This window comes from Geothrix paludis, from assembly GCF_022808815.1.
Lineage (GTDB): Bacteria > Acidobacteriota > Holophagae > Holophagales > Holophagaceae > Geothrix > Geothrix paludis.
The window spans coordinates 502,345-558,663 of record NZ_JAKZLC010000002.1 but is presented as its reverse complement, the minus strand read 5'-3'; the positions used below and the strand labels follow the sequence as shown (position 1 = coordinate 558,663).

At 69.3% G+C, this 56,319-nt stretch carries 49 protein-coding genes (2 of these 49 cut by a window edge); 33 read left to right on the top strand and 16 right to left on the bottom strand.

From position 1 onward, the window contains the following. Positions 1-899, bottom strand: the 5' portion of a protein-coding gene (locus MLE64_RS08115) for a sigma-54 interaction domain-containing protein (RefSeq protein ID WP_243317273.1). 607 nt of this gene lie to the left of the window's left edge; 899 of the gene's 1,506 nt are visible here — the first part of the coding sequence; the start codon lies at positions 897-899; its stop codon lies off the left edge, out of view. 509 nt (positions 900-1,408) lie between these two features. On the opposite strand from MLE64_RS08115, the gene MLE64_RS08110 reads away from it, so the two are divergent. From MLE64_RS08110 to MLE64_RS08095, 4 genes are read left to right on the top strand one after another with little or no spacing between them, the layout of a single operon-like run. Then, complete coding sequence (locus MLE64_RS08110; RefSeq protein ID WP_243317272.1) at positions 1,409-2,182, top strand: 4Fe-4S dicluster domain-containing protein; 774 nt, start codon at positions 1,409-1,411, stop codon at positions 2,180-2,182. Further along, positions 2,179-3,381, top strand: a complete 1,203-nt coding sequence (gene nrfD / locus MLE64_RS08105) for an NrfD/PsrC family molybdoenzyme membrane anchor subunit (RefSeq protein ID WP_243317271.1) — start codon at positions 2,179-2,181, stop codon at positions 3,379-3,381. Before MLE64_RS08110 ends, nrfD begins: the two co-directional genes overlap by 4 nt. Positions 3,382-3,420: 39 nt before the next feature. Continuing rightward, entirely contained in the window at positions 3,421-3,579 is a 159-nt protein-coding gene (locus tag MLE64_RS08100) for a hypothetical protein (RefSeq protein WP_243317270.1), read from the top strand. 15 nt (positions 3,580-3,594) lie between these two features. Next, complete coding sequence (locus MLE64_RS08095) at positions 3,595-3,780, top strand: hypothetical protein (protein WP_243287806.1); 186 nt, start codon at positions 3,595-3,597, stop codon at positions 3,778-3,780. A 322-nt stretch (positions 3,781-4,102) separates the two neighbouring features. On the opposite strand, the gene MLE64_RS08090 is transcribed toward MLE64_RS08095, so the two are convergent. Then, the gene (locus MLE64_RS08090; protein ID WP_243287805.1) at positions 4,103-4,684 is read right to left on the bottom strand and encodes a peroxiredoxin; all 582 of its coding nucleotides are present in this window, start codon (positions 4,682-4,684) and stop codon (positions 4,103-4,105) included. 197 nt (positions 4,685-4,881) lie between these two features. On the opposite strand from MLE64_RS08090, the gene MLE64_RS08085 reads away from it, so the two are divergent. The 10 genes from MLE64_RS08085 to MLE64_RS08040 all read left to right on the top strand — a co-directional run bounded on the left by MLE64_RS08085 (position 4,882) and on the right by MLE64_RS08040 (position 17,052). Beyond that, complete coding sequence (locus tag MLE64_RS08085) at positions 4,882-6,192, top strand: arginine deiminase (RefSeq protein ID WP_243317269.1); 1,311 nt, start codon at positions 4,882-4,884, stop codon at positions 6,190-6,192. Beyond that, the gene (locus MLE64_RS08080) at positions 6,189-7,307 is read left to right on the top strand and encodes a glycosyltransferase family 9 protein (RefSeq protein ID WP_243317268.1); all 1,119 of its coding nucleotides are present in this window, start codon (positions 6,189-6,191) and stop codon (positions 7,305-7,307) included. Before MLE64_RS08085 ends, MLE64_RS08080 begins: the two co-directional genes overlap by 4 nt. A 67-nt stretch (positions 7,308-7,374) precedes the next feature. Further along, positions 7,375-8,355, top strand: coding sequence for a lysophospholipid acyltransferase family protein (locus tag MLE64_RS08075; protein WP_243317267.1), 981 nt, complete (start codon positions 7,375-7,377; stop codon positions 8,353-8,355). A 54-nt stretch (positions 8,356-8,409) separates the two neighbouring features. Then, complete coding sequence (locus tag MLE64_RS08070) at positions 8,410-8,880, top strand: GreA/GreB family elongation factor (RefSeq protein ID WP_243294830.1); 471 nt, start codon at positions 8,410-8,412, stop codon at positions 8,878-8,880. Between the two features lie 18 nt (positions 8,881-8,898). Then, a complete protein-coding gene (clpX, locus tag MLE64_RS08065; protein ID WP_279342969.1) occupies positions 8,899-10,143 on the top strand; it encodes an ATP-dependent Clp protease ATP-binding subunit ClpX in 1,245 nt (414 codons plus the stop codon). A gap of 14 nt (positions 10,144-10,157) precedes the next feature. Further along, positions 10,158-12,572 (top strand): endopeptidase La, encoded by a 2,415-nt coding sequence (lon, locus tag MLE64_RS08060; protein WP_243317266.1) that lies wholly within the window; start codon positions 10,158-10,160, stop codon positions 12,570-12,572. A 77-nt stretch (positions 12,573-12,649) separates the two neighbouring features. After that, complete coding sequence (locus MLE64_RS08055; RefSeq protein WP_243317265.1) at positions 12,650-12,850, top strand: hypothetical protein; 201 nt, start codon at positions 12,650-12,652, stop codon at positions 12,848-12,850. 8 nt (positions 12,851-12,858) lie between these two features. Continuing rightward, positions 12,859-13,797: a YihY/virulence factor BrkB family protein gene (locus MLE64_RS08050; RefSeq protein ID WP_243317264.1), complete on the top strand. Its 939-nt coding sequence runs from the start codon at positions 12,859-12,861 to the stop codon at positions 13,795-13,797. A 67-nt stretch (positions 13,798-13,864) separates the two neighbouring features. Then, complete coding sequence (locus MLE64_RS08045) at positions 13,865-15,043, top strand: transglutaminase-like domain-containing protein (RefSeq protein ID WP_243317263.1); 1,179 nt, start codon at positions 13,865-13,867, stop codon at positions 15,041-15,043. A gap of 8 nt (positions 15,044-15,051) precedes the next feature. Next, on the top strand, positions 15,052-17,052 hold the full coding sequence (locus MLE64_RS08040; RefSeq protein WP_243317262.1) for a TPR end-of-group domain-containing protein: 2,001 nt from the start codon (positions 15,052-15,054) through the stop codon (positions 17,050-17,052). Between the two features lie 23 nt (positions 17,053-17,075). On the opposite strand, the gene MLE64_RS08035 is transcribed toward MLE64_RS08040, so the two are convergent. Genes MLE64_RS08035 through MLE64_RS08020 form a run of 4 tightly spaced genes read right to left on the bottom strand, consistent with a single transcriptional unit; the run spans position 17,076 to position 24,251 of the window. Then, positions 17,076-18,560 carry a sigma-54-dependent transcriptional regulator gene (locus MLE64_RS08035; RefSeq protein ID WP_243317261.1) on the bottom strand — a complete coding sequence of 495 codons (1,485 nt, stop codon included), beginning with the start codon at positions 18,558-18,560 and terminating at the stop codon, positions 17,076-17,078. A gap of 44 nt (positions 18,561-18,604) precedes the next feature. Continuing rightward, entirely contained in the window at positions 18,605-19,324 is a 720-nt protein-coding gene (locus tag MLE64_RS15955; RefSeq protein ID WP_243317260.1) for a helix-turn-helix domain-containing protein, read from the bottom strand. Between the two features lie 28 nt (positions 19,325-19,352). Next, on the bottom strand, positions 19,353-22,988 hold the full coding sequence (gene dnaE / locus MLE64_RS08025) for a DNA polymerase III subunit alpha (protein WP_243317259.1): 3,636 nt from the start codon (positions 22,986-22,988) through the stop codon (positions 19,353-19,355). Positions 22,989-23,036: 48 nt separating this feature from the next. Next, positions 23,037-24,251, bottom strand: coding sequence for a hypothetical protein (locus MLE64_RS08020; RefSeq protein WP_243317258.1), 1,215 nt, complete (start codon positions 24,249-24,251; stop codon positions 23,037-23,039). A 172-nt stretch (positions 24,252-24,423) separates the two neighbouring features. On the opposite strand from MLE64_RS08020, the gene MLE64_RS08015 reads away from it, so the two are divergent. Genes MLE64_RS08015 through MLE64_RS08000 form a run of 4 tightly spaced genes read left to right on the top strand, consistent with a single transcriptional unit; the run spans position 24,424 to position 27,913 of the window. Then, entirely contained in the window at positions 24,424-25,347 is a 924-nt protein-coding gene (locus tag MLE64_RS08015; protein ID WP_243317257.1) for an ABC transporter ATP-binding protein, read from the top strand. Positions 25,348-25,350: 3 nt separating this feature from the next. After that, positions 25,351-26,211: a hypothetical protein gene (locus MLE64_RS08010; RefSeq protein WP_243294841.1), complete on the top strand. Its 861-nt coding sequence runs from the start codon at positions 25,351-25,353 to the stop codon at positions 26,209-26,211. After that, on the top strand, positions 26,211-27,131 hold the full coding sequence (locus MLE64_RS08005) for an ABC transporter ATP-binding protein (RefSeq protein ID WP_243317256.1): 921 nt from the start codon (positions 26,211-26,213) through the stop codon (positions 27,129-27,131). Before MLE64_RS08010 ends, MLE64_RS08005 begins: the two co-directional genes overlap by 1 nt. Next, positions 27,128-27,913, top strand: coding sequence for an ABC transporter permease (locus MLE64_RS08000; protein WP_243317255.1), 786 nt, complete (start codon positions 27,128-27,130; stop codon positions 27,911-27,913). Before MLE64_RS08005 ends, MLE64_RS08000 begins: the two co-directional genes overlap by 4 nt. A 39-nt stretch (positions 27,914-27,952) precedes the next feature. Here MLE64_RS08000 and MLE64_RS07995 read toward each other — a convergent pair whose 3' ends face one another. Next, entirely contained in the window at positions 27,953-28,939 is a 987-nt protein-coding gene (locus MLE64_RS07995) for a quinone oxidoreductase family protein (RefSeq protein ID WP_243317254.1), read from the bottom strand. A gap of 133 nt (positions 28,940-29,072) precedes the next feature. On the opposite strand from MLE64_RS07995, the gene MLE64_RS07990 reads away from it, so the two are divergent. Together MLE64_RS07990 and MLE64_RS07985 are read left to right on the top strand one after the other, a co-directional pair. Continuing rightward, positions 29,073-29,381 (top strand): ArsR/SmtB family transcription factor, encoded by a 309-nt coding sequence (locus tag MLE64_RS07990; RefSeq protein WP_243317253.1) that lies wholly within the window; start codon positions 29,073-29,075, stop codon positions 29,379-29,381. Positions 29,382-29,419: 38 nt separating this feature from the next. Further along, on the top strand, positions 29,420-30,688 hold the full coding sequence (locus MLE64_RS07985; protein ID WP_243317252.1) for a M16 family metallopeptidase: 1,269 nt from the start codon (positions 29,420-29,422) through the stop codon (positions 30,686-30,688). A 4-nt stretch (positions 30,689-30,692) separates the two neighbouring features. Here the strand turns inward: MLE64_RS07985 and pdxR are convergent, their stop codons facing one another. Then, on the bottom strand, positions 30,693-32,135 hold the full coding sequence (gene pdxR, locus MLE64_RS07980; RefSeq protein ID WP_243317251.1) for a MocR-like pyridoxine biosynthesis transcription factor PdxR: 1,443 nt from the start codon (positions 32,133-32,135) through the stop codon (positions 30,693-30,695). Positions 32,136-32,219: 84 nt separating this feature from the next. On the opposite strand from pdxR, the gene MLE64_RS07975 reads away from it, so the two are divergent. From MLE64_RS07975 to MLE64_RS07960, 4 genes are read left to right on the top strand one after another with little or no spacing between them, the layout of a single operon-like run. Next, positions 32,220-32,669, top strand: a complete 450-nt coding sequence (locus MLE64_RS07975) for a carboxymuconolactone decarboxylase family protein (protein WP_243317250.1) — start codon at positions 32,220-32,222, stop codon at positions 32,667-32,669. Further along, on the top strand, positions 32,666-33,124 hold the full coding sequence (locus MLE64_RS07970; RefSeq protein ID WP_243317249.1) for a GNAT family N-acetyltransferase: 459 nt from the start codon (positions 32,666-32,668) through the stop codon (positions 33,122-33,124). Before MLE64_RS07975 ends, MLE64_RS07970 begins: the two co-directional genes overlap by 4 nt. Beyond that, positions 33,124-33,549: a hypothetical protein gene (locus MLE64_RS07965; RefSeq protein ID WP_243317248.1), complete on the top strand. Its 426-nt coding sequence runs from the start codon at positions 33,124-33,126 to the stop codon at positions 33,547-33,549. Before MLE64_RS07970 ends, MLE64_RS07965 begins: the two co-directional genes overlap by 1 nt. A gap of 6 nt (positions 33,550-33,555) precedes the next feature. After that, positions 33,556-34,449, top strand: a complete 894-nt coding sequence (locus MLE64_RS07960) for a DMT family transporter (protein ID WP_243317247.1) — start codon at positions 33,556-33,558, stop codon at positions 34,447-34,449. Positions 34,450-34,475: 26 nt separating this feature from the next. Here the strand turns inward: MLE64_RS07960 and MLE64_RS07955 are convergent, their stop codons facing one another. Beyond that, a complete protein-coding gene (locus tag MLE64_RS07955) occupies positions 34,476-36,449 on the bottom strand; it encodes a M1 family metallopeptidase (RefSeq protein WP_243317246.1) in 1,974 nt (657 codons plus the stop codon). 184 nt (positions 36,450-36,633) lie between these two features. On the opposite strand from MLE64_RS07955, the gene rlmN reads away from it, so the two are divergent. Next, positions 36,634-37,710: a 23S rRNA (adenine(2503)-C(2))-methyltransferase RlmN gene (gene rlmN / locus MLE64_RS07950; protein WP_243317245.1), complete on the top strand. Its 1,077-nt coding sequence runs from the start codon at positions 36,634-36,636 to the stop codon at positions 37,708-37,710. A gap of 9 nt (positions 37,711-37,719) precedes the next feature. On the opposite strand, the gene MLE64_RS07945 is transcribed toward rlmN, so the two are convergent. After that, positions 37,720-38,268, bottom strand: coding sequence for a metal-dependent hydrolase (locus tag MLE64_RS07945; RefSeq protein ID WP_243317244.1), 549 nt, complete (start codon positions 38,266-38,268; stop codon positions 37,720-37,722). Positions 38,269-38,417: 149 nt separating this feature from the next. Next, positions 38,418-39,548, bottom strand: a complete 1,131-nt coding sequence (locus tag MLE64_RS07940; protein WP_243317243.1) for a hypothetical protein — start codon at positions 39,546-39,548, stop codon at positions 38,418-38,420. 142 nt (positions 39,549-39,690) lie between these two features. Between MLE64_RS07940 and dut the strand changes: the two genes are divergently transcribed. After that, the gene (dut, locus tag MLE64_RS07935) at positions 39,691-40,146 is read left to right on the top strand and encodes a dUTP diphosphatase (RefSeq protein ID WP_243317242.1); all 456 of its coding nucleotides are present in this window, start codon (positions 39,691-39,693) and stop codon (positions 40,144-40,146) included. A 53-nt stretch (positions 40,147-40,199) separates the two neighbouring features. On the opposite strand, the gene MLE64_RS07930 is transcribed toward dut, so the two are convergent. Continuing rightward, positions 40,200-42,143, bottom strand: coding sequence for a sensor domain-containing diguanylate cyclase (locus MLE64_RS07930; protein WP_243317241.1), 1,944 nt, complete (start codon positions 42,141-42,143; stop codon positions 40,200-40,202). A 131-nt stretch (positions 42,144-42,274) separates the two neighbouring features. Between MLE64_RS07930 and MLE64_RS07925 the strand changes: the two genes are divergently transcribed. From MLE64_RS07925 to MLE64_RS07900, 6 genes are all read left to right on the top strand, one after another. Beyond that, a complete protein-coding gene (locus tag MLE64_RS07925; RefSeq protein WP_243317240.1) occupies positions 42,275-43,039 on the top strand; it encodes a dienelactone hydrolase family protein in 765 nt (254 codons plus the stop codon). A 78-nt stretch (positions 43,040-43,117) separates the two neighbouring features. Then, complete coding sequence (locus MLE64_RS07920; RefSeq protein ID WP_243317239.1) at positions 43,118-43,945, top strand: helix-turn-helix domain-containing protein; 828 nt, start codon at positions 43,118-43,120, stop codon at positions 43,943-43,945. 165 nt (positions 43,946-44,110) lie between these two features. Beyond that, positions 44,111-45,364: a porin gene (locus tag MLE64_RS07915; RefSeq protein ID WP_243317238.1), complete on the top strand. Its 1,254-nt coding sequence runs from the start codon at positions 44,111-44,113 to the stop codon at positions 45,362-45,364. Between the two features lie 94 nt (positions 45,365-45,458). Continuing rightward, the gene (locus MLE64_RS07910) at positions 45,459-45,626 is read left to right on the top strand and encodes a Sec-independent protein translocase subunit TatA/TatB (protein WP_243317237.1); all 168 of its coding nucleotides are present in this window, start codon (positions 45,459-45,461) and stop codon (positions 45,624-45,626) included. 47 nt (positions 45,627-45,673) lie between these two features. After that, complete coding sequence (locus tag MLE64_RS07905; protein WP_243317236.1) at positions 45,674-47,359, top strand: FAD-dependent oxidoreductase; 1,686 nt, start codon at positions 45,674-45,676, stop codon at positions 47,357-47,359. A 29-nt stretch (positions 47,360-47,388) separates the two neighbouring features. Next, positions 47,389-47,742: a cytochrome c3 family protein gene (locus MLE64_RS07900; protein WP_243317235.1), complete on the top strand. Its 354-nt coding sequence runs from the start codon at positions 47,389-47,391 to the stop codon at positions 47,740-47,742. Between the two features lie 15 nt (positions 47,743-47,757). On the opposite strand, the gene MLE64_RS07895 is transcribed toward MLE64_RS07900, so the two are convergent. Then, positions 47,758-48,825 carry an alpha/beta fold hydrolase gene (locus MLE64_RS07895; protein ID WP_243317234.1) on the bottom strand — a complete coding sequence of 356 codons (1,068 nt, stop codon included), beginning with the start codon at positions 48,823-48,825 and terminating at the stop codon, positions 47,758-47,760. Between the two features lies 1 nt (position 48,826). Then, positions 48,827-52,102: a S41 family peptidase gene (locus MLE64_RS07890; protein ID WP_243317233.1), complete on the bottom strand. Its 3,276-nt coding sequence runs from the start codon at positions 52,100-52,102 to the stop codon at positions 48,827-48,829. 130 nt (positions 52,103-52,232) lie between these two features. Here MLE64_RS07890 and MLE64_RS07885 point away from each other — a divergent pair, with 130 nt between their 5' ends. Next, a complete protein-coding gene (locus MLE64_RS07885) occupies positions 52,233-53,762 on the top strand; it encodes a M20/M25/M40 family metallo-hydrolase (RefSeq protein WP_243317232.1) in 1,530 nt (509 codons plus the stop codon). Between the two features lie 100 nt (positions 53,763-53,862). On the opposite strand, the gene rsmH is transcribed toward MLE64_RS07885, so the two are convergent. Together rsmH and MLE64_RS07875 are read right to left on the bottom strand one after the other, a co-directional pair. Further along, entirely contained in the window at positions 53,863-54,888 is a 1,026-nt protein-coding gene (rsmH, locus tag MLE64_RS07880; RefSeq protein ID WP_243317231.1) for a 16S rRNA (cytosine(1402)-N(4))-methyltransferase RsmH, read from the bottom strand. A 16-nt stretch (positions 54,889-54,904) separates the two neighbouring features. Next, positions 54,905-56,319, bottom strand: partial view of an aminotransferase-like domain-containing protein gene (locus tag MLE64_RS07875; RefSeq protein ID WP_243317230.1) — the 3' portion only. It continues 58 nt past the right edge of the window; only the last 1,415 of its 1,473 coding nucleotides appear in the window; its start codon lies beyond the right edge, outside the window; it ends in the stop codon at positions 54,905-54,907.

The window sequence follows — 56,319 nt, the reverse complement described above, 5'->3', positions numbered from 1 at the left end:
AGATCGCCAATCTCGTCCAGGAGGATGGTGCCCTTGTCGGCCAGTTCGAATCGGCCCAGCTGCTGGGAACTGGCCCCCGTGAAGGCGCCCTTCTCGCGCCCGAAGAGCTCGCTTTCAATCAGGTTGCCGGGCAGGGCGGTGCAGTTGACAGTGACGAGGGGGCGGTGCTTGCGCAGGCTCCTGCTGTGGATGGCGCGGGCCACCAGTCCCTTGCCCGTTCCCGTCTCGCCCAGCAGCAGCACCGTCGAATCCTGCGGTGCCACGGCTTCGACCCGGTAGAAAACGTCCTCCAGGCAGCGGCTTTGTCCGATCACCTCACCGAAGTTGTAGGTGCGGTTGGTCTCCTGGAACAGGTACGCGTGCCCCGCCTGAAGATGCTTCTTCAGCTCCTGTATCTCCGTGTGAGCCCTGTGGAGTTCTGCTTCCGCCTGTTCCCGGAGTGCCTGTTCCTTCGAGCGCGGGTGCATGGGTTGGCCTGGCCACCCGCTCCCCATCAGCGGCTCCTGGCCAGATGGGGAAGAGGAAGCTCCCGCCCGCCTTCCCCAGGTGATATCCGAGTGGACGCCCACGGCACCGATGATGCGGCCCATGTTCAGAATGGGCGCGGCCGTGATCCGGAGGATGATTTCATCGCCGGTCCCGGCGTGGGTGGCCAGAACAATTTCGGTCAGCCGTTCCCCCGAGAGGGCGCGTGTGAGCGGGCGCTCCTCCTTGCGGAGGGGGAGCTGGCTGTCTGGCCAGCGAAGGGCGAACCCCTCCACATGCCTTCCGAAGGTGTCCCGAAGCTCATCGAGGGACGTGGCACCAAACATCCGGAGGGCAGCGGGATTGCATCGGGTGACCCCGTCCTTGGACAGGATGCAGACGGCGTTTGGAGTCGTGTCGAGAATGGCATTCATTTCAGTCCGCTTCAGGAGCAGTTCGGACACGAGGGCCGCGAGCGACCGGTGCCTCCGGCCTTGAACTGGGTCGAAACGAAAACGGACTCCGGAGGTCTGGCGGGAATGGAATGCGTAAGGTCCATGATGCATTGACATTACAGCCCCCCGACAATTTGTTAAATACCAACCGGTCATTAATCAATGTAGGACTTTTCCCTTCGCAAACCCGCGAATCCCGAAATTCCACATCGAGTCTTTACGAACTGTTTAAGGGCCCATCAAGTCCCAATCCAAGCCTGCATCCGTCGCATTTGACGGTTCCGCGTCCTGGCGTGGCGGGTGGGGCACGGCCTGGGTCTGAGTTGGATGGCATCTGTAATTTAAGATTAATCATTAAAACAGATGAATAATGTGTGATCATTCCCACGCTCTGGCATGGGACTTGATTATAGGCAGTGGGAATGTGGCCAATATCCTATGGAATCAAGAAATAAATTTTTTTTCATCCTGATGGATGGGCTGAGACCATGAGTCAGAAGAAAGCCATGCTAATTGACCTGACCCTGTGTGTCGGGTGCAACGCCTGTCAGAGCGCCTGCAAGGAAGAGAACCGGCTTCCCCCCGGCGAAGAAAAGTACCTGTCATTGACCGCCTACACGGCTCTCGACAAGTACAACGACTTGTATGTCCGCCGCATGTGCCAGCACTGCGACGTCCCCACGTGCGTGTCCGTCTGCCCCGTGGGCGCTCTCAGCAAGACGGAAGCCGGCCCCGTGGCTTACGATGCCGAGAAATGCATCGGTTGCCGTTATTGCCTGCAGGCTTGCCCCTTCCACGTCCCGAAATACGAATGGAGCAGCACCAAGCCTCGCATTCAGAAGTGCAAGTTCTGCGCGTCCAGGCTGGCCAAAGGGCTTCAGCCCGCCTGCGCCGAAGCCTGCCCCACCGGGGCGACCCAGTTCGGGGATCGCGAGGAACTGCTGGTCGAGGCAGCCCGCCGGATCAACGCCGAGCCGGCCAAGTTCGTTCACAGGATCTACGGGAAGGATGATGTTGGCGGCACATCCATGTTCTACCTAAGCCCGGTTCCGTTCGAGCAACTGGGCTTCGATTCCCGGATGGGGAAGACGCCCATGCCCATGTTGACCATGAGCGCCCTTTCCAAGGTTCCCAATGTGCTTTCCGTGGGAGGGGTCCTGCTCGGCGGTGTCTGGTGGATCACCAACCGACGCGCCAAAGTCCAGGCCTTCGAGGCCTCCCAGAAGAAGGACCCGACCCGCCCGCCCGAGGATAAGCCATGAAGATCCCAGGTCTGCCACGCATCACCGGATGGCACCCCATCGCCACCACCCTGATCCTGGCCGGGGCCATGGCGGCCTTCGCCCGGTTCAACTACGGACTCGGCGCCACCACGAACCTGAGCGATGAGTTCCCGTGGGGGCTCTGGATCGGCTTCGACTTCCTCGGGATCGGGCTCGCCGCCTCGGGCTTCACCATCGTGGCTGCCGTCAACCTGTTCCACGCCAAGGAGTACGAGCCCATCGTGCGACCCGCGATCCTGACTGCCTTCATCGGGTACCTGCTGGTGGTGCTGGTTCTCATCATCGACCTCGGCCGCCCCGACCATTTCTGGCATCCCCTGGTCATGTGGAATCCGCACTCAGTGATGTGCGAGATCAGCTGGTGTCTCATGTTGTACACCACGGTCCTCTCCCTGGAGTTCGCTCCGATCGTCCTCGAAAAATTGAATATCGTTTCGCCGATCAAGTGGATTCACGCCATCTCGCTGCCGCTCATGATCTTCGGAGTGCTGCTGTCCACCCTGCACCAGTCTTCGTTCGGCTCGCTGTACCTGATCGTCCCGAACCGCTTGCACGCGCTCTGGTACACGCCGCTGCTGCCAGTCCTCTTCTTCATCTCCTGCATCGCGTCGGGGATCTCGATGGTCATCCTCGAATCCCTGATCTTCGCCCGCGGAGGGCGCGACCTCCTTCCCACGCCGCTCCGCGCCAACTTGGCCAAGATCATCGCCGTCGCGCTGGCCGTGTACGTCGTCGTCCGGGTCCAGGATCTTCTGACCAGGGGGGCGTTGCGCGAGCTGACGGCCCTCACCTATTACAGCCTCGCGTTCTACGCGGAGCTGCTGATCGGCTTCGTCATCCCGTTCGCGATGCTGCTGATGGAAAGGGTCCGGACCTCGCGGCGGGGGCTGTATGCCGCGACCCTGCTGGTGGTGGTCGGGTTCGCCTTCAACCGGATGAATACCGCGATCACCGGGCTGGAGCACTACCCCGCGCAGACCTACTTCCCGTCCCTGATCGAGGTGTTCATCACGCTCGGCATCACGGCGGTCGGGTTCAGTGCCTTCTCCCTCATCGTCAAGCACCTGCCGATCTTCGAGCCCATGGTGGCCGGCCCACGCCCTCGAAAGGAGGTCGTGACCGGGCGGCCGGAACCCATCTTCATCTCCCGTGAAGGCGGGGACCTGGAGTCCCGGTGAGTGGAGTTCCCCTCAGTGAATGTCCTACAGGAGGTCTACATGTTCGATTTGGCCAATTGGAAGAACCCAGAAACGCTCATGTTGAACATCACGAACAGCGCGCTCGGAATCGCAGCCTTCGTGCTGGTCGCCTGGATCTGCGGCGAGGCGATCCGTGAGTTCGTCCTTCAGCGCAGGGAATCACACCGCAAACACTAGACCCGGAGGCCAGCCATGACCATGCTGCTCGTCCTGTTCCTGATCCTCGCCTTCGTCGGCACGGACTTTGTCGTGCAGGCCGTCTCCCGGCGGGCGAAAGCCAGGCGGGAAGATCCCCAGGGAACGGCCACGCGGTTGAATCTGTCGGCGGGACCCGCCCCGTTCCAGGGAGCCGAGGGCCACAGACCGATTCACCCTTGAACCTCAGGTCTAAGTGCAGGTCAGCGGCCAGACTTCGGGGGCCATCCTGGCACGGGGTACACGAAGGGGGCGCTTTGCGGCGCCCCCTTCGTGCGTTCTCTGCCGTCCTACTTGGCGGAAGCGTAGGCCTTCAGCCCGTCGAAGGTCGGCTTGGCTCGGGCCTCCGGTCCTCGGGGCTCCGCCCCCGCCATCGGCTGCGCCGATGCGGCCCTATCCTCCCTCCGCTTCGCTACGGTCGGATGGTCATGGCCTTCGGCCATTCCGCCTCTGCGTACGCGCCGCGGGCGCCTTTCGGCGCCCGCTTCGTGCGTGCTCTGCCTGTCTACTTAGTGGCAGCGTAGGCCTTGAGCCCATCGAAGGTAGGCTTCATGGCCTTTTCGCCCTTGTGCCAGTTGGCGGGGCAGACTTCGCCGTGCTCTTCGGTGAAGTCGATGGCGTCGAGGAGACGAAGGACTTCCTCCACGCTGCGGCCCAGGTCGTTGTGGTTCACGGTGATGTGCTTGAGGATACCCTCCTTGTTCACGATGAACAGGCCGCGCAGGGCGATGCCGGCGGGCAGCAGCACGTTGTAGTCCTGGGCGATGGTCTTGTTCAGGTCGGACACCAGGGGGAAGGTCACGCCCTGGATGCCGCCCTCCTTGCGGGGGGTGTTGACCCAGGCGTGGTGGCTGAACTTGGAGTCCACGCTCACGCCGATGACCTGGGTGTTGCGGGCCTCGAACTCCTTGAGGGCGTCGGCGAAGGCCAGGATCTCCGTGGGGCAGACAAAGGTGAAGTCGAGGGGGTAGAAGAAGAGGACGACCTTCTTTCCCTTGTAGTCGGACAGCGAGATCTGCTTGAACTCGCCGTTGACCAGGGCATCGGCCTTGAAATCGGGTGCGGGCTGGGTGACGAACGCGGCCATGAAGCCTCCAGAAGGGGTCTTGCCCCGGGTTTCGTTGGGAATAATCAGGCTAGGACTAGCCTCCCCGGGGTTCAAGGAAAATATCCGACTAAATCAGTAAAGTATACCAAACCCGTGGGTCAACTGAAGGACGCAGATGCAGAAGTCACAAGGCTTCCATGCTACGCTGCGGGGTTCCGGCCCCCCCAAGGACCCCCATGCAGCCCATTCAGCCGATCCAGCTTTCCGTGTTCTCCGAGACCGCCCGCCTCCGGCAGGTGGTGGTCCACAACCCCGGCCCGGAAGTGGACCTGATGGTGCCCGGGATGATGGAGAAGCTCCTCTTCGACGACATCCTCTACGGCGACCTCGCCCGGCAGGAGCATGCCCAGTTCCGCCAGGTGCTGGCGCGTGTGGCGGACGAGGTGCTCGACATCCAGGACCTCTTCATCGAGGCCCTCCAGGACGAAGGGGTGAAGCTGGCCTTCGTCGAGGACCTCCGGCGCCTGGTGGGCCTGCCGGACGATACCTGCAACCTCCTGCGGGACATGATCCCGGCAGACGTGGCCCGCAGCGTCATCGGCGGCCTGCCCTGGGACGACATGCCCGCCCACACGCACTGGGAGGAGGAGTTCGACTACCGGGTGCGACCCATCCCGAACCTGCTGTTCATGCGCGACCCGGCCTCGGTCATCGGCGACGGCTACAGCGTGAACTCCATGGCCACCTGGGCCCGGGAGCGGGAGCCGCTGATCCTGAGCTACGTCTTCCGGCACCACCCGCGGCTCCGGCACCACACGGAGCACGACAAGTGGTTCGACCAGGTGACGCCCCTCATCCGCGGCGAGATCAAGGCCCCCGTGAGCCTGGAGGGCGGCGACATCCTCGTGCTCAGCCGCAAGGTGCTGGTGGTGGGCTGCTCTGAGCGCACCCAGGCGGACGCCATCCAGCTCCTGGCCGAGAGCCTCCGCGACCATCGCGCCGAGGACGACAGCAGCTTCGACCACCTGCTCATGGTGCTCATGCCCAAGAAGCGCAGCGCCATGCACCTGGACACCATCTTCACCCGCACCAGCGAGGGCGAGTGCCTGCTCTACCCGCCCTATTTCGTGGAGGGCAGCCGGGAGCTGCTGAACGTCACCAGCATCGACCTGCGGCACCCCGAGCTGCGCATGAGCACCCACCCCAGCCTGCTGAAGGCGCTGAGGGGCGTGGGCATCGACCTGAGGCCCATCTTCTGCGGCGGGAACGATTTCATCCTCCAGCAGCGGGAGCAGTGGACGGACGGGGCCAATGCCTTTTGCCTGGCGCCGGGCGTCATCACCAGCTACGGCCGGAACCTGGCCACCGCCGAGGCCCTCGACCGGGCCGGCTACAAGGTGCTGAACGCCAAGGAGGTCCTGGCGGATCCCGCCCTGGACCTGCTGGACGGAGGGAAGTACCTGGTGCAGATCGAGGCCAGTGAGCTGAGCCGCGCCCGGGGCGGGCCGCGCTGCATGACCATGCCCCTCTCCCGGGAGGGCGCGTGAACGCCGGTCGCGGAGGCGACCTGAGCGCCGGCCGCCACCCGGCCCTGACCCACTTCGACCGGGCCCTGGCCGGAGGCGCGGCCCCGGAGGTGTGGATCCGCTTCCCACGCCAGCTGGGCGACGTGGTGATGACGCTGCCCTTCCTGGGCACCCTCCAGCACCACTGGAACGCCGTGGCGGCAGAGCGGGGCGTGCAGCTCCGCTGGATCGCAGTGGGCCACCACATCGGAGCCGCCCTGCTCTCCGAGGCCGATCCCGCCTTCATCGCCGAGGCCCACATCGAGGGCGGCGGGGCGGCCAAACCCGACCCCTGGGCCCTGGTGCGGGGCTGGCGGAAGCGCCCGCCCGCGGCCTTCCTGAACCTCTCCCAGAGCGCCCGCCTGCCCTTCGCCGCCTGGCTGAGCCGGGTGCCCCTCCGGGCCGGCATCGCCGACAACCACCTGCGCCTGCTGTACCACCACAGCATCCGCTACCGGAACCTGCCCCTCCACATCGCCACCCGCATCCAGCCTCTGCTCGAAGCCCTCACGGGCGACGATCGGGCCCTCTGGCTGCCCCTGACCCCGGCCCTGCTGGGCGGGCACAAGGGGCCGGACAAGCTGCGGGCCGAGGGCTGGGGCGGGGAGCCCTACGTCACCCTGGCCTTCGGCACCCGCGGCTTCGGCAAGCGCTGGTTCCCCGAGGATCACACCTGGCCGGAGCTGATGCGCCTGCTCCAGGGGCAGGGCTTCCGTCCGGTGCTGCTGGGCGGACCCGACGAGGTGCCCCTGGGCGAGGCCCTGGCGGGCGCCGTCCCCGGGGCCCTGAACCTGGCCGGGAAGACCACCCTCCCCGAAGCCTGCGCCATCCAGGCCGCGGCCCAGGGCAACGTGGCCATCGACACGGGCCTGGCCCACACGGCCGCCGCCACGGGAAGGCCCACGGTCACCCTCTTCGGGCCCAGCCCCGAGGTCTGGGTGAACCCCATTGGGCCCCGGGCCCTGCCCCTGCGGGGGCCGGATGTGGACTGCGATCCGGCGGCTCCGGGCGGCTTTCCCACCCACGGCTCCAGCGCCCACCGGATCTCTCCGGCGAGGGTGTTGGAAGTGTTGGAAATGCTGATGAAGGAATCCTGAGCGAGGTTCCTGCTAGACTGAATTTCCGCGCCTCGTCACCCGAGGCGCCCCTTTTTTTAGGGCCGACTTGACCCCCACCCCCCCGCAGACCCCCCGACCCAAGCTCCGGCACCGCCTGGAGTACGGGCTGTTCCGCCTGCTGGACGGGATCCTCGGCCGCCTGCCCATGACCACCGTCCAGACCCTGGGCGAGGGGGCGGGCACGCTGTTCTACCTGGTGGATCCCCGGCACCGCCGCATCGTCCGGGAGAACCTGCGCTTCGCGGATCTCGACCTCTCCGAGGCGGAGACCCGGGCCCTCTCCCTGGCCTGCTTCCGCCACTTCGGGGGCCTCTTCGTGAGCCTCCTCCGCCTGCGCCACGCCACGCCCGAGGAATTGGACCGCTGGATCAAGGTCGAGGGACTGGAGCATTTCGATGCCGTCCAGGCCGCGGGCAAGGGCTTCATCCAGCTCACGGGCCACTACGGCAACTGGGAGGCTGTCGCCCTGGCCCAGAGCCGCCTCGGCCGTACCATTGACGCCATCGGGCGGGAGCTGGACAACCCGCTGCTGGAGCCCATCTCCCTGGCCTTCCGCACCCGGTTCGGCAACCGGGTGATCCTCAAGGACGGCGCCATGCGCGACACGCTGAAGGCCCTCAGGTCGGGGCGGGGCGTGGGCTTCCTGCTGGACCAGGACGCCCTCACCAGCGGCGTGTTCGTCCGCTTCCTGGGCCAGTGGGCCTCCACCTTCTCCACCGCCGGCAGCCTGGCCGCCCGCTACGACCTGCCCGTGCTTCCGGTCTTCAGCTGGCCCAACCCCGATGGCACCACCACCGTGCGCTTCGAGCCCGCCTTCCACGTGCCCGTCACCGGGGACGCGGCACGGGATGCCTGGGTGGCCACCCAGCTCATGACCGCCCGCATCGAGGCCCAGATCCGCAAGGACCCCCGCTGGTGGTTCTGGATGCACCGCCGTTTCAAGACCCGCCCGGGGGAAGGCCATCCCCTCCCGGCTCCGCTTCCGCCCGGGGAGTGGGTAGAATCGATCCAACCACCCCTTGCCTGACCGGGCCCCTTCGGCCCGCCATTTTTTTTGACCCCCTTTACCAGGACACCCCCCATGCCCAAGCACGTGCTTGCGAAGCTCGAACAGGAACTCAAGACCGTCAAGCAGGCCCTCCTGGTGGACATCCCCCAGGAGATCGCCCGGGCCGCCGGCCAGGGCGACCTGTCCGAGAACGCCGAATACGAACAGGCCCTCGCCAAGCGGGACATGTTCCAGAACAAGCTGGTGACGCTGGAGAAGCGCATCTCCGAGGTGGCCAGCCTGGACATCAGCCGCCTGCCCAAGACCCGGGCCGCCTACGGGTCCAAAGTCACGATCCTGGACCTGGATTCCGAGGAGGAGTTCACCTTCAAGCTGGTGCTTCCTGAGGAACTCGACGGCCATCCCCAGCATCTCAGCATCAGCTCCCCCATCGGCATGGCGCTGGTGGGCCAGGAGGAGGGCAACGAGGTGCGGGTTCAGATCCCGGCGGGCGTCCGGCGCTTCGAGATCCTGGAACTGAAGACCATTCACGATGTAGCCTAGGTCCGGCGAGGTCCCGCCATGAACAAGTACAAGCGCGAGCAGAAATGCTCCTTCTGCGGCAAGGAGCCCCACGAGGTGGAGCAGCTCCTCGCGGGACCGGAGGCGTTCATCTGCAACGAGTGCCTGGAGGCGGGCCAGCTCCAGCTGCGCATGAGCCGCCAGGGCAAGCCCCTGGGCAAGCCCGACGCCCGGCTCAGCCGCCCGAAGGAGATCAAGGCCTTTCTGGATGACTACGTCATCGGCCAGGAGGCTGCCAAGAAGCGCCTCTCCGTGGCGGTCTACAACCACTACAAGCGCATCGTCACCCCCCGGAAGGCCCTGGGCGGCCCCGAGGTGGAGCTCTCCAAGAGCAACATCCTGCTGCTGGGCCCCACGGGCACGGGCAAGACCCTGCTGGCCCAGACCCTGGCACGCTTCCTGGACGTGCCCCTGGCCATGGCCGACGCCACCACGCTGACGGAAGCCGGCTACGTGGGCGAGGACGTGGAGAACATCCTCACCAAGCTGCTCCAGGCCGCCAACTACGACGTGGAGCGGGCCCAGCGCGGCATCGTCTTCATCGACGAGATCGACAAGGTGGGCCGCAAGAGCGAGAACCCCAGCATCACCCGCGACGTGAGCGGCGAGGGCGTGCAGCAGGCCCTCCTGAAGCTGGTGGAGGGCACGGTCGCCAACGTTCCCCCGCAGGGCGGACGCAAGCACCCCCACCAGGAGTTCATCCAGCTGGACACGAGCAACATCCTGTTCATCTGTGGCGGCGCCTTCGTGGGCATCGAGGACATCATCAAGCAGCGCATCCGGGCCAAGGCCGTGGGCTTCGGCTCCACGCCCTCGTCCAAGGAGGACAAGGAGAACCTGCTGCGCCTGGTGGAGCCCGAGGACATCATCAAGTTCGGCCTCATCCCCGAGCTGGTGGGCCGCCTGCCCGTGGTGGCGGGCCTCTCGCCCCTGGACCGGGAGGCCCTGGTGGCCATCCTCACCCAGCCCAAGAACGCCATCACCAAGCAGTTCGTGAAGCTCTTCGACATGGACGACGTGGACCTGACCTTCGAGGACGGCGCCATCGACGCCATCGCCGAGCAGGCCCTCACCCGCAAGCTGGGCGCCCGCGGGTTGCGCAGCCTCGTCGAGCAGATCCTGCTGGAGCCCATGTACGAGCTGCCTTCGGACAAGCGCACCTCGCGTGAGTCCCTGCGCATCACCCGCCAGAAGGTGGAAGAGGTGCTGGGTCTGCCCTCCCAGCCCATCTCCGCCGCGGGCTGAAGAAGGGAAAACCTTTGGCGGTACCGAAGACCCTGACCCTGCCGGCCATCCCCATCCGGGACATGGTGCTCTTCCCGGGCGCGCGGGTGCCCTTCGTGGTGGGACGCTCGGCTTCGGTGCGCACGCTGGAGCTGGCCATCAAGGCCGGCGACCACCTGCTCATGCTCACGCAGAAGGATGCCAAGGTGGAGGCGCCGGGCCAGGACGACCTCTACCCCATCGGCACCCTGGCCCTGGTGGAATCCGTCCTCGCCCTGCCCAAGGACTACTACAAGGTCGGCGTGAAGGGCATCGCCCGGGTGAGCCTGCGCCGCTACGACGACAGCGGCGAGATCATCCAGGCCGAGGCCTACCTGCTGGCCGAGCCCACCCAGCCCCCCACCGAATCCCTCCAGCCCTTCCACCAGGCGGTGGAGGCCTTCCTGGGTCGCAATTCCGACGCCTCGCGGCTGCTCAGCATGGACCAGATCCGCGAGCTGCCCCTGGGCAAGGCCATCGACACCGTGGCTGGCCTCCTGCCCGCCGAGGTGAAGCAGAAGCAGGAGATCCTCGATCAGCTCGAGATCGGGCCCCGGCTCGAGGCCATGATGCGCCTGCTGGAGCTGGACGCCGCGCGCTCCGAGGTGGACCGCACCTTGGACGAGAAGACCCGGCAGCGCCTGGACCAGGACCACAAGCAGTACGTCCTGAACGAGAAGATGCGCGTCATCCAGCAGGAGCTGGGCAAGAAGGAGGAGAAGGACGAGTTCGCCCGGCTGAAGGACCAGATCGAGGCGGCCGGCATGAGCGCCGAGGCCAGGGCCAAGGCCCTGGAGGAGCTGGAGCGCCTGGAGGCCATGCCGCCCCAGAGTGCCGAGGCCACCGTGAGCCGCACCTACCTGGATTGGCTGCTGGCCCTGCCCTGGACGACCATGGCCGACGAGCGCCTGGACCTCATGGAGGCCGAGCGCGTGCTGGACGAGGACCACTCCGGCCTCGACAAGATCAAGGCCCGCATCCTGGAGCACCTGGCCGTCATGGCGCGGCTGCGGAAGAATCCCTCTGTGCCCGGGGAAGACGAGAACCGCGCGCCGCTGCGAGGGCCCATCTTGTGTCTTGTCGGGCCTCCCGGCGTCGGCAAGACGTCGCTGGCCCGCAGCATCGCCCGGGCCCTGAACCGGCCCTTCGTGCGGTTGTCGCTCGGCGGCGTGCGCGACGAGGCCGAGATCCGCGGCCACCGGCGCACCTACATCGGCTCCATGCCGGGTCGCATCATCTCGCTGATGAAGAAGGCGAAGGTCCGCAACCCGCTCATACTGCTGGACGAGATCGACAAGATGGCTTCGGACTTCCGAGGCGATCCCAGCTCCGCCCTGCTGGAGGTGCTGGATCCCGAGCAGAACGCCAACTTCCAGGACCACTACCTGGACGTGGGCTTCGACCTCAGCCAGGTGCTCTTCCTGGCCACGGCCAACATCCGCCACCAGATCCCCGAGCCCCTGGAGGACCGCCTGGAGGTGCTGGAGCTCTCGGGCTACACCACCAAGGAGAAGCTGGCCATCGCCGAGCAGCACCTGCTGCCGCGGGCCCTGGAAGGCCACGGCATGAAGGATCTGGGCGTGCATTTCGAGCCCGCCGCCCTGGAGAAGCTCGTGCAGGACTACACCCGCGAGGCGGGCGTGCGCCAGCTCGAGCGTGAGATCGCCAACATCCTCCGCAAGCTGGCCCGGCATACGCTGCAACCCGAAAAGGGCGAGGCCTTCGATCCCGTCATCACCGCCGAGCGCGTACCCAAGCTGCTGGGCCCCGAGAAGTTCCTGGAGACCCGCGCCGAGGACACGGCCCCGCCGGGGCTGGTGAACGGCCTGGCCTGGACGCCCACGGGCGGCGACCTGCTGACCATCGAGGCCGCTGTGCTGCCCGGCAAGGGCGTTCTCAAGCTCACCGGCAAGCTGGGCGAGGTCATGCAGGAGAGCGCCAACCTGGCCCTCAGCTACGTCCGCGCCCGGGCCGAACGCCTGGGCCTGAGGCGCGACTTCCTGGACAGCGTGGATCTCCACGTCCACGTGCCCGAGGGCGCCATTCCCAAGGACGGCCCCAGCGCCGGCATCACCCTGGCCACGGCCTTGATATCGGTGCTGACGGGCATCCCTGCGCGGGCGGACCTGGCCATGACCGGCGAGCTGACCCTGCGGGGCCGCGTGCTGCCCATCGGCGGCCTCAAGGAGAAGCTCCTGGCCGCCCACCGCCAGGGCCGCAAGGCCGTCCTCATCCCCAGCGAGAACGCCCGGCACCTGGAGGAGATCCCCGCCGAGGTGCGCGAGCAGCTCAGCATCCACCTGGTCAGCCACATGGACGAGGTCATCCAGCTGGCCCTCACCCGCATGCCCCAGCCCCTGGGGGCCGAATCCGCCGGTCCCGGCCGCGAGACCCCGGCGACGGCGCAATAGAGCTGTCAGCTCTCAGCTATCAGCGACGGCCTCGTCCTGGCTGACAGCTGATAGCTGATAGCTGATAGCCTGATTCCATGCGCTTTCTCTCCAGCCACGTCATCCACTTCGTCGTCATGGGGCTCGGCATCTCCCTGGTGCTGGGGCTCCTTCATCCGACGACGCGGCCGGAGCGGACGCGGGCCTCGATCCTCAAGCACGCGGTGGGTCTCATCGGCATCGGCCTGGCGCTGGCCTGGCTGATGTACCTGCTGCCCCGGCATCCCGTCCGCTTCTAGGAGCCGCCGTGGTCGAGAAGGTCCTGGGTCATTGGGCGAACCTGGTCGCCACCCTGGAGCGGATCTGGCTTGAGATCGCCCGGGCGGTTCCGCCCCTGGGCCGGGCCGGGGCCTTCACCATGGAGGTGCTGGGCAAGTACCACAAGGACGACTGCCTGAGCTACGCCGCCGGGCTCAGCTTCTGGTTGATCGTCAGCCTGGTGCCCCTGTCCACCCTGCTCTTCAAGCTGCTGGGCGCCATCCTGGGCAGCCGCGCCTACGGGCCGGGCACGCTGAAGACGCTGCAGGAGATCGTGCCCTACCTGCCCCGCGAGTTCGTCGTGGACGCCGTGGCCAACAGCCAGAAGATCGGCGGCATGGGCCTGTCCTGGGTCGTGCTGCTCTTCGGCAGCTACTGGGGCATCAGCCAGCTGGACACGAGCCTGGCGCACGTCTTCGGCCTGCGCATCAAGAAGCACCGGCAGACCCGCAAGAACCACCTGCTGCGCCAGGTGACGTTCCTGGTGGTGGGCCTGCTCACCCTGGTGATCTTCCTCGCCCTCCTGGTGGGCGGCGCCCTGAGGAAGTTCATGCCCGCCCGCCAGACGGACTTCCTGCCCTACCTGGCGCCCCTGCTGGGCCTGGTGGTGGTGACGGTGGTGCTCCAGCACCTCCCGCGCCTGCACGTGAAGTTCCGCCACGCCCTCCTGGGCGCGGGGATCTCCACGGCCCTGTGGTGGCTGGCGAAGTGGGGCTTCGGCGTCTACCTGCGGCACACCATGACCTGGGGCATCATGTACGGCTCGCTGCTGGGCATCGTGGCCGGCCTGACCTTCCTCTACTACAGCTGCGCCATCCTGCTGCTGGGGGCCGAGATCACCGCCGCCTTCTACCGCCACGAGACCGGCGCCACCCCCGTGCCGCCCTGGCTGCGGGGGAAGGCGGCGGACCCGACCGCCTCCCACTAGGGCGCTCTAATCCGGCGCCCCGGCGCTCCGTAAATGGTCCATCGGATCCCATGACAGGGAGGACCCCATGCGCCGATTCCGGCTGGCCCTGCTGGGCCTGGCTTTCGCCGTGTTCATTTCGACCGCCCTATGGGCCCAGGTGCCCCCGCCGCCTCAGGAGCTTCAGGCGGAGAACGTCCACATCCAGGACCTGTGGAAAGAGAAGAAGTTCGAGGAGGCCCTGAAGGTCCTGGCCGCCCGGGCCCAGTCCCCCGGCTTCACGCAGCTCGGCGCCGAGACCCGGGCGGGCGTGCACTACAACATGGCCTGCGCGGCCTCGCTCCTGGGCCGCCGCGGCGAGGCCCTGGCCTTCCTGGGCACGGCAGTCGGCGAGGGCCTCAAGGACTGGACGACCTTCAGCGCGGACACGGACCTGGATCCCCTACGGAAGGAGTCGGGCTTCCTCTGGCTCGAGGGCATCGTGCGCTCGCGGGGCGACTTCGTGGGGATCCTCCGGCACTTCCAGGACTACGGGCCCGGCGCCGGCAGCCCGGCCCCGGCCTTCGCCTACCAGGCCAAGGACGCGCCGGACCTGGTGGCCCTGCGGAAGGTCTGCCGCCTGGACGAGGTGGCCGGCAGCGGCCCCGAGTTCGAGCGGATCGTGAACCTCATGCACTGGGTCCACGCCCAGGTCCGCCACGACGGCAACTCCAAGAACCCCGAGCCCATGAACGCTCTGCACCTGCTGGAGGTCTGCCGCATGGAGAAGCGCGGGATCAACTGCCGCATGATGGCCACCATCCTCAACGAGGCCTACCTTGCCATGGGCTTCAAGTCCCGCCAGGTCACCTGCCAGCCCCTGGATGAGAAGGACCCGGACTGCCACGTGATCACCACCGTGTGGTCCAACGACCTGAGTCAGTGGCTCTACATGGATCCCACCATGGAGGCGTATTTCACGGACGGCCAGGGCCGCCCCCTCGCCATCGCCGAGGTGCGCGAGCGCCTCGTCACCGGTGGGCCCCTGGAGCTCTCGAAGGGCGCCAACTGGAACGGGCGCCCCGAGAGCCCGGCCACCTACAAGGCCTACATGGCCAAGAACCTGGTGCGGATCACCTGCCCGGTGGAGAGCGCCTACGGCTACGAGTCCCGGGCCGAGCGCCGCTACGTGACCCTGGACGGCCTCGGCTTCCCGCCACGACCCGCCCGGGATGCCGCCGGAGGCCTCATCACCCATGATCCCGCCGCCTTCTGGGCCCGGCCATGAAGCGTTTGATGCTGCTGCTCCCGCCCGCGCTCCTGGTGGCCCAGGAGACGCCGGCCTTGCCGCGGACCGAGGCCATGGCCGTCCTGGCGCGGCCGGGGACGGCGGAGGCCCGGGTGCGGGCCCTGGTGGACCACCTCCACCAGCGCATGCCCTGGGTGGCCACGGACTACCGGAACCGCACGGTGGACGAGATCCTGGCGCGGGGCATGGGCAACTGCGCCGACCATGCCAGGGTGCTCCAGAACCTGCTGAAAGCCGGCGGCTTCGAGTCCCGCTGGGTACAGGAGATCAACCTCCAGGCCCCCTCGGAGCGCCGCCAGGCCTCGGCCCGGGCCAAGGTGGCCGAGAGCGGGAAGGGCTTCAGCGTCTTCGGCTACCGGCACAACGACCATCGCTGGCTGGAGGTGCGGGACCCCGTCACCGGCACTTGGTTCCCGGCGGATTCCGCGCTGGGCGTGGTGGGCAGCGAGGCCTGGGTCGCGGCGCGCCTGGGCTTCGGACCCCGGCCCGCCGCCGTGGCCGACATGATCGTCCCCGTCTTCGTGGAGGCCGTCCAGCCGGGCCGGTCGCCGGAACCCCGCAGCGAGGCCTACCTCCTCCAGGCCTTCGGCGCCATGGTGGGCGGGCGCATCCGGACCCTGCCGGCCTGGCCCGTCTGGGAGAAGGCCGTGCGCGCCCTGGAGCCCCATGCCTCCTCGGCCTTCCGCGGGACGGAGGACCTCCACGCCCAGGCGGACCTCCTCACGGCCCTGGCGGAGGCCTACGCGGCCCTGCGGGCCCAGGCCGAGGCGCCGCTGGCCCCCTCCGCGGCGGAGTTCGCCCAGCAGGGGCACCGGGCCCTCCTCGCCAAGGATCCGGCCTGCGCCGCCGACCTCTACGACCGGGCCCTCGCGGCCGGGTTGAAGGGCGCCCAGCACCCCTACCAGGGGGCCTGCGCCCATGCCCTGGCGGGGCACGGGGACGCCGCCTTCGGCCTGCTCCAGAAGGCCCTGGATCAGGGCTTCCACGAGGCGGCCGCCCTCCGGGAGGACGCCGACCTGGCCTCGCTCCACGCCGATCCCCGCTGGTCAGGAGTGCTGGCCGCGGCGGAAGCCAACGCGCGGCGCTTCCGGGCCGTCCATTCGGATCCCGATGGGGCGCGGTTCATCGCCACCGATGTGGACCTCTTCTGGAAGGCCTACGCAAAGCTCCCGGCCTCTCCGGATCCCGCGGGCCTCCTGAGGCGGGAGTACCTCGACCGGGGCAGCGCCGGGCTGCAGGACTTCATCCCGAACCGCATCCGGAGCGCCGCCAACCTCCTCGACGCCATCCAGCGGCACCCGCGCTACTTCGCCGCCATCCGCGGGAACACCCTGAAGGCCGCCGGGGTGGAGGCTGTCGCGCGGCGCTCCTTCTGGGCCTTCAAGGCGCTCTATGCCGACGCGATGTTCCCCGACGTCTATTTCGTGGTGGGGGCGCTGGACTCGGGCGGGACCTCATCGCCCAACGGCCTGCTGCTGGGCGTCGACCTGTTCGGAGGGGGGCCCGGCGTGCCCATGGACGAGATGGGCCCCTGGCACCGGGAGGTCCTCCACACCCCCGCGGACCTGCCCAGCATCGTGGCCCACGAACTGATCCACTTCCAGCAGACCCACGAGACGCGCACGCTGCTTGGGAAGGCCTTCCACGAGGGCTCCGCGGACTTCCTCGCCTCGCTCATCGCCGAGGGCACCTTCAACCAGGCCGCCTACGCCTACGGCTACGCGCACGAGGCGGAGCTCTGGCGGAAGTTCCGGGCAGAGATGGGTGGGACGGACGCCTCCCGCTGGCTCTACGGCAGCAGCCAGCGCGAGGGGCATCCGGCGGACCTCGGCTACTTCATGGGCTTCCGCATCGCCCAGGCCTACTACGCCCAGGCCAAGGACAAGGTCCGCGCCATCCGGGAGATCCTCACCTCCAGCGACTTCGAAGGGATCCTTCGGGACAGCCGGTACGGGGAGATGCTGGAGGCCGCGGACCCCCGGCCCTAGCGGCTGCCTGACCGGCCCTGGCCCTACTCGCCGCCGCGCTGGCTGGGCGGGATGGCGAAGCCGTCGGCCTTGTACTCGTTGATCTTGTTCCGCACGGTGCGCAGGGCGATGTCCAGCTGGGTGGCGCAGTGGGTCCGGTTGCCCCGGAGGGCGCTGAGGGTGGAGAGCAGCCAGAAGCGCTCCAGCTCCGGCAGGCTCAGGCCCAGGGGCAGGGTCACGGGGGTGCCGAGGGGCAGGCCCACCAGGGGTTTGCGGGGATCGGCCAGCACGGCGCCGGGGACCGGGCTTCCGTCCGGCCGCGGAGAGACGCCGGGGGCCTGGCGCGCCCCGGCGGCGAGGGGCGCCGCTGCGGGCGAGTCCTGGGGCAGGCCCTCGAAAGCCTCGGTGGGCATGAGCCAGTGGAGGTCCTGCTGGGTGAGGCGGTGGCCCTGGTTCAGCACCACGCAGCGCTGGATGACGTTCTCCAGCTCGCGCAGGTTGCCCGTCCAGGGGTGGCGGGCCAGCGCCGCGAAGAAGCTGGGCGTCAGCTCGGGCACCTCGCGGCCGTTCTCCCGCGCGTAGCGCTCGGCGAAGTGCTCGGCCAGCAGGCTCAGGTCCCCCGGCCGTTCCCGCAGCGGGGGCAGGTTCAGGGGGATCACGTTCAGGCGGTAGTAGAGGTCCTCGGAGAAGCGGCCCGCCTTCACCTCGGCGAGGAGGTCCTGGCTGGTGAGCGAGATCAGGCGCACGTCCATGGGCGCGGGACGCCCGCTGCCCGCGCGCTCCTGGAGGATCCGCAGCAGCCGGCCCTGGAGGCCGGGAGGCAGGGCGTCCACCGCATCGAGCACCAGGGTGCCGCCCTCCGCCCGCTCCAGGGCGCCGGGTTTCGGGGCCGCTCCGGGGTGGGCGCCTTTCTCGGCGCCGAACAGCTCGGCTTCCAGCGCCTCCTCGGGAAGGGCCGCGCAGCTGAGGGTCACCAGGGGACCGCCGTGGCGGGAGCTCGTGCCGTGGATGAGCTGGGCCAGGAGCTCCTTCCCTGTGCCGTTCTCCGCCTGGATGAGGATGGTGGCGCGGCTGTCCGCCGCGCGACGGGCCATGGCCAGGGTCTCTCCGAGGGCGGGGTCCTGCGTGAGTGTGAGGGGCGCCTCGGAGGGTTCGGCGGCCTTGAGGTGTCCTTCGGACGCCACGGCTTTCTGCACCGCGGCGCTGAGCTCGTCGGCGCTGAAGGGTCGGTAGAGGACTTCGAAGGCGGCCAGGCGCGCGGTCTCGGGCTCTTCGGCGGCCCCGATCAGCAGGACGGGCAGGACCGGATCGACCGCCTTGAGGCGGGCCGACAGCTCGAGGCCGTCCATGCCGGCCGGGTGGAGATCGGCCACCACGGCGTCGTAGCCGCCCTGGTGGGCCAGCCGGAGGGCTTCGGCGCCCTCCCGGGCCAGGTCCACCGCGAGGCCCGAGCGTTTCAGGCTCAAGGCCACACCATCCCGCATTCCAGGATCGTCATTCACCACCAGTACCCGAAGGGGAGTCGCCATGGTCCATTACATCCAAGCCGCAGCCGACCGGCCGCACCTCCCCGTTATCGGGCGCCGGACTCTGGACTGGAGTTTTGTGCCGATCTGCGCCGCTTCATCCGCTGGGGCAGGTCCCCGGAGGCCGCCTCGCCCCGGACCGGATCCCCGTGGCGGCGGATGAGGAGGTAGAGCTGGCGGCGGCTCACGCCCAGGCGGAGGGCGGTCTCCACGCGGTTACCGTAGGCCCGGCGCAGGGCCCGGTGCAGGAGGAAGCGTTCCAGGTCGTGCAGGTTCGTGGCCAGGTCCTCGGCCTCGAAGCGGGGCGGGCCGGCCGGCTCGGGCTCCGGCAGCTGGCCCAGGAGCTTCCAGCGCAGCATCCGGTTGCGGAGCTCCCGGAGGTTGCCGGGGCAGGGCAGGGCTCCCAGGGCCGGGGGCCAAGGCGCGGGGACGCCCTCCTCCTCCGCCAGGGCCGCCAGCAACCCCGGAAGGCAGTCGGGATCCTCGTCCAGGGCGGGAAGGCGCAACTCCAGGCAATTCAACCCGGCGGGCATCGGACCCCGGGCCGCCACCACGCCGCCGGGGTGGGTGGCGGTCCAGGCGGCGCCTTCCTCCACCGAACCGGCTTCGAACCTGGACCGGTTACGACGAAGGGCAAATTCTGCCGCAATCGTCGAGACCCCCGATCCCGCCGGGCCGTGGATCCACAAGCCCTCGGGCCGGGCCAGGAGGGCCTCCAGGTGGGCGCCCCAGTGGCCGAAGCCGGGCAGCAGGAAGAGGGGGATCACGGGGACTCCGTGTCCGGGGTTCCGGGCATCAGTAGGTCCAGGTGAGGGTGCAGCCCGTATCCTTGGCGAGCCGTTCCGCCAGGTCGGGGTCGTGCTTGAGGCGCAGGTCCCGGCCGGCCCGGACGCGGGCCACCAGGCCCTCCTTCGAGCGGTATTCGAAGGTCACGGGCAGGTCGCCCCGGTAATCCTTGAGGATCGATTCCAGGCGGGGCGGGCACTCGCCCACGGGCAGGCGTACCAGGGCCCCCGTGAAGCCCTGGCCCTGGAAGGACTCCAGCGGCTCCAGCACCGTGGCGAAGACCTTCACCACGGTCTGCTCCTCTTCCTCCTCGGCTTCCCCGTTTCCGTTGCCATTGCCGTTGGCTTGGAGGGTCTCCACCCGCAGCTCGCCCGTGATGCGCAACATGGCCTCGGGCACCGCCAGGTGCCGGTAGCGCTCGAAGGGGCGGAGCGTGGCCTTCTTGGTGAGGGGATCCCACTTGCTGGCCATGAGCAGCACTTCCATCTTCCCGGCCAGGTCCTCCACCTGGAGGATGGCCCAGGGTTCGCCCTTCTGGTTGGTCTTGAAGGCCACGGTGCTGACCATGGCGCCCAGCGTCACCTCGCCGCGGTCCCGCAGCCGCCCGGCGGCCACGTCCTCCAGGATCTTGGCCAAGGTGCCGTGCGTGTGCACCTGGATGGCGTCGGCGAACTCCTCGAGGGGATGGCCGCTGACGAAGAGGCCCAGCACCTCGCGCTCCGCGGCCAAGCGGGTGCGGCGATCCCAGGGCTCGATGCCCTCGGGCACGCGCCAGTCCTCGCTGAGGGTGGCCATCTCCGCGTCGTCGAAGAGGCTGGTCATGCCCGTGTCGCCGGTGCCGCGGGAGGCCGCGGAGATGGCGTCCGGCAGGCCCTGGACCAGCGCCGCCCGGTTGGGCTCCAGGCTGTCGAAGGCCCCGGCCTTGATGAGGGACTCCCACACCTTGCGGTTGGCCTTCTGGAGGTCCGTGCTCTTCAGCGCGTGGAAGAGGTCCTTGAAGCCGCCCTCGGCCTCGCGCGCTTCGAGGATGGCCTGCAAGGCAGCCTCTCCCAATCCTTTCACCGCGGCGAATCCGAACCGGATTTGCCGGTCACTGGTCGCCGTGAAATCGAGCGCCGACTGGTTGATGTCGGGCCCCAGCACCTCGATGCCGCGCTCCCGGCAGTTCTGCACGTACTTGGCCACGTCGTCCGTGCGGCCGGACTTGGTGGAGAGAAGGCCCGCCATGAACTCCACGGGGTAGTTGGCCTTCAGGTAGGCGGTCTCGTAGGCCACCATGGCATAGGCCGCGCTATGGCTCTTGTTGAACCCGTAGCCGGCGAAGTACTCGATGAGGTCGAACATCTCCGCGACCCTGGCCTTGTCGTAGCCGCGGGAGGCTCCCCGCTCGATGAACTTGGTCTTCTCCTTCGCCATCTTCTCCTTGTCCTTCTTGCCCATGGCGCGGCGCAGCATGTCCGCCTCGCCCAGGGAGTACCCGGCCACGAGGCTGGCGATCTGCATGACCTGTTCCTGGTAGAGGATCACGCCGTAGGTCGGGGAGAGGATGGGCTCCAGATCCGGGAACATGTAGGTCACGGGCTCCCGGCCGTGACGGCGCTCCACGTACGTGGTGCCCATGCCCGCGCCCAGCGGGCCCGGGCGGAAGAGGGCGTTGAGCGCGATGAGGTCGTCGAAGCGGTCGGGGCCGAGCTGGCGGAGCAGCTGCTTCATGCCGCCGGACTCGAACTGGAAGACGCCGTCCGTGTCCCCGGCGGCGAAGAGCTCGAAGGTCTTCTTGTCGTCGAAGGTGCGGATGCTGGTCATGTCCTTGGGCGCGCCGTGGCGCCGGGCGATGACCTCCTGGGTCTTGGCGATCTGGGTGAGTGTTTCCAGGCCCAGGAAGTCCATCTTCAGCAGGCCCGCGCGCTCGGCCTCGGTCATGGTGTACTGCACCATCACCTTCTTGTCCTTGTCCATGCTGAGCGGCGCGAACTGCGTCAGCTCGTCGGGCGCGATGATGACGCCCGCCGCGTGGACCCCGGTGTTGCGGGCCAGGCCCTCCAGCTTGGCGGAGATATCGAGGATGTTCTTCACCTCGGGATCGCTCTCGTACAGCTCGCGGAGCTTGTCGCTCTTCTCCAGCGCCTCGCCCACGGTGATGGGCTTGCCGGGCTCCTGGGGCACCAGCTTGGTGAGGTTGTTGGCGAAGGCGAAGTCTTTCTCGAAGACTCGCGCCACGTCCTTGATGACGGCCTTGGTCTTGAGCTGGTTGATGGTGACGATGTTGCTGACCTTGTCCTGGCCGTACTTCTCGGTGACGTAGTCGATGACCCGCTGGCGGCCGTCGCGGCAGAAGTCGATGTCCACGTCGGGCATGGAGACGCGCTCGGGGTTGAGGAAGCGTTCGAAGAGCAGATCGTATTGCATGGGATCGATGTCCGTGATCTTCATGGACCACGCCACGATGCTTCCCGCCGCGGAACCGCGGCCCGGGCCCACGGGCACGCCCATCTCCCGGGCCTTGCGGATGAAGTCCCAGACCAGTAGGAAGTAGCCCGGGAAGCCCATCTTGAGGATCATGTCCAGCTCGAAGGCCAGGCGCTCGCGGTACTTCTCCTCGGGGTGCTTCAGCGTGCCGGCCTGCCAGCGCGGGCGGCACTCGGCCATGCGTGCCTCGAAGGTCTCCTTGGCCACATGGACGAAGTAGGACTCCAGGTCGTAGCCGTCGGGCACGGGGAACTGGGGTGTGACGGGCTTCCGCGTGATGGGGAACAGGTCCACCTTGGCGGCGATCTCCAGGGTGCGCTCCAGATACTCCGGGTGATCGGGGAAGACGGCGCGCATCTCCTCGGGCGTCTTCACGAAGAACTGGTCGGTGGAGAAGCGCATGCGCTTCTCCTTGGCCTTGGTGGTCTTCGTGCCGATGCATAGCAGCGTGTCGTGCAGGTCGGAGTCCTCGTGGTTGAGGTAGTGGGCGTCGTTGGTGGCCACCAGCGGGATGCCCAGCCGCTCCGCGAGCTGCTGCTGGAAGGGAATGATCTCCTTCTCCTTGTCGAAGCCCTGGTCCTGGATCTCCAGGTAGAAGTCATCGCCGAAGACGTCACGGAAGTCGCGGGCCACGCGCTCGGCCTGGTCCAGGCGGTTCTGGAGGATGCGGGCCTGCACCTCGCCGCCCAGGCACGCGGAGAGCGCGATGAGGCCCTCGCTGTGCTCCCGGAGGATGTCCTTGTCGATGCGGGGCTTGTAGTAGAAGCCCTCGGTGAAGCCCGCTGACACCAGCTTGGAGAGGTTGGCGAAGCCCTTCGGGTTCTTGGCCAGCAGCACCAGGTGGTAGCCTGCGTCGCGGCTGCCACTGGGATCCACGCAGTCCTCCAGGCCCTCCTCGCCCGTGAGGTTCTTGGCCTCCAGCTTCCGGTCGAAGCGGGTCTTGGGGGCCACGTAGACTTCGCAGCCGAGAATGGGCTTCACGGCCCAGTTGCCCTCGGCGTCCTTCGTCTTCTCGCAGGCGTCGAAGAGCTTCATCATGCCGAACATGTTCCCGTGGTCCGTGACGGCCACGGCGGGCATGCCCGAGGCCCGGCACTTCTTCACCAGATCAGGGATGCGGGTCAGGCCGTCGAGCAGCGAGTGCTCGGTATGCAGGTGGAGATGGGCGAAGCTCATGCCCCCATTCTCCGACGGAACCCGCGTTCCCGGGCAAGTGCCGCAGGCTCAGTGCCGGGAGAGCAGCTCGCGGAGGGCCTCCCGTAGGCCCGCGGCATCCAGGCCCAGGTCCAGCCGGACATGGGGGCCCGCGGTGATGGGGCCGCCCAGTTGGATCCATCGGGGGCGCCGGCGCAGCAGGTCGTCCTCCCGCCACACGGCCAGGATGCTGGGTTCCCGCGCCCAGATGAGGACGCTGGGATAGGGGCCCTCCCGAGGGGGCACGGTGCCCCACAGATGCACATCGGCGCCCCAGCTGTGAAGCCATTCCTGGATCCGGGCGCTGGCCTCGGGGTCGTCCATGCCCAGGGCCACCGTCCATCCGGCCAGGAAGCCCCGGGTGCCCGGCTGGGTGCCGCCCTCGCGCTCGTACCAGCCCAGCCGCTCGGGGTGGCGGAGGAGGCGGGTCCGCAGGCGGTAGGAGGCGCCGTCCAGGGCCACCAGGGGCGCTTCGGGATTCTCGCGCACGCGGTCCGCCCACCCGCTTCCGAAGAGCCCTTCCATCAGCGCGGAGGGCCGGTCGGTCCGGAAGGCGTTGCCCGGCACGAGGCTGCGCCAGATCTCGACCTCGGTCTCGGCCCGCTGGACGCGGGATTCCATGTCCCGCACCACGAGCCACTGCCAGGAGGTGCCGATGGCCATGGCCAGGATCACGAGGCTGAAGCCGGACAGCCGGATCTTGATCCCGAAGAGGCTCTGGGCGGCGATCTCCACCACCACCGGGACGGTGAGGGCGAAAAAGGCGAAGAACAGCCGCCGCCCCATGGGGTCGCCGTCCTGCCGGGCCCGCAGGGACCAATAGACGATGAACCCGCAGCCCAGGAGGAAGGTGAGGTCGTAGAGACCGTGGGCCCACACCTCCGCCTGGCTCGGGTGGGTCAGGAGGAGGTTGCGGATGTAGTTGGGGATCATGCCCAGGGCGATCCACTCGGGGAATCGCCGCGGGAAGTGCCGCGGGAACAGGTTCACCAGGGCCGCGCAGAGGGTGATGAATCCGACGGCCACCAGCAGGCTCTGGATGCGGTCCACCAGGTCCGGATTCCAGGCCGGCATGGTGCCGAGGGCCAGCACCCCGTGCCGGATGCCCACCAGCAGGCAGGTGAGGGCCATCCAGCCCATCATCCGATCCCGCCGGGCCAGGGCATCCAGGCCGAAGCCCACGAAGAGGGTCGCCAGCGCTCCCGCCTGCAGGGCGTCAAGGAATGGCCAGTCCAGGAGTTGCATGCTAAAGCCCTCGGGCGGTGGGAGGATGATTCCGTCCAGCCTAAGTCGCTTTCATTGAACAATCCATTCCGCGCCCCATTCCGTGCCCGCCCGCACCGGCCTAATCCATTCCCCTCCGCCTCCCGTAGCCGCCACATCCTGGAGCAGCCGTGACCATCCCCTGGAGGCCCCGTTGATCGCCTTCGAGAACCTGGAAGTGCGCTACGCCGCCGCGGCGGCGCCCGCCCTGAAGGGGCTGACCCTCACCCTGGACCAGGGCATCGTGGGCCTGCTGGGCCCCAACGGCGCCGGCAAGTCCACCCTGCTGAAGGCTCTCCTTGGCCTCCTGCGCCCCTCCGCCGGCGGCGGGTCGGTGCTGGGCGTGGCCCTCGGCGCTCCCGAGGCCGCCAAGCTCCGGGCGCGCATCGGCTACATGCCCGAGTACGACGCCCTCATCGAGGACGCCTCGGCCTATGAGCAGGTGGCTTTCTGGGGCGAGCTGAGCGGCCTGGCGCCAGAGTCGGCCCGGGACCGCGCCCACGAGGTGCTCTACTTCGTGGGCCTGGACGAGGCCCGCTACCGACCCGTCAGCGGCTACTCCACGGGCATGCGCCAGCGGGTGAAGCTGGCCCAGGCCCTGGTGCACAGCCCGGAGCTGGTCTTCCTGGACGAGCCCACCAACGGCCTCGATCCCGACGGCCGCCGCCGCATGCTGGACCTGGTGCTGCGCGTCCACGCGGAGCTGGGCACCGGCGTCATCCTGGCCTCCCACCTGCTGGGCGACGTGGAGCGCGTGGCGGACCAGCTGGTGATCCTCGACCAGGGCCAGATCAAGGCCGCGGGCTCCATGGCGGGCCTGCGCAAGGCCCTGGCCCGGCGCGTGGAGCTGCGCTTCCTCGATCCGCTCGACGCCGACCAGGAGGCCGCCTTGGCGGAGCTGGGAGCGGTGCTGGAGGCCCGCAACGGCCTCTACGACCTGGAGCTGGCGGAGGCCGATCCCACGGCCGCCTTCCGCTGGGCCGAGGCGAAGGGCGCCACGCTGATCCAGCTCACGCCCCGCCACGACCGGCTGGATGAGGTGCTTCTGCGCGCCCTGCATCCTCAGATGGGAGCCTAGGCCATGCCGATCTACGCCCCCACCCTTCCGCCCGCGCCGGACCTGAGCCACGGCCAGCCGCCGGCCCTGGTGCTCGCGCGCTTCGACCTGACCCGGCTCTGGCGCCAGAAGATCGGCCGTTTCTTCGGCTTCACCTTCCTCTTCCTGCTGCTGTGGAAGGTGGCCCGCATCTACGTGGACCACCTGCTCCAGACCAACCAGACCTTCCGGCCCATGCAGGATTTCGCGAAGACCATCCTCACCCAGGGTGCGGACTTCCAGGCGGACCTGCTGAACCCCGCCAGCTACCTGCTCTGGTTCCTGGTGGCCCTGGTGGGCGGCGGTCTCGTGGCGCGGGATACGCTCTACCGCGTGCGGCCCCTGATGTATGCCCATCCTGTCGCGCCCCGGGACTACCTGCTCGCCAAGCTGGGCTTCGCCTCGGCGCTGCCCTTCGCCATCCTCCTGCCCTTCGCCCTGCTGCCCTGGCTCATGTCCCTGATCCTCGCCGGCGCCAGCGGCCCCGTGTGGGTGACGGCGCCCCTGCGGCTGCTGCCGGCCATGGCCATCAGCTCGGTCCTCATGGGCACCCTGGCCGCAGGCGCCTCCAGCATGGCCGCCACGCCCCGGGCGGGCATCGGCTGGGTGCTGGGCCTGGTGCTGGGCTCGGCCACCCTGGCCTCCATGATCCAGGGACTGACAGGCTTCTCGGCCGTGCAGGCCATCAATCCGATCCTGTTGGCGGAGACTTGGCCCCAGCTCTTCGTGGGCGTGGCCCACCCCCTGATGGGCTGGGGTCCCGCACTGCTCGGCACGGCCTTCCACGTGGGCCTGTGGACCTTCGTGGCCGCCAAGCGGACCATGCCGTCGGAGGCCGTCATCTGATGATTTCCCTCGACCGCGCCTCCCTCCGCTACGGCCCCATCCTGGGCCTCAGTCCCACCACCTTCGAGCTGCCGGACGGCGGCGGCATCACGGGCCTGCTGGGCCCCAACGGTGCCGGCAAGTCCTCCCTGCTGCAGCTGCTCTCGGGCCTGCTGCCGCCCTCCGGCGGCGCGGTGCAAGTCTTCGGTGCAGCCCCCTTCCGCAACCCCGCCGTGCTGGCGCGGCTGGGCCTGGTGCCCGAGGGCGACCGCCTGCCCACGGGCCTCCGGGCAGACCGCTGGCTGCGCATGATGGGCGAGCTGTCGGGGTTGTCGGGCCCGGAGCTGAAGGCCGCCGTGGCCCGCGCGCTCGCCACGGTGGGCATGGCCGACCGTGCCCACCTCACCTTCGCCCGCATGTCCAAGGGCATGCGCCAGCGCATCCGCCTGGCCCAGGCCCTGCTGCACGAGCCGGAGCTGCTCATCCTCGACGAGCCGTTCAACGGCCTGGATCCCGAGGCCCGCCTCACGCTCATGGCCCTGCTGCGGGACCTCGCGGCGACGGGCACGCGCATCCTGGTGTCGAGCCACATCCTGGGCGAGATCGCCCAGCTCACGGACCGCATCCTGCTGCTGTTCCGGGGCCGCCTGCTGGCGGAAGGCACCGTCACGGAGATCCGCCAGCTCCTCGACCGGCATCCCGTGGAGCTGCGCCTCACGGGCGAGGCCCAGGTGCTGGCCCGCTGGGCCGTGGAGCAGCCGGAGCTGGCGGCTCTGCGCATGGAGGAGGGCGCCGTGGTGATCTCGGTGCGCTCGCCCCGCGACATCCTGCCCCGCCTCCAGAAGGCCGCGGCCGAGGGCGGCATCCCGCTGCGGGCGCTGGATCCCCTGGATCTCAACCTGGATGCGGTCTTCCAGTACTTGACCAAGGATCATGCATGAACGGGATCCCGACCCCCTTGGCGACGATCCGTGCCACGGCGCGGGGATACCTGCCTCGCGTGCTCCAAGGCCGGGGCTGGGTGCTGGCGGCCCTGGTCATGGCGCCGGTGGGCCTCAGCCTCCTCATCTTCACCATCAGCCGCCTCCGCGGGCTGGACGCCGATCCCAGCGAGGCCCTCCGCATCTTCCACGAGGGGCTGGTGAAGATGATGCTGCCCATCATGGCCCTGGTGGCGGCCCCGGCGGGCATCCGCGAGGATCTGGAGCAGCGCACCCTGCCCCTGCTGCTGGTGCGTCCCGCCCCCGCCTGGGCGCTGCCCCTGGGCAAGGGCCTGCCCTGGTTCGCCTGGGGCGCCGCCTGGCTCGTCCTCGGGGCCCTCGGCCTCCAACTGGTCGGAGGCGACCCCGCCCTGCTGCCGGGCCGCATCCTGGCCCTGGTGGGCGCCTGGTGGGGCGAGCTGGCCCTCATGACCCTGGTGGGCCTGCTCTTCAAGCGCGGCACCCTCTGGGGCGCCCTCTACTTCTTTCTCTGGGAGCCGCTGGTGCGGATCTTCCCACCCTTCCTCCAGCGCCTCACCTTCACCCACCACATCGAGAGCCTGGCGGGCAGCCGCGCCGCCCAGGTGGGGGCGCCGCAGCTGCTGGCCCAGGAACAGGTGACGACCCATCCCGCCCTGGCCCTCCTGGCCCTCCTGGCCTTCGGCGCCCTCTGCTGGGCCCTCGCCGGCTGGAAGCTCCACCGCACGCCCGTGGGGCTGGCGGGCAGCGAAGCGGAGGGCTGACCCCCGCCTCGCCTTCCACGGTCCGTTTCAGGAGAGCCCTCAGGGAATGAGCACCAGGGCGCCCCGCGTCGCCCGGGATTCGAGCAGGGCATGGGCTTGGGCGGCCTCGCGTAGGGGAAGCGTGCCGTGGATGTGGGCCTGGATGATCCCCTTCGCCTGCGCGGCGAACACCTCGGCGGCGGCGGCGCGGAGGGCCGCGGGATCGGCGATGTGGTGGAAGATGCTGGGCCGCTGGAGGGCGAGGGAGCCGCGCTTCGCCAGTTCGGCGGGATCCACCAGGGGCAGGGGGCCGCTGCTCCGGCCGAAGGAGGCCAGGAGCCCGAAGGGGGCCAGGCTGTCCAGAGAAGCCTCGAAGGTGTCGCGTCCGACCGAATCGAACACGGTGCCCACGCCACGACCGCCCGTGATCCGGCGAACCTCGGCGGGCACCTGGTCATAGGCGGCGCCCCGGGGCACCACCAGGACCGCTTCGGCGCCTTCCGCCCGGACCGCCGCGGCCTTCTCCTCACTGCCCACGACACCGATGACCCGGGCGCCTTCGCGGGCCAGCCACCGGGTCAGGATGAGCCCCACGCCCCCCGCCGCGGCGTGGACCAGGACCCAGGGGTCAGCCTCTGCGCGCCACACGCGCCGGACCAGCATGTGCGCCGTCAGGCCCTTGAAGAGGAGGGCCGCCGCCACCTCGTCGAGCAGGCCCGCGGGTAGCGGGACCAGGCGGTCGGCGGGGTGGTTCCGCGCCTCCGAGTAGGCGCCCGTGGGGCCGTCCACGTAGGCGACCCGCTGGCCCACCGCTAGGTCCGTCACGCCGGGCCCCAGGGCTTCCACGATGCCGGCGGCCTCGAAGCCCGGCACCGCGGGCAGGGGCACCGGGTAGGCGCCGCTGCGGTGGTAGACGTCGATGTAGTTCACGCCGATGGCTGTGTGGCGCAGGCGCACTTCGCCTGGGCCCGGATCGGGGAGGTCCGCCTCCACCCACTGGAGGACCTCGGGGCCGCCGGGCGTCGTGAACTGGATGCGATGGGTCATGGGGCCTCCTGTTGTTCGATTGTCGTCAAACAATGGATTGATATACCCGCCGGATGCTCCCGGTCAATCGAAATAGTTTGAAAACAATCAAAATATTTGATGATTGAACTCCGAGCCCGGGCATCCTGGAGCCATGCGGAACCTCCAACATCCCGGGCGCGAACAGCTCGACCTTCCCGCGGTGCTCTACGCGCTGAGCGACCCCACGCGCCTCGAGATCGTGCGCAGGCTGGCCGCAGACGGGGAGCGGGCCTGCGGGACCTTCGGCCTGTCCGCCACCAAGGCCACGCTGAGCCACCACTTCAAGGTCCTGCGGGAGGCTGGGCTCATCCAGACACGGGTGGAAGGTGTCCATCGCTACAACAGTCTGAGAAAGCAGGATCTGGAGGCCCGCTTCCCGGGTCTGCTGAAGGCGGTCCTCAAGGCCTCCGGCCCCTGTTGAGACGAGGCTCCGGACCGCCGGGGCGATAGACTGGAGGGATGGCCGAACCCTTCCGCACCGTCACGCCCGCGGGCACCGAGATCCTCGTCGAACCCATCCCGCACGTGCGGAGCTGCTCGGTGGGGTTCTGGGTGCGGCGCGGCTCCCGGCACGAGGGGCCCGCGGAGGAGGGCCTGGCCCACTTCCTCGAGCACACGGTGTTCAAGGGCACGGCCTCCTACGCCACGCCCGATGAGATGGCGGCGGCCACGGACCGCCTGGGCGGGCACGTGGACGCCTTCACGGGCAAGGAGGTGGCCTGCTTCTACGGGAAGGTGCTCTCCGAGCAGCTGCCGGACCTGGTGGGCCTGCTGGGCGAACTGGTGACCTCGCCCCGCTTCGACCCGGAGGAGCTGGCGCGGGAGCGGAGCGTGATCCTGGAGGAGATCGCCCAAAGCGAGGATCAGCCGGACGACTGGGTGAGCGAGCTGTTCTACGGGGGCTTCTGGGAGGGGACGCCGCTGGCGCATCCGATCCTCGGCACGCGGAACCAGGTGTCGGGCTATGGTCCCTCGGAAGCCCGGGCCTTCTTCGACCACACCTACCGGGCGCCCAACCTCGTGGTGGCCGCGGCCGGGGCCCTCGAGCCCGGGGCCTTCCAGGCGCTGCTGGCGCCCATCCTGGACCGCCTGCCGAAGGGCACGGACCATGCTCCGAACCTGCCGGCCCGCACGCGGCCCTTCCTGCTGAACGTGCCCCGGAAGGACCTCCAGCAGGCCAACCTGGTGATGGGCTTTCCCGCGCCGGATCACCGCTCGCCGGACCGCTCCGCCGCCAACCTCCTGAGCCAGGTGCTCGGCGGCGGCATGGCCTCACGCCTGTTCCTGGAGCTGCGCGAGCGCCGGGGCCTCTGCTACCAGGTGGGCAGCTACCTCAGCCCCTACGCCGACACGGGCGCCCTGCAGATCAGCGCCAGCTGCGCCCCGGCCCAGCTGCGCGAGCTGGTGCAGCGCACCATGGCCGAGTGTGCGCGCATCCGCGAAACCGGCGTGGAGGCCGACGAACTGGAGCGCGCCAAGCTCCAGGCCCGCACCAGCCTCGTGTTCAGCCAGGAGAGCAGCAGCAGCCGCATGTTCAGCCTGGCCCACCAGGCCATCCACCAGGGCGAGCTGCGCAGCCTCGACCAGCAGATCGCGGAGATCGACGCCGTCACGCGGGAGGACCTGCAGCGCATGGCGCAGGCCCTGCTCGATCCCGCCCGCGTCGGCGTCAGCACCCTCGGCACGCGGCGCGGCTGCGACATCCGGCCCCAGGATCTGGTGGCCTGAGCTTCTACAAAGCCCGCGCCAGCCGGCGCACGGCCTCCTCCAGCTCCCGCTCATCCAGGGTGGAGAAGCCCAGGCGGAGGTTGGGCCTCGGCCGCCCGTGGAAGTCGAAGAGCCGGCCCGTGCTGAGGGCCACGCCCGCCTTCCGCGCGGATACGGCCCAGGCCTCCACGTCGATCGAGGGATCCACGCGGGCCCACAGGGTCATGCCGCCGACTGGCGGCTCGAAGGCCAGGGCGCGACCCAGGTGCCGGCGCAGGGCCGTCACCAGGACCTCCAGGCGGGCCTGGTAGATCCGTCGCATCTTGCGGGCATGGCGCTGGAGGAGGCCGTCTTCCAGAAGCTCGGCGGCCGCCCGCTGGACGACCAGGTCCCCCTGGCCGTCCGTGGCGCTCCGGTGGGAGGCCAGAGCCTCCACCAGGGCCCCCGGACCCGCCACGAAGCCCAGGCGCAGGCCGGGCGCGAGGATCTTCGACAGGGTGCCCAGGTAGACCACCACGCCGTGCGGATCCGCCCCGGCCAGGGGCAGCACCGGGCGGCCCTCGAAGTGGAACTCGTTGTCGTAGTCGTCCTCCAGGAGGGCGATGCGGTGGCGGGCTGCCAGTTCGAGCAGCCTCAGCCGGCGCGCGGCGCCCATGGTCACGGTGGTGGGGAACTGGTGGTGCGGCGTGAGGTAGACGGCGCGGAGCGGCCCGTCGGCCAGGCGGGCGGCCAGGTCCTCCACCCGCATGCCCGCCTCGTCCACGGGCACGGGCACCAGCTCCGCGCCGGCGGCCCGCAGCGTGCGCCAGGCCGTGGGATAGCCGGGGTCCTCCACCGCCACCCGGTCGCCGGGCCGGATCAGGGTGCGGGCCACGAGGTCCAGGGCCCCCTGGCTGCCGCTGGCGATCATGAGCTGGCCCTCTGTGACCGCCAGGCCGCGCATCTCCGAGAGGAGCCGGGCCAGGGCGGTCCGGAGCCGCGCCTCGCCGTGGGCGTCGCCGTAGCCCAGCAGCTCGCGGCTGCCGAGAGCCCGCCGGTAGGCCCGGGCCAGGAGGTCCGTGGGCACCAGGCGGAGGTCCGGCAGGCCGCCGCCGAAGGCCAGGAGGCCGAGCTCGCGGAGGCTCCTTCCGGGACCGGGCGGGGCCAGGTCGTAGCCCGGCCGGCCCGTGGCTTCGGCCCGCCGGGTCGCAGAGGCCCGGGGAAGCGCCTGGGGCAGGTCCCGGGCCACGCGGGTCGTGCGCGCCTCCGCCACCGTCCAGCCCTCGGCCTCCAGCTCCCGGTAGGCCGCCAGCACGGTGTTCCGGTGGACGGCCAGGGTTCCGGCCAGGGTCCGGGAGCCGGGCAGGGCGTCCCCCGGCCGCAGGCGGCCGCGCCGGATGTCGCCCCGGATGGCCTGGGCGATCTGCTGGAAGACCGGCTCGCGGGAGGTTCCGGGCTGCAGGGCGATGGGGAAGGTCCAGGGACGCATGGTCTAGTTGTAATGACAGAAATGGATCTTTTCAATGGGCCATATGATCCGATCCTGGAATGGATCCGATGCCCAGGAGGCTCCATGCGCACATCCAAACCCCACGCCGAATTCGCCCCCGCCGCCTACCAGGGGCTCCTGCAGATCTACCGCCACACCCGCTCCTGCGGGCTTGAGCACGGCCTCCTCTACCTGGTGGAGCTCCGCGCCTCCCAGCTGAACGGCTGCGTCTTCTGCATGGACATGCATGCCACGGAGGCCCTCCAGGCCGGCGAATCGCCGCGCCGCCTGCATATGCTGGCCGGCTGGCGGGAGGCCACCGTGTTCACCCCCCGGGAACGGGCGGCCCTGGCCTGGACCGAGGCGCTCACGGAGCTCCACCGCCACCAGGTGAGCGACGCCCTCTACGCCGCGACCCTGGAGCATTTCACGGAGCAGGAACTGGCGGACCTCACCTACGCCATCACCCTCATCAACGCCTGGAACCGCCTGGGGGTGGCCTTCCTGCCCGATGTCCCCGCGGAGGCGAAGTGAACGCCCTCACCTACCACCTGGACTGCGTGCCGCTGGTGGACGCCATCCGCGCCCTCTACGCCGCCGCGCCCCTGCGCCGGCCCATCCACGATCCGGAGCGCATCCGGCGCATGTTCGAGGGCTCCAACGTCGTGATCTCCGCCTACGACGGGGACCGCCTCGTGGGCCTGCTCCGGGGCTGGACGGACTTCGTCTACGACGGCTACGTGTGCGACCTGGCCATCCATCCCGCCTATCAGAAAGCCGGTGTGGGGCGCCAGTTGCTGGATCTGGCCGTGGGCCTGGACGAGGGCATCCAGTGGGTGCTCCAGGCCGCGCCCCTGGCCCGGGACTACTACGCCCACGTGGGCTGGGAGAAGATCGAGAACGGCTGGAAGACGAACCGCGCGGGCTGGACGCCCGGCTCCTACGAGGCCTACCAGGCCGAGCACGCGGACCTGGCGGAGAGGGCGTGATGACCGGTTCTGCTTCGCGCACCTTCGATCGTTGGGCCCTCCGCTACGCGCGGTGGGCGCTGGGCGCGGCCTTCCTCTCGGGCATCGCCTCCCGGTTCGGGTGGTGGGGCCCGGGCCGGGGCTACGGCACCTTCGCCAACTTCATGAAGTACACGGCGCAGGTGAACAGCTTCATGCCGGCCCGCAGCATCCCCTTCCTGGCCTGGGCTGCCACGGCCGCGGAGTTCACGCTGGGCCTGGCGCTGCTCCTGCCGCTGCGGGGCCGGGCCGCCCGAATCACAGCCCTGGCCAGCGCGGCCCTCCTGGCTGTTTTCGGCCTGGCCATGGCGATCTCCTTCGGCCCCAAGGAACCCCTCGACTACTCTGTCTTCTCCGCCTCGGCGGCCGCGCTGCTGGTGGGGCTGCACCCCGCCTCCGATACCTGAGTTCCCGTGAGCAACCTGACCCTCTACCTCGCTTCCATCTTGATCTGGGGCTCCACCTGGATCGCCATCACCTACCAGTACGGCCGCGTGGCGCCCGAAGTCTCGGTGGCCTACCGCTTCGCCCTGGCCGCGGCCCTGCTTGTCGTCTGGTGCCTCCTGCGGGGGCTGAAGCTCCGCTTCACGCGGCGGGAGCACGGCTGGCTGGCCCTCCAGGGCGCCCTGATGTTCGGGATCAACTACGTCTGCGTCTATCTGGCGGAGCAGCGGATTCCCTCGGGCCTCATGGCGGTGATCTTCTCCCTGATGGCGGTCCTGAACCTGATCGGCGCGAGGCTCTTCTTCGGCACCCCGCTGACCCGCAGGGCCCTGGCGGGCATGGCCCTCGGCGTGGCGGGCGTGGGGATCGTGTGCCTGCCCGGCGCCGCAGGGCCGCTTCAGGGCGGCCTGAGCCGCGCCGGACTGCTGTTCGCGCTGGGCGGCACCGTGGCGGCCAGCCTCAGCAACCTGGTGTCCCAGCGCAACCAGCGCCAGGGCATCCCGGTCGTGCAGGGCAACGCGGTGGGCATGGCCTACGGCGCGGCCTTCGTGACCCTCTTCTGCTGGGGCGCGGGCCGGCCCTTCGCCTTCGATCCCTCCCCGCTCTACCTGGGCTCGCTGGCCTTCCTCTCCTTGTTCGGATCGATCCTCGCCTTCGGCGCCTACCTCACCCTGGTTGGCCGCATCGGGGCCGGCCGGGCGGGCTACGCCATGATCGTCATCCCCGTGGTGGCCCTGGCCCTCTCCACCGCCTTCGAAGGGCTCCAGTGGCGCTGGGGGATGGCCCTGGGCGCCGCCCTCTGCCTGGCGGGCAATGCCCTGGTGCTGCCCAAACGGCCACAGCCCAAAGGGCCACCGGCCTGAATCCAGGCCGGTGGCCCCTGGCGGGGCTAATTGGGCGGCATCTCGGTTCCCCAGTAGCAAGTGCGGAACAGGGGGCCGTAATCCTTGCGGCCGGCCATGCTGGCGATCTGCTCGATGGAGGCGGTGGTGGCGGCCTTCCACCGGAAGTTGGCGATGATGGACTTCATGAAGACAGCGAAGGCCTTGTCACCCATTTCCTTGTGGAGAGAGGCGAGGATCAGGGCCCCCTTTTCGTACAGGAGCGAGGTCCGCGCGAGGAACGTGGCCCGCGGATCGTTGATCCAGCGAAGCCGGTTGGCGAAGGGGATGGTGCCAGAGCTCGCATAGGCCGACGCATGGTTGCGCCAGCGGCTGAGCATGCCCTCATAGGCGCTCGTGCCTTGATTCTTCATGCCGCGCATGGCCAGGGCGGAAGCGTAATTGGCGAAGGACTCGGTGACCCACTGCTCTTCCGGGGAAGACATCTTCACCAGGTGGCCCCAGTACTGATGTGCGATCTCGTGGGCGAACCGCTGGTTGATCCCCTTCGTGAAGAGCTGGCTGAGTTCGTCCATCTTCCCGTCGAAGGCTTCGTTGGTGATGATCATCATCCCGGGAGGGGCCTGGCCGAAGCCGTAGGAATTCACCTGGATGATGTTGAATTCACTGAAGGGGAAGGCTTCGAACAGGCCTTCGTAGAACCCGATGGTCTGCCTGGCGATGTCGATGAGCCGCTTCTGCATGCTGCCGCCCCGGTTCGCGTAGGCGGCCACGCGGATGGTCAGGCCGTCCTTGGTCTCCTCGGTGAAGCTGTAGGCGCCCGCGAACATGGAGAAGAACTGCACAGGCTTGTCGATGCTGACTTCCAGGAGATTTTCCGCGTCGCTCTGGACACGCCGGATGGTCCGGCCGGGGGCGACGGGTACATCGTCCTTGGGCGTCCGGATAACGGCATGCACTGTGTAGGCCTGCCCATCCATGTCCGGTTGGGGGAACCATGGCGCCACCCCCAACTCCCAGTAGTTGTCCCCTCCCGGGCGCAGCAGGATCGGCCCGCCGTATTCGAAGGTCAGGGTGAAGGGTTGGCCCGGGGGCATGGGATGATCCAGTTCCACCAGGAGCTTGTCGTTGCGGTGGTGGAATGAAAGGCTCCTTCCCTCCGCATCCAGGACCCTGGAGACCTTGTAGATCCCCAGGTTGTAGGCCCGGTCCTCCACGTTGTAGAGGTTGAGCTCGAGGATTCGGAGTCCCTCGTCCCCGGCCACCAGAGTTTCCTTGACCTTCAGCTGGGCGTAACCCTTGTTCCCGTGGAAGTCGATGTCCACGGCCGTCAGGCTGAGGAGCGGGGAGAGGGGAGCCTTCCAGCCCCACCCGATGGGCTGGTCGGAGAGGGGCACCAGGCGCAGCCCGTCGTAGATTGCAGGCCGGATGGGATCGGCGATGGACCAGAGGGATTCCCTGAGGCTCCCGCCCTGATCAAGTCCGTAGATGAACGGCCTGTCCTCGCCCTGGATCTCCGCACGGATCAGGGTTTTCATGGGCGTATTGGCGAGGTGCCGGGCGAAGACCTGGCCGCGGTCACCGAGCCCATCGCGCCGGAAGAATTTCCAGTCTGTCTGGAAAGAGGCCTCCGGGGACTCGGCGGCGATGCCGACTGGAATCGAAAGCTCCATTCCCGCGGTCCACAGGGTGAGGCTCCGAATGTCCTCGGTCAGGATCCGCTGGTCCCTGGCCTCGGACAGGATGGCCCTGGTGTTGGGCACCAGGAGGTTCTGCTTGTAGTTCGATTCGAGCGACGCGCGCTCCAGGGGGTCTTCGGACCGATACTGGAAGGAGCCTTTTCCCATGAAGAAGAAGCCGAGGGTGCGCCCCCCTGAGGTCATGGGAGCCACGGTTCCTGAGGCCATGACGAAGGTCATGCGGCCCACCGGCAGAGTCCAGTTCTTGACCGACACGGCGGGCCCCAGCACGGGCTGGGCGGTGTAGGTTTCGACCTGGCGGCCGAGGTTTGAGGAAGCCATCTGAGTGTCGGCGGAACAGAGGGGCGCGAGGGTTCCCAGGAGGAGAACCGGCAGGAGTCGCCGCAAAGCGGACAAGGCATACATGGGATCGCTCCAGAGGGCATGCATTAGGGAGGAAGCCATCATCTTATGCCATCAACTCCCTCTGAATAACGAATTCCGACCTGGCCGGTACAATGGCTGAGTGTCCGATGCCTCCTTGATGCCCTGGGACCGCCCTGCCCCCGAGCGGGAGGGGCTGCCTTCGGCTTGGTCGCTGTTCCCGGAGGACCTGGCGGCGCTCGGCTGCCCCGGCAGCGCCCTGGAGACGTTCAAGCGCCTGCACCGGCCCTGGACCTGGAAGGATGGCGCGCCGGACCTGGGCTCGGGCATCCGCCGCTGGCTGGAGGGTGTGGCGGACCTGCGCCTGCCCTCGATCGTGGAACGCCAAGCCTCCGGCGACGGCTCCACGAAGCTGGCCCTGGAGCTGATCGACAGCAAGCGCATCGAGTCCGTCCACATGCCGCGCAAGGTGCGGAATCCCCGCGTGACCTACTGCATTTCCAGCCAGGTGGGCTGCGCCATGGGCTGCACCTTCTGCGCCACGGGCAGCATGGGCATCCTGCGCAACCTCCAGCCCGGCGAGATCCTGGGCCAGGTGCTGGCCCTCATGGCGGAGTTGGGGCCGGAGCGCGGGCATGAGCTGACGTTGGTGTTCATGGGCATGGGCGAGCCCCTGCACAACCTCGACCACCTGCACCGCGCCATCCGCCTCATGTGCCACCCGGCGGGCCTGGGCCTGGGGAAGAACCGCATCACCGTGAGCACCTCGGGCCTGGTGAGTGGCATCGAGAAACTATCGAAGCTGGAGCCCCGGCCCCTGCTGGCCCTCAGCCTCAACGCCACCACGGACGAGGCGCGCAGCCGCACCATGCCCGTGAACCGCGTGTGGAACCTGGCGCGACTGCGGCAGGCCCTGGACGACTGGGGCCCCAAGCGCGGCGAGAAGTTCTGCTTCGAGTACGTGCTCATCGCCGGCGAGAACGACACCGAGGTCGATGCCCAGCGTCTGGCGGACTGGCTGGGCGACCTGCGCAGCGGCCACAACCTGAACCTCATCCCCATGAACGAGCACGCGGCCAGCGCCTTCCGCGAGCCCGGCGAAGACCGTGTTCAGCAGTTCGCCGAGTGGCTGAAGGCCCGCGGCTGCTTCGTCACCGTCCGCCGCAGCCGGGGCCGGGATGTGCAGGGCGCCTGCGGGCAGCTGGTGAAAGGCCGCTGAATCGCCGGATCAGGGCGTTTCCTCGGACCGCCTGCGCAGCCGGAGCCACTGGAGGGCCCGGGGCACGCTGAGCACCAGCAGGGCCGGGATGCCGATCCACACCACTTCGGTGCCCAGGGAGAACAGCAGCCAGTCGAGCAGCTTGCCGGAGAGGGGGATTGGCGACACGAAGAGGGGCTGCCAGACGCAAACGAACCGCGCGTCGGAGAAGGGCAGCAGGAAGGCCACGCCGGTTCCCCCGAAGGTGCAGGCGTCCAGCAGGCTGTGGGAGAGGGCGGCCGAGAGCATGCAGGCCCAGAGGCGGGGGCTCCGGAGCTGGGGCCGGAACCCGAGGAGCATGGCCGTCGTGGCCAGGAGCAGCAGGGCGAGGAGGGAGTGGCTCATGCCGCGGTGGGCAAGGCTGGTCCCATCCAGGCCGAGGAAGGCGGTGAACCAGTCCAGGTCCGGGGCCAGGGCGCAGGCCGTCGCGAAGGCCAGGACCCGGCGGGGGGGCCGTCCCTGGTGGAAGGCTGCGCTGATGGTGAGGCCGGCCAGGGCGTGGCCGAAGACGGAGGACATGGGGGGATCCGGAAGGTGGAGAGCGGGCTGGAGTCCGTTCGGAAGGCGCCTGGCCGGATCCGCATCGGGTGCCTGTCCGCGGCAGGAAGCGCGGATCTCCAGGGTATCCGCCTTGGACCGGCTCATCCACGGCCCCATCCACGGATCGGTCAGTCCTCGACGGCGAACACCACTTTGTCGTTCTTGAAGCGGGGCAGGGCGAGGAGTTCCACGGTGGCCGCCTGCCCGTCGGCGCTGAGGGTCAGGCGGTAGTGCTCGCCCGCGGTGTAGGAGCCGGGGACGACGATCACCTTGCCGATGCGCGCCAGGCCCAGCTCCTGGGCCCGGATGACGAGGGTGGTGCCGGTGCGGAGGTCCAGGTGGCGGGTGAAGGCCGCATCCCGCCAGGTCGGGCCCGAGTGGTCCAGGCCGAACAGGGGAATCTCGATGATCCCTTCCTTCTCCAGCGCTGCCCGGACCCCGACCAGGTAGTGCAGCGAATTCAGCCGGGCCAGCTGGTCGGCGTTCTCCCACTGGAGCCGGGCCTGGCCTTCGAGGAAGCCGAGCTGCTCCGCCTGGAGGGTGGAGATCTCGCGCTCGATCTCGCGTTTCTGGCGCTCCAGCACGCCGAGCTGCTTCTGGAGCCGGCGGCTGGTGGCCACCGCCGCGTCGCGCTGGCCGGGCAGGGGATCAGGCTCCCGGCGGTCCAGCTCCCGGGGCGAGACCGCGGCCCCGCCCTGGGACACCCAGGTGCCGTACTCGCCATGGACGTAGAAGTGATAGACCTCGAAGCCCGGGGCCATGCGCTCCGGCAGGGGCACGTGGCTGAGCGCCTTCCGGGCGGCCTCCTCCGAGAGGCCACGGCCCTGGAGGAAGCGCAGGGCCAGGCCGTAGTGGCTGTCGTTCGCCTGCGCGATCTCCGGCGGAGGCAGCGCCGCCTTGAGGTCCATGACCCGATCGCTCAGCGTCCGGAGCTCCGTCTCCTTGTCCAGGACCTCCTGGAGGAGGCCTCGCCGGGAGCTGTCCTTCTCAATTCGGAGCCGCGCCTCCAGGGCTCGCTTCTGCGCCGGCGTCAGCAGCATGGGGCTGGCATCCAGGCGGAGATCCCGGACCCCAACCAGGGCCAGCCTCTTGAACTGCGCGCTCCAGGCCTGCCGGAGCTGCTGGGAGGCCTCGTCCGCCTGGGCCGCCTGCTCGGTCAGGGCGCGGATCTGCGGATCCTCGCGCTGGCAGGTGACAAAGGTGGCCGAGGCGGCCAGCAACAGGGAGGGCATCCACCAGCGGCGGCCCGTGCGGCCCATGACCCTCCCGAAAACACGGCGCGGGACATCCGGGCCAAAGATCAAGTTTATCAAGCTGCGGGCCCGGACCAAGGAAGGGGATCGTTACCTGGGGCGGAACCCGGGATTGCGTCCCGGCCTTTCCCCCTGGGACCCTGGTTCCATGCGCATCCCGGTCCACCAGCTCCCCCATGGCCACGGCCTCGACCTGCCCGCCGCCGCCACGGCGCACGCCGCGGGCATGGACCTGCGGGCGGCGATCCCCGAGGGCGAGGCCTGGACGATCGCGCCGGGCCAGCGGCGGCTGGTGCCCACGGGCCTGGTGCTGGCCATCCCCCAGGGCTTCGAGGGCCAGGTGCGGCCCCGCTCGGGGCTGGCCCTGCGCCATGGCCTCACGGTGCTGAACGCGCCCGGCACCATCGACGCCGACTACCGGGGCGAGGTGCAGGTGCTGCTCATCAACCACGGCGACGCCCCCTTCGAGCTGCGCCGCGGCGAGCGCGTGGCCCAGCTCCTGGTGGCCCCGGTGGAGAGCTGGACCTGGCTCCCCGAGCCCAGCGTCGAGGCCCTGGGCGACACCGGGCGCGGCGACGGGGGCTACGGCAGCACGGGGCGCTAGGAGTTCCTAACAAAACCCCGACGGGGCTGCGCGTGGGGGTCTTGTCAGGCACTCTAAGCCGCCGGATTCGACACCACCCGGTTCCGCCCGCCCTCCTTGGCGCGGTAGAGGGCGGCGTCGGCCCTGGCCAGGATGGCGTCCGGGGCGGCATCGCCTTGATCGAAGGTGGTCAGCCCGATGCTCACGGTCAGGGCGATGGAATCCGTACCGGACTGCACCGGCGTGTGCGCCACCTGGCTCCGGAAGTGCTCGGCCAAGGCCATGGCGCCCGCCTGGTCCGTGCCCGGAAGCAGGATGCCGAACTCCTCCCCGCCCAGGCGGCCGAAGAGATCCAGCCGTCGCAGCCGCACCCGGGCCAGTTCCGCAAGGTGCTTGAGCGCGAGGTCTCCCGTGGCGTGGCCATGGGCGTCGTTCACCTGCTTGAAGTGGTCGAGGTCCAGCAGCAGGAAGGCCGCGGGCTTGTGGAAGCGCTTGTGGCGGGCCAGCTCCAGGTCCATCTCCTGGAGGAAACGGCGGCGGTTGGCCACGCCCGTGAGGGGATCCGTGGTGGCCAGGCGCTGCAGCTCCGCCTCCATGGCTTTGCGCTGAGTGATGTCCTCCTTGACGGCGAGGTAGTGCGTCGTCCGGCCGCTGGCATCCACCACGGGGGAGATGCGGGCCAGCTCCCAGTACTCCTCGCCGTTCTTCTTCCGGTTGACCAGCTCCCCTTCCCACGGGAGGCCCTGGTTGAGGGCGGCCCACATGTCCTCGAAGGTCTTCCGGGGGGTGTGGCCGGACTTGAGGATGCGGGGGTTCTGGCCGATCGCTTCCGCTGGCGTGTAGCCCGTGGACCGGGTGAAGCCGGCATTGACGAACTGGATGTCCGCGTGGGCGTCGGTGATGACGATGGAGGCGACGCTCTGCTCGACCGCGGCGGAGAGGAGCCGCTGGGACTCCGCCAGCTTTTCGCGCTCAGTGACATCCTGGCCGAGGGCCAGCAGGCCGATGATGGCTCCGTCGGCGTCCCTCAAGGGCTTGTCGTGCCACTCCACCAGGATCTTCCGCCCATCCCGCGCCAGGATCCCGCTGGTGTTCGCCGTGCTCCTCCCTCCGGCCACCGCCTCCTGGAAGCGCGCCCGCGCCTCGTTCCGCTCTGCCTCCAGCGGGAAGATGGCGAACCAGTCCGCGTTCTGGAGCTCCGACTGGGCGTAGCCGGAGAGTTCCTCTGCGAAGCGGTTGAAGCGGAGGATCCGACCCTCCGCGTCGAGGACGATGACGATGGCCTGGGCCGTGTCGATCAGCCCTTCCGCGAAGTCGCGTTCCCGGCGCATCGCTTCTTCCAGCTCCTTCCGCTGGGCGAGGGCCTGCTCCGTCGCGGCATGGGCCCGCTCGAGGGTCTCGGCGACGCGCCCCTGCTGCAGGCCCAGCCGGATCGAGACGCCGAGCATCTCGTGCAGGTGCCTGGTCCCCGCGAGGATGTAGCCCATGAGGAGGAGGCACATGAACCCGAAGGCCCACTGGAGGCCGGAGTGGGCCCGGAGCAGGATCGCCAACGTCATGGGCACGCCCGCCAGCGCCACGAAGACGCGGAGGGCGGCGGGGACGGCCACCAGGATGGGCACGGCGCCGGCCACCATGCCGGCCAGCACGAGTCCGGTGAACATCCGTGTCCCCTCGCTGCCGTACCAGATGAAGGGGATGGCGCCGAGGCCCCAGGCCGCGGAGACCAGGGCCGTGGCCAGCACGTACCGGCGACGCCAGGCCATGGCGTGGCCGGCGTCCGGATCCGCCGCGGCGAAGCGGCGGGCCAGCGCGTAGCGGATCGTCGCCGTCGTCGCGACGAGTCCCCACCAGGCCAGGGCCATCCTCGCCGGGGCGGCCTGGGTCGCGTTGACCCAGGCCAGCAGGGCGGCGTTGGCCAGGTGCGCGCCCCAGGTGAAGGGCGCGTTCTTGAACATCTGGGCTGTCATCCGACGCTGGGCTTCAGCCTCGACGTCGGGGTGGAGGAGGATCGACATGACGGGATTCCTGATGGGCCTGCTCGGGGATCGGGACCGCAGCGGCTCATCCTCCCTTATCGGCCCCGGGTCCCCCGCCCTGGAATTCTGGTTTGAACAGCTATAGGATCACCCTCCACCCCGGAGGTTCCATGCGATCTGCCGCCCTCGCCCTCTCCCTCGCCACCCTCCCGCTGCTCGCCGGCCAGCCGCTGACCTACGTCGACGGCGCCACGAAGCTCTCGGGCTACCTGGCGAAGCCCACTGCCTCCAAGGGAAAGGTGCCCGGCGTGGTGGTGATCCACCAGTGGATGGGCCTCACGGACCATGAGCGCAAGGTTTCCGACGACCTCGCGAAGCTTGGCTACGTGGCCCTGGCCGCGGACATCTACGGCGACGGAGTGCGCCCGGCGAACACCCCCGAGGCCGGGAAGCTGGCGGGCCAGTACAAGGGCGACCGGGCCCTCTACCGGCGCCGCATCGCCGCGGCCCTCGATGCGCTCAAGGCCCAGAAGGGCGTGGATGCGTCGCGCCTGGCCGTCATCGGCTTCTGCTTCGGCGGCACGGGGGCCCTGGAAGCGGCGCGCGCCGGCCTGCCCGTGAAGGGCGTGGTGTCCTTCCACGGCGGCCTGGACGTGCTCGCGGACTTCAAGCCCGGCCCCATCGCGGCCAAGGTGCTGGTGTGCCACGGCGCCGACGATCCCTTCGTGCCCGCCAAGGACGTGGCGGCCTTCCAGGACGAGATGCGGGCCTCCAAGGCCGACTACGTGTTCGTGGCCTACGCCGGCGCGGTGCATGCCTTCACGCAGAAGGAGGCCGGCAACGACAACTCGAAGGGCGCCGCCTACAACGAGGCTGCCCACCGCCGGAGCTGGCAGCACATGAAGGACTTCTTCAAGGAAATCTTCGGCAAGTAGCTCCTGGGACCTTGATCAAGATAACCCTGTGGTCAACAATGGTCCGCCTCGGGACCTTTCGAGCCACAGGGTTGTCCCATGAAGTCGCTGTTCACGGTCTGGCCCCTCGACGAACGGAGCAACCTCAACTGGCTCATGGGCCAGCCGGTGCCGCACAGCCATCCCTTCCACCAGGTGTTCTTCCTGACGAAGGGCACGGGCAGCCACTGGGTGGATGGCATCGAGACGCGCCTGGAGGCGCCCTGGGTCATGCTCATCGCTAAGGGGAAGAAGCACCTCTTCCTGCCGGACGTGCCCACGGAGGGCTGGATGTTCGACTTCGGCGAGGACTTCCTGGACGACGACGCCTCCTGGGTCTTCTCGGACTTCCTCGCGGCGCCGAACCTGCCCCTGCACGATGACGCGCTGGTGCGCCAGGCGTCGGCCCTGGCCCGGCTCCTCTGGGACCTGGGCCAGGTGGCGCGGGAGGAGGCGCGGCCGGCCATCCGGCACCTGCTGGCGGCCTTCCTGCACCTCTTCCAGGCCCGCATCCGGGAGCAGGCGGCCCGGGCCCAGGTCCAGAGCGGCGCCGACTTCAAGCTCTTCCAGGCCTTCCTCCACCAGCTGGACAAGAGCTTCCAGGAGGAGAAGGAGGTGGAGTTCTACGCACGAAAGCTCCGCTGCACCTCGCGCCGCCTGGGCGCCGCCTGCAAGGCCGTGCTGGGCAAGACGCCGCAGACCCTGATCATCGAGCGCGTGATGCTGGAGGCCAAGCGGCTGCTCCTGCACACCGACATGAGCGTGCAGCAGATCGCGTCCCTGCTGGGCTGCGAAGAGCACTCGAACTTCACCAAGGCCTTCCGCAAGGCCACGGGCGAGACGCCTTCGGCCTTCCGCCGCACCCGGCAGCTGGAGAGCGCGACCTGAAGGCGGGTCCAGGACGGGATTCACCAGAAATTGTCCGTTCCGTACCAGGCCGGACGGACGCGGGAGGTCTAAGCTTGCCTTGCCTCGGGAATTGAAAACCTAGAGGTCAACATAAGCTTTCAAACGTTGAAATGTTGCGACTAGGCAACACAGAGGAGGTCTGTCTTGAAGCTCCGAACCCTCACCGCCACCCTGGCCTGCGCCTGGCCCGCGCTCCTCGCCGCCCAGGCGAGCGAGACGCAGATCTACGGCACCTTCCTGCCCTTCCTGGACCACATCAAGACCAGTGGCGCCACGGCGCCGGGCCTGTCCCCCACCACGGGCGGGGCCACGCAGGTGGCCGCCTCCGCCTATACCGGCGACGCGGGCAACCTGGCCGCCCGGAACCGCATGACCTCGGGCACGTCGAACCTGGGGTTCCGCGGGAGCTTCAAGGTCAGCGACGACCTGAAGATCATCTGGCAGATCGAGAGCGCTGTGAGCCCCGACGGCGACGCGCCCAACTCCCTCACCAGCCGCAACAGCTGCCTGGGCCTGGAAGGTCCCTGGGGCCGCGTGTTCTACGGCAACTGGGACACGCCCTACAAGTACCCGATCCTCTTCGTGGGCGCCCTGCGCGGCCTGAACCCCTTCGACAACGCGCTCACCGCGAACCCCGGCTTCAACGTGCCCGGTACCACCACCCAGAACGGCCGCGTCAACGGCAAGGCCGACGCCGCTTTCAACCGGCGGCAGGGCAACAGCATCCAGTACTGGAGCCCCGAGGTGAACGGCTTCTCGGGCCGCGTGGCCTACTCGGTGAACGAGGGCAAGACCACCGCCTCCGCCACCGTGCCCTCCATCAGCCCCGAGTTGTATTCCGCCCTGCTGTCCTACAAGCGCGGCGCCTTCACCCTCAGCTACGGCTACGAACAGCACAAGGACTACTTCGGCCTGGCCCAGCTGGGCGGCTCCGCGGGCGCGACGCCCACGAACGCCTCGTCCAGGGACGTGGCCCACGAGCTGGTGGGCAGCTACGCCTTCCCCACGGGCACCAAGGTCTCCGCCATCGTGGAGCGCCTGACCTACGACACGGACGACACCGTTGACGGGAAGGCCAACCACTACGAACGCGACGCCTGGTACGTCCTGGTCCAGCAGCGCTGGGCGAAGCACCAGCTCTTCGGCGCCTACGGCAAGGCGGCCGCCGGCAGCGTCACCGTGGTGGGCGGCGGCCCCGCCACCACCAACGGGCTGGGCGGCGCGCAGTGGAGCGCGGGCTACAGCTACAGCCTCGCCAAGTCCGCGGACCTCTACGCCTCGGTCTATGGCATGACCAATGAGCGGTCCGCGAGCTACGCGCTGTTCCCGCCCGTGGGCACCGTGGCCCCGGGTGCCTCCACCACGGGCTTCGGCCTGGGCATCCTCTACACCTTCTGACCCTGGGGGGAACGGGCGGGATGGGCCCCTGGAAACGGCCCGGCCCCTCCCGCCCGGCATTCCCGCGGGGCCGCTTCCATCCGAGGAGCAAGCCATGGGCAACCTGGGCCTGACCGAGATCCTGACGATCGGCGGCGCGCTGCTGATCTTCTTCGGGCCGTCGCGCCTGCCCAGCCTGGGCAAGTCGCTGGGCCAGAGCATCCACGAATTCAAGAAGGCCGGGCGGGCCCTGACCGCCGAGGCCACGGACCGCGCCGAGTGAACTGAGGGCGCGGCGATCCCCGCATCCGAGTGACAAGGAGACGACACATGAGCGATGAACCGAGAGAGGAAGGGCAGGGGCCGGACGCCTACACCCGCCAGGTGCTGGAGCAGGGCCTGTCGCGCCGGAGCTTCCTGGGCCGGGCGGCGGGCGGCGCTGCCGCCGTGGGGCTCTTCGGCATGGGGGCTTCCCCGGCCTTGGCCGCGGCCGTCAAGGAGCCCAAGGCGGATGCCTTCGCCACCAGCACGGACGGCGGCGCCACGCTGACCTTCCTGCCCAAGCCGAAGCCCATCCGCGACCGCGAGATCTCTGAGACCCTGACCTTCGACGTGGTGGTGGTGGGCGCCGGCGCCTCGGGCGTGCCCGCGGCCCTGTCCGCCGCGGAGCACGGCGCCAAGGTGGCCGTGGTGCAGAAGGCGCCCTTCGCCCTGTCCCAGGGCAACACGGGTTCCGGCATCGACCTGGCCGCCAGCGAGAAGGCCGGCGTGGAGGCCCTGGTGGCGCGCCTCATCGCCGACAGCAACCACCGCTGCAATCCCAAGCTGATCCGCCAGTGGGCCTACCACTCCGGCGAGGCCGTGCGCTGGGTCATCGACCGCGCGAAGCAGGGCGGCGCGACGGTGGTGGACCAGGGCAGCCCGGCCCAGCGCGCCATCCTCAAGGTGAACGGCTACGGCATGGGCTACGTCACCTCCTTCTTCGGCCCGAAGCCCTACACCACCGGCGACGGCATGCGGGCCCTGGCCAAGACGGCCGAGAAGGCAGGCGTGAAGTTCTTCTTCCAGATGCCCGCCATGCAGCTGGTGCAGGGCCGCTCGGGCGAGGTGCAGGGCGTCATCGCCCGGGGCCACGACGGCAAGTACCGCAAGTTCCTGGCGAAGAAGGGCGTCATCCTCGCCACCGGCGACTACCAGAACAACAGGGCCATGTCGGACTACTTCATCCCCGACGTGAAGCACCTGGAGCGCAAGCAGCTGGACAGGACCGGGGACGGCTTCGCGCTGGCTTACTGGGCGGGCGGTGTCTTCGAGCCCATCGGGCACACCAAGATGCTCCACGACTTCGACGCGGGGCCGGCCTCCATGTGCGACATGCCCTTCCTGGCCGTGGACCGCAAGGGCCGCCGCTTCGTCAACGAGACGGTGGAGATGTCCCTGCTGAACAACTACCTGAAGGACGCGGAGAACGCCGGGCACTATTCGCAGGTCTTCGACGCCGACTACATGACCCAGGCGGCCACCTGGCCGGGCAGGCTGGTGCCGCCCGAGGGGCTGAAGAACTACATGCCCGACGAGCCCGGCCCCAAGAAGGGGGTGTTCGAGTCCCAGGTCAACACCCACAAGGCCGGCACCCTGGAGGAGTTGGCCCGCAAGCTCGAGGTGGACCCCGCCACCCTGGTGGCCACGGTGAGGCGGTACAACGAGGTGGTGGCCTCCGGCAAGGACAGCGACTTCGGCAAGCCCGCGAGCTTCCTCGCGCCCATCCTGAAGGCCCCCTTCTACGGCATCCATCGCCGCGTGCGCGTGTCCGCCATCTGCTCCGGCATGCTGGTGGACGAGCACCACCAGGCCCTGGACGCCGACGGCAAGCCCATCAAGGGCCTCTTCCTCGTCGGCAACCTCGGCGGCGGTTTCTACGGCGGCGTGGACTACCCGCTCACGGTGTTCGGCCTCTCCCTGGGGCGCTGCTACACCTTCGGCTACCTGACGGGCCGCCACGTCGCGCGCCTTTGACCCCTGGACGACGCCCGAACGGAGACGACATGACCATCCTCACTCCCTCCCGGATCCTGGGATTCGGCCTCGCCGGCCTGCTGGCGGCCTCCCTGGGCGCCGCTCCCGCGGCGCGGACCTCGAAGCACGCGGCGCGCGGCGTCACCTGCGCCCAGTGCCACGGCAAGAGCGGCAAGCCCGCCGCCGTGCCCTTCCGCCAGTGCCAGGGCTGCCACGACCCGGCGGACCTGGCCGCCCGCACGGCTCAGGCGAAGCCCACGAACCCCCACGAGAACCGGCACTACGGTACCCAGACGGACTGCACCCGCTGTCACCACGAACACCAGGCCAGCGAGAACCTCTGTCTGCCCTGCCACACGCGGTTCACCTTCAAGGTGCCCTGAGCGGGATGGCGCGCCCTAGGGGCGTTCCGACCGCTTCAGCAGGTCCACCAGCAGATCCTTCCACAGCGCCGCCACCGTGTGGCTGCCGTGGCCCCGTGTCTCGGGGCTCAGCGGCAGCACCACGGCGCGGCCTTTGGGCACGCGCCGGATCTCGCGCTCCAGGATGCCCAACTCCGGTGGGTTGATGAGGTCGTCGGCGGAGTTCACGGCCAGGAGCGGCGCCTTGATCTTTTCCAGGCCTAGTCCCGGGTCGTAGTCCTTCGAGGCCTCCAGGGCGTAGAGCACGTCGTTGGCGTCGGCGGTTTTCGTGTAGCGCGCCACGAAGGCGTCCAGGGCCGCGTCGGTCTGGGCCAGGGTTGGCGTCTCCGCCTGCCGCAGCACAGGGTTGCTGCTCATGAACCACAGCATCTGGGCCGCGAGGCGCAGGGAGCCCGGCTGGATCTGGTAGTCGCCGCCCAGCCACTGCGGATCCTGGCGGATGGCGTCGATGGCCATGCGCCGCCAGGCGCGGTTGCGGCCCGCGATCTGCGTGGGCAGGCTGGCCAGGGGCATGAGGGCGTCCATGCTGTCCGGGTGGAGCTGGCCCCACAGCCAGGTGTGCATGCCGCCCATGGAGGTGCCCATGACGAGCCGCAGGTGCGTCACGCCCAGGGCCTCGGCCAGCAGGCGTCGCTGGGCCTCCACCATGTCCAGGTAGCCGTAGCGGGGGAAGCGGGCGTGGAGCCCGTCGCTGGGCTTGCTGGATTTCCCGTGGCCGATGCCGTCGGGCAGCACGATGAAATACCTCGCGGCATCCAGGGGCTGACCGGGGCCGAAGAGCTGGCCCGCGAAGGCGGGGCCCATGAACTGGGCCCCGCTTCCGGTGGTGCCGTGCAGGATGAGCACGGCGTTGCGGACCACGCCCGAGGCGTCCTTCCGCGGGGTGCCGTAGGTGCGGTAGTGGATGCGCAGCTCGGACAGCGTCTCGCCGGACTGGAACCGGAAGTCGTGGAGCCGGGCGTCGCCCTCCGTGGGCGCCTGGGCCGGGAGCAGGCTGGCGGCCAGGGTCGCCAGGAGCAGGAGGGCGGAACGGATCGGGCGCATGTCACCTTCCGGAGCGGTCAGGGTAGGCCGGCTTGCGGGTGGCGGAAGGCTGTTTCCTGATCGCCGCTTCCACTTCCTGGATGGCCCGGTCGAGCTGGGGATCCTTGCCCTGGGCCAGCAGCGCGGGATCGTCGATCACTTCGATGTCGGGATCCACGCCGTGGCCTTCGACGATCCACTGGCCCTCCTTGGAGTAGATGCCGAAGGTGGGCACGGTCACCGTGCCGCCGTCGATGAGGGCGGGGGACCCGCTGATGCCGATGAGGCCGCCCCAGGTGCGCCGGCCGATGAGGGGCCCGAGACCGGTCTGGCGGAAGTAGTGGGGGAAGAGGTCGCCGCCGGAGCCGCTCCAGCCGTTGATGAGCATGGCCATGGGACCGTTGTGGGCGATCTGGGGCCACTGCCAGTCCTTGCCGTCGCGGACGCCCCAGTAGTTCAGGGTCTTGCGGCCCAGCATCTCGATGAACCGGTCGGGGATCTGGCCCCCGCTGTTGAAGCGCTCGTCGATGATCAGGCCCTCCTTGTCCCACTGGCCGCGGAACTGGCGCACCAGGTCCGTCTGTCCGCCGAGGCCCGTGTCGGGCACGTAGACATAGCCGATGCGGCCGCCAGAGGCCTTCTCCACGTATTTCCGGTTGGCCTCGATCCAGGCCCAATAGCGCTGGGGGTAGTCGTTGGCCACGGTCGTCACCGCCACGTCGCGCGCGCCGTCCAGGGTGGGCTTGTCATTGACAGTGAGGAGCACGGTCTTGCCGGCCAGGCCCTGGAAGGCCGCCCAGGGGTCCACGCGGGGATCGAGGGGAATGCGGTTCACGGCCAGGAGGTAGTCGCCCTCCTTCACCTGGAGGCCGGGCTGGGCCAGGGGGCCGCGGACGCCGGCGTCCCAGTCCGCGCCGCGCAGGATGGTCTTGAGGCGGTAGGCGCCGTGCTCCAGGGCGAAGTCCGCGCCCAGGAGGCCGACGCCGAGCCGGGCCGGCATCTCCTGATCACCGCCGCCCCGGTAGGCGTGGGAGGCGTTCAGCTCGGAGATGAGCTCGCCGATGACGAAGTTCACGTCCTCGCGGGTGACGCAGTCCTGCAGCAGCTTGCCGTAGCGCGCCTTCTGGGCCTTCCAGTCCACGCCGTGCATGCCGGGGTCGTAGAACATGTCGCGCTCGAGGCGCCAGGCGTCGTTGAAGATCTGCTGCCACTCGGCGCGGGGGTCCACGGTCATCAGCAGCTCGCCGGTGGGCAGCTTCTTCTCGAACTTCTGGTCGGGCTTCAGGTCCAGGAGGGCGTACTCCTGCTTCCGGTTCACCAGCACCTTCTTGCCGTCTTCGCTGAGGAGGGCGCCGTCCACATCCGCCAGCACGGCCTTCTCCTCACGTTCCTCCAGGTCGTAGGTGTAGAGCGTGCCCGTGAAGGTCTCGGCCATGGGGTTGAGCTGGGCGGCGCGGCGGTAGACCAGCTTGCCCTTGGTGGCGGCCAGGTCCGTGTAGTAGCCGGCCACAGGAGGTAGCAGCACCATGCGGGACTCCAGGCCGTCGAAGTCGATCTCCACGGCCTTGGGGGCCTCGGGCTTGTCGGCGTCCTTCTTGGCGCCCCCGTTGCCGGCCTCCTTCTTCTCGTCTTTCGCCTTCTCATCCTTGGCCGCGTCCGCGTCGTTGCGGGGGGCCAGGGGCGAGGGCACGTCCTTGCGCAGGGGCAGGGCCGCCAGGCGGGTGGTGGCGGCATAGACCCAGGTGCCGTCCAGGTCGCTGTAGGTGGGCGCGAACTGCTGGCCGGTGCTGAGGAAGAGATACTTGCCCTCGGGGTCGAAGGCGGGGTCGGCGGCGTTGTAGAAGGGCGCCGTCACCTGGTGCCGCTGCCCGGTCTTCGTGTCGTAGATCGCGATCACGCTGTTGCGGTTGGGGGTGTCGAGTGGGAAGGAGACCCAGCGGCCGTCCGGGGACCAGCTGGCGCGGAAGGCCTCCAGGGGGCCATCGGAGAGGAAGAGGCCCTTGTCCATCGTCTGCACCTTGCCGGTGGCCAGGTCGCAGAGGTTGATGCGCATGGCCTGGTCCGCGAAGACCACCTGCTTGCCATCCGGCGACCAGGAGATGCGGTAGCGGAAACCGGGGCCCAGGTGCGTGACCTGGCGCTCCTGGCCGGAGCCGTCCGCGGGCCGCAGGTACAGCTCGTACTCGCCGCTTCGGTCACTGAAATAAGCCACCTGCTTGCCGTCCGGGGACAGGGCGGGGTAGCGTTCCGCCGCGCCGGGCGTGCGGGTGAGGTCCATCACGTAGCCCTTCTCGGCGGGCACGGAGAAGACCTCGCCCCGGGCCTCGAAGAGCACGCGCTTGCCCTGGGGCGAGAGGGTGGGGTTCTTCAGAAGGCGGCTGGCGTTCTCTTCCCGCGGCCTCAGGGTGGCCTGGTCGGTCACCACCTCCACTTTCACCTCGACCACCTTCTCGGAGGGCAGCTCGATGCGGTGGAGCCGGCCGCCGGCTTCGAGCACGATGTCCGAGGGGCCGATGGCGGGGAAGTGGGCGTCGTAGTCCTTGAAGAAGGTGATCTGTTTGAAGGCCTTCGTGGCGAGGTCGTAGGACCAGATGTTGGCGCGCTTCGCGCTGTCGCGGTCCGAGAGGAAGTAGAGCTTCCCGCCGTGCCACATGGGCTGGGAATCGTTGGAGCCGCCCTCGCTGGGTAGGCGCGTGGCCGTCTTCTTCTCCAGGTTGTAGAACCAGATCTCCGAGGCCATGCCGCCGCGGTAGCGCTTCCAGGTGCGGAAGTCCGTGCTGATGGGCTGGTAGGCCAGCACCTTCCCGTCCGGGGAGAGGGCGCCGAACTCGGCGTAGGGTAGGGGCAGCGCCTTCGGCAGGCCGCCCCCCTTGGCCACCGTGAAGAGCTTGTTGAAGCGATCCTTGCCCGATTCCATGCCCGAGGCGAAGAGGATGGACTGGCCGTCCGGCGTCCAGTCCACCATGCGGTCGGGCATGGGGTGGTGGGTGATCCGGGTGGGCACGCCGCCGGTGACGGGCAGGGTGTAGACATCCAGGTTGCCGTCGTAGTTGCCGCTGAAGGCCACCTCCCGGCCGTCCGGCGAGAAGCGGGCAAAGGATTCCTCGCCCTTGGGGGTGGACAGCCGCTGGGCCGTGCCGCCGGCCTTGGGGACGATCCACAGGTCGTTGGCGTAGGTGAAGACGATCTGCGTCGCCGACACGTCGGGGTAGCGCATCAGGCGGGCGTCGATCTGCGCCGAAGCGCTGACGGAAGCCGCCACGACGAGGGCGGTGGCGAAGAAGGGCAACAGGCGCATACGTCTCTCCGGGTTCCTGAGGGGTCCAGGCAGCTTACGCAGGAGGGGGCCGGAAGGTTGAGGGTGGATGGACAGTTGCCTTGGACAACACCGGCCCGTTCGGCACGCTAAGGTGGTCCCGGAGTCCGCCATGCGAACCGTCCTCTGCCTCGTCCTCGCCTGCTCGGGCCTGCTGGCCCAGCGCCCCCCGGTGGAGGAGGGCGCCCTGCGCGCCCACCTGGCCTTCCTGGCGGATGACGTGCTGGAGGGCAGGGGCACCGGTCAGCGCGGCGGAGAATTGGCCGTGCGGTACCTGGAGACCCAGCTCCAGGCGATGGGCCTCCAGCCCGCGAACGGATCCAGCTTCCGCCAGAGCGTGCGCCTTTCGGGTGTGCGGCTGGAGGAGGCTGCCAGCCGCCTCGCCTTCGAAGGCCCGAAGGGCCTGACCACGCCGATCCTCGGGACGGACTTAGTGATGGGCGCTGCCGGCGCCGAATCCACCTTGTCCGTGGACGCGCCCCTGGTCTTCGTGGGGCATGGCATCGGCGCCTCCGGCCGGGACGACTACAAGGGGCTGGATGTGCGCGGCAAGGTCCTGGTCATGCTCGTGGGCGACCGCCGGGGAGGCGCGCCGATGCCCCTCTGCTGCCAGCCGGAGAACGAGCAGGGGCGCTGGACCTACAAGTTCGAGGAGGCCCGCCGCCGGGGCGCCGCGGGCGCGCTGCTGGTGCACACGGACGCCTCCGCCGGCTACGGCTGGACCGTGGTCCGGAACAGCTGGAGCGGCGAGCGGTTCCAGCGGGAGGGCTCCGGCCAGGCCGGCGCGATGCAGGGCTGGATCACCGAGGCCTTCGCGGTCCGCCTCTTCGCGGCGGCGGGCCAGGATTTCCATGCCCTCGCGGCGGGCGCCGACGCACCGGGCTTCCGTCCCGCCCCGCTGCCCCTCCGTGCCAAGGGAGCGCTGCGCTCCGCCGTGCGTTCCCTGGAGCAGTGGAACGTGGCGGGAATCCTGCCGGGCACGGATCCCGCCCTCCGCGACGCGTGCGTGATCTACTCGGCCCACTGGGACCACTTCGGCAAGCGGCCGGACGGAGCCATCTACCCCGGCGCCGTGGACAACGCCACGGGCTGCGCGGCGGTCCTGGCCCTGGCCAAGGCGCTGGCGGCCCAGCCGCTCCCGCGCAGCGTGCTGTTCCTCTTCCCCTGCGCGGAGGAGCAGGGCCTGCTGGGCTCCTCCGCGTACGTGGCCGAGCCCCTGCGGCCGCTGGCGAAGACGCGCCTCGTCATCAACCTCGAGAGCCTGAACGTGGTGGGGCCCACCCGCGACATCGGCCTGCTGGGGTCGGACGACCCGGCCACCCGCGCCCTCTGCGCCCGGGCGGCCGCCGCCACGGGCCTCGTGATCACGCCGCCGAAGGCGGACCCCGCGGGCCTCTGCTTCCGCTCGGACCACTTCCCCTTCATGAAGGCGGGCGTGCCCGCCCTGTCACCGGGCTTCTCGCTGGACGGCGGCTGGGACTACCTGGGCGACAAGGCCGCGGCCCAGGCGAAGGCCTCGGACTTCCTGAACCACTACCACCGCCCTTCGGACCGCTACGACCCCGCCTGGAACCTGGCGGGCCTGATGCAGCAGGTGCGCTTCGCGCTGGAGCTGGGGCGCCTAGCGGGGGCCGAGCGCTGAGGGATCAGACGCGGTGGCCGGACTCTGCCCGGACATCGCGTGGGGGTCAAAGGGGGGACGCAGAGCGAGCTTCAGCGAGCGGGCAGTCCCCTCTTTCATGTCAGAGACCTCGCACGGCCCACCGCAGCTTGGCGCTGGTGGAGCGGGGATTGGCGCGGCGCTCCTCCGGTGAGGCGCGGAGGGGTTCAGGCGCGACCTCTGTGTAGAGGCCTTCCCGGAGGCCCAGCTGGAAGGCCTTCTTCACGCGGCGATCCTCGCCGGAGTGGAAGGTGAGGATCGCCACGCGACCGCCGGGGCGGAGGGCGCCGGGCAACTGGGCGAGGAAGCGGTCCAGCACACCGAACTCATCGTTCACGGCGATGCGCAGGGCCTGGAAGGTGCGCTGGAGGACCTTCTTGAGTTCGTCCTCGTCCTGGCCGGGCAGGGCTGCGTGCACGTGGTCCGCCAGCTCTCGTGTGGTGCGGATCCGCAGGCCTGCGATGGCGGGCGCGAGGATCTCTGCGTGGGGCTCATCGGCGTTCTCCGCCAGCAGCTCCGCCAGGGCGGGCGCGTCGAGGGTGGCCAGCAGGTCCGCGGCGGGCCGCCCCTTCTGGGGGTTGAGGCGCAGGTCCAGCGGGCCGTCGGCCTTCCAGGTGAAGCCCCGCGCCGGGTTGTCGATCTGCATGGAGGACACGCCCAGGTCCGCCAGCACCAGGTCGAAGGGTCCCAGCTCCGCGGCCACCTTGGCGAGGCCGGCGAAGTTGGTGCGGCGCACGATCAGCGCATCCTCGCCGAAGCCCAGGGCCCGCAGCCGGGCCTCCGTGCGGGGCAGCTCGAGAGGATCCACGTCCAGGCCCACGAGGCGCCCGCCGGGCTGAAGCCGCGTCAGGAGCTCCCGGGCGTGGCCGCCGTAGCCCAGGGTGGCGTCCAGGGCAACCTCACCCGGCTTGGGATCGAGGAACCGGAGGATCTCGTCCACCATGATTGACCGGTGGGTGCCCGCGGGCGTGTGTCCCCGGGCCGCCACCTTGGCCTGCTCCTCGGCGTAGCGCTCCGGGGCCAGCTCCTTGTACTTCTCCTCGAAGCGCCGGGGGTGGGTGCCCTTGTAGCGGGGGCGGCGCGGGGGTCGGGAGGGCTGGTCGGTCATGCCGCCATGGTACCCGTCAGCGGCTCCCGAGCTCCTGAAGGGCCAGGGCCATGCGGCGGCAGGCCTCGTTCTGCTCGTCCAGGTCGTGGGCGGCGAAGCCCAGGCTCAGGTAGGGCACGGGCTGGTGGTGGAGGTCGTACAGGCTCCCCGGGTAGACCACCACGCCGTGGGCCAGGCAGCGCTCGGTCCAGGCCTCGAGGGGCACGCCCTCGGCCACGCGGACCCACAGCGAGAGGCCTTCCCGCGGGTTCTTCACGGAGATGGCGGGATGGAGGTGGAGCAGCAGGCGGTCCACCATGGTCTCCCGCCGCTCATCCGTGAGCTTCCGCACGCGCCGCAGGTGCCGGACGATCTCACCATCCCGCAGCGTCTCCTCGATGGTGGCCTCCTGCACGAGGTTGCCCGGCCAGTCCACGAGCTGGCGCTGCTGGGCCAGGGTCTTGATGAGGCTCGCCTCGCCCGCCAGGAAGCCCACCTGCATGCCCGGCGCGAGGATCTGCTCGAAGCTGCTGAAGTAGAGCACGCGGCCCTTGGGGTCCTCGCTGGCGAGCGGGAGGCGCGGGTTGCGCTCCCGGTGGAAGCCCAGGGCCGGGTCGCCTTCCAGGATGCGGAAGCCGTGGGCCTCCGAGAGCTGGAGCAGCCGCTGGCGCCGGGCTGGATCCAGGCTCACCTGGGTGGGCTGCTGGGGCGCCGTGGTGAGGTAGAGGAGGCGGATGGGTTCCCGGCGCAGGAGGTGTTCGAGGGCCTCCACATCCAGGCCGTGGGCGTCCACCGGGACGGCGAAGAGCCGGGCGCCGGCGGCCCGGAAGGCCTCGGCCACGCGGAACTGCCCGGGGTTCTCCACGGCCACCGCGTCCCCGGGTGCGAAGAGCACCCGCGACACCAGGTTGAGGGTGCTCATCAGGCCGCGGGTGAGCAGGAGGTTGCCCGCCTCCACCGAGAGGCCGCGCAGGTCGCGCAGCATCTTGCAGAGCGAGTTCCGCAGGTCCAGCAGGCCGCGCGGATCCCAGCCCGGCTGGAGCAGGCGCTCCGGGTGCAGGCGCAGCACGCGGCCATATGCGCGGTGGATGGCCTCCGTGGGCGTGAGCCGCAGGTCCGTGGTGTCCGGAGTCAGTTGGAAGGATTCGGGCGCGGGCATGCCCGGCTGGAAGAAGGGACCCTCCCGGGGCGTGGTCCGCTTCCAGGAGGCCGAGTCCTGGGCGGCGATGCCCGCGGGGGCGTCGAGGACCACGGGCTGGTTCCGGGCGATGAAAGTGCCGCGATCGGGGGAGGCCTCGATCCAGCCCTCGGCCTCGAGCTCGCGGTAGGCGGCCAGCGTGGTGTTCCGGTTCACGCCGAGGAGATCGGCCATGGCCCGGGTCCCCGGGAGGGCATCCCCGGGCTTGAAGCGCCCGTGGCGGATGCCCTCCTCGATGGCCTTCACCAGCTGGA

Excerpts from the sequence above, each read along its gene's own strand:
- MLE64_RS08020 (WP_243317258.1), bottom strand. The coding sequence starts at position 24,251 with ATGCAACTCCTGGACTGGCCATTCCTTGACGCCCTGCAGGCGGGAGCG.
- MLE64_RS07955 (WP_243317246.1), bottom strand. The coding sequence starts at position 36,449 with ATGGCTTCCTCAAACCTCGGCCGCCAGGTCGAAACCTACACCGCCCAG.
- MLE64_RS07920 (WP_243317239.1), top strand. The coding sequence starts at position 43,118 with ATGAAGTCGCTGTTCACGGTCTGGCCCCTCGACGAACGGAGCAACCTC.
- MLE64_RS08035 (WP_243317261.1), bottom strand. The coding sequence starts at position 18,560 with ATGGCGACTCCCCTTCGGGTACTGGTGGTGAATGACGATCCTGGAATG.
- pdxR (WP_243317251.1), bottom strand. The coding sequence starts at position 32,135 with ATGCGTCCCTGGACCTTCCCCATCGCCCTGCAGCCCGGAACCTCCCGC.
- MLE64_RS07930 (WP_243317241.1), bottom strand. The coding sequence starts at position 42,143 with ATGTCGATCCTCCTCCACCCCGACGTCGAGGCTGAAGCCCAGCGTCGG.
- MLE64_RS08045 (WP_243317263.1), top strand. The coding sequence starts at position 13,865 with ATGCGCCGATTCCGGCTGGCCCTGCTGGGCCTGGCTTTCGCCGTGTTC.
- MLE64_RS08055 (WP_243317265.1), top strand. The coding sequence starts at position 12,650 with ATGCGCTTTCTCTCCAGCCACGTCATCCACTTCGTCGTCATGGGGCTC.
- MLE64_RS07900 (WP_243317235.1), top strand. The coding sequence starts at position 47,389 with ATGACCATCCTCACTCCCTCCCGGATCCTGGGATTCGGCCTCGCCGGC.
- MLE64_RS08095 (WP_243287806.1), top strand. The coding sequence starts at position 3,595 with ATGACCATGCTGCTCGTCCTGTTCCTGATCCTCGCCTTCGTCGGCACG.
- MLE64_RS08000 (WP_243317255.1), top strand. The coding sequence starts at position 27,128 with ATGAACGGGATCCCGACCCCCTTGGCGACGATCCGTGCCACGGCGCGG.
- MLE64_RS08110 (WP_243317272.1), top strand. The coding sequence starts at position 1,409 with ATGAGTCAGAAGAAAGCCATGCTAATTGACCTGACCCTGTGTGTCGGG.
- MLE64_RS07990 (WP_243317253.1), top strand. The coding sequence starts at position 29,073 with ATGCGGAACCTCCAACATCCCGGGCGCGAACAGCTCGACCTTCCCGCG.
- MLE64_RS07895 (WP_243317234.1), bottom strand. The coding sequence starts at position 48,825 with ATGCGCCCGATCCGTTCCGCCCTCCTGCTCCTGGCGACCCTGGCCGCC.
- MLE64_RS08010 (WP_243294841.1), top strand. The coding sequence starts at position 25,351 with ATGCCGATCTACGCCCCCACCCTTCCGCCCGCGCCGGACCTGAGCCAC.
- MLE64_RS08005 (WP_243317256.1), top strand. The coding sequence starts at position 26,211 with ATGATTTCCCTCGACCGCGCCTCCCTCCGCTACGGCCCCATCCTGGGC.
- rsmH (WP_243317231.1), bottom strand. The coding sequence starts at position 54,888 with ATGACCGACCAGCCCTCCCGACCCCCGCGCCGCCCCCGCTACAAGGGC.
- MLE64_RS07905 (WP_243317236.1), top strand. The coding sequence starts at position 45,674 with ATGAGCGATGAACCGAGAGAGGAAGGGCAGGGGCCGGACGCCTACACC.
- MLE64_RS07945 (WP_243317244.1), bottom strand. The coding sequence starts at position 38,268 with ATGTCCTCCGTCTTCGGCCACGCCCTGGCCGGCCTCACCATCAGCGCA.
- MLE64_RS08040 (WP_243317262.1), top strand. The coding sequence starts at position 15,052 with ATGCTGCTGCTCCCGCCCGCGCTCCTGGTGGCCCAGGAGACGCCGGCC.
- dnaE (WP_243317259.1), bottom strand. The coding sequence starts at position 22,988 with ATGAGCTTCGCCCATCTCCACCTGCATACCGAGCACTCGCTGCTCGAC.
- MLE64_RS07965 (WP_243317248.1), top strand. The coding sequence starts at position 33,124 with ATGACCGGTTCTGCTTCGCGCACCTTCGATCGTTGGGCCCTCCGCTAC.
- MLE64_RS07925 (WP_243317240.1), top strand. The coding sequence starts at position 42,275 with ATGCGATCTGCCGCCCTCGCCCTCTCCCTCGCCACCCTCCCGCTGCTC.
- MLE64_RS07885 (WP_243317232.1), top strand. The coding sequence starts at position 52,233 with ATGCGAACCGTCCTCTGCCTCGTCCTCGCCTGCTCGGGCCTGCTGGCC.
- nrfD (WP_243317271.1), top strand. The coding sequence starts at position 2,179 with ATGAAGATCCCAGGTCTGCCACGCATCACCGGATGGCACCCCATCGCC.
- MLE64_RS08100 (WP_243317270.1), top strand. The coding sequence starts at position 3,421 with ATGTTCGATTTGGCCAATTGGAAGAACCCAGAAACGCTCATGTTGAAC.
- MLE64_RS07890 (WP_243317233.1), bottom strand. The coding sequence starts at position 52,102 with ATGCGCCTGTTGCCCTTCTTCGCCACCGCCCTCGTCGTGGCGGCTTCC.
- dut (WP_243317242.1), top strand. The coding sequence starts at position 39,691 with ATGCGCATCCCGGTCCACCAGCTCCCCCATGGCCACGGCCTCGACCTG.
- MLE64_RS07995 (WP_243317254.1), bottom strand. The coding sequence starts at position 28,939 with ATGACCCATCGCATCCAGTTCACGACGCCCGGCGGCCCCGAGGTCCTC.
- MLE64_RS07910 (WP_243317237.1), top strand. The coding sequence starts at position 45,459 with ATGGGCAACCTGGGCCTGACCGAGATCCTGACGATCGGCGGCGCGCTG.
- MLE64_RS08085 (WP_243317269.1), top strand. The coding sequence starts at position 4,882 with ATGCAGCCCATTCAGCCGATCCAGCTTTCCGTGTTCTCCGAGACCGCC.
- MLE64_RS07975 (WP_243317250.1), top strand. The coding sequence starts at position 32,220 with ATGCGCACATCCAAACCCCACGCCGAATTCGCCCCCGCCGCCTACCAG.
- MLE64_RS07940 (WP_243317243.1), bottom strand. The coding sequence starts at position 39,548 with ATGGGCCGCACGGGCCGCCGCTGGTGGATGCCCTCCCTGTTGCTGGCC.
- MLE64_RS08090 (WP_243287805.1), bottom strand. The coding sequence starts at position 4,684 with ATGGCCGCGTTCGTCACCCAGCCCGCACCCGATTTCAAGGCCGATGCC.
- MLE64_RS08070 (WP_243294830.1), top strand. The coding sequence starts at position 8,410 with ATGCCCAAGCACGTGCTTGCGAAGCTCGAACAGGAACTCAAGACCGTC.
- clpX (WP_279342969.1), top strand. The coding sequence starts at position 8,899 with ATGAACAAGTACAAGCGCGAGCAGAAATGCTCCTTCTGCGGCAAGGAG.
- MLE64_RS07985 (WP_243317252.1), top strand. The coding sequence starts at position 29,420 with ATGGCCGAACCCTTCCGCACCGTCACGCCCGCGGGCACCGAGATCCTC.